At 70.1% G+C, this 42,290-nt stretch carries 42 protein-coding genes and 1 riboswitch; of the genes, 25 read left to right on the top strand and 17 right to left on the bottom strand.

Translation table 11 applies throughout. The features are described from left to right. The coding region (locus VKV26_13880; GenBank protein ID HLZ70987.1) for an alpha/beta hydrolase at window positions 1–444 on the bottom strand (444 nt) is incomplete at its 3' end. A 131-nt stretch (window positions 445–575) separates the two neighbouring features. On the opposite strand from VKV26_13880, the gene VKV26_13875 reads away from it, so the two are divergent. Continuing rightward, entirely contained in the window at window positions 576–812 is a 237-nt protein-coding gene (locus tag VKV26_13875; protein ID HLZ70986.1) for a hypothetical protein, read from the top strand. Window positions 813–843: 31 nt separating this feature from the next. Here VKV26_13875 and VKV26_13870 read toward each other — a convergent pair whose 3' ends face one another. Together VKV26_13870 and VKV26_13865 are read right to left on the bottom strand one after the other, a co-directional pair. Continuing rightward, window positions 844–3,015, bottom strand: coding sequence for a CHAD domain-containing protein (locus VKV26_13870; GenBank protein ID HLZ70985.1), 2,172 nt, complete (start codon window positions 3,013–3,015; stop codon window positions 844–846). 56 nt (window positions 3,016–3,071) lie between these two features. After that, entirely contained in the window at window positions 3,072–6,323 is a 3,252-nt protein-coding gene (locus VKV26_13865; GenBank protein HLZ70984.1) for a GAF domain-containing protein, read from the bottom strand. Window positions 6,324–6,522: 199 nt separating this feature from the next. Between VKV26_13865 and VKV26_13860 the strand changes: the two genes are divergently transcribed. After that, window positions 6,523–6,861 (top strand): metal-sulfur cluster assembly factor, encoded by a 339-nt coding sequence (locus tag VKV26_13860; GenBank protein HLZ70983.1) that lies wholly within the window; start codon window positions 6,523–6,525, stop codon window positions 6,859–6,861. A gap of 231 nt (window positions 6,862–7,092) precedes the next feature. Then, window positions 7,093–7,692, top strand: a complete 600-nt coding sequence (locus VKV26_13855) for a molybdenum cofactor guanylyltransferase (GenBank protein HLZ70982.1) — start codon at window positions 7,093–7,095, stop codon at window positions 7,690–7,692. Window positions 7,693–7,762: 70 nt separating this feature from the next. On the opposite strand, the gene VKV26_13850 is transcribed toward VKV26_13855, so the two are convergent. Both VKV26_13850 and VKV26_13845 read right to left on the bottom strand, forming a co-directional pair. Continuing rightward, window positions 7,763–7,903, bottom strand: coding sequence for a hypothetical protein (locus VKV26_13850; GenBank protein HLZ70981.1), 141 nt, complete (start codon window positions 7,901–7,903; stop codon window positions 7,763–7,765). Window positions 7,904–8,415: 512 nt separating this feature from the next. Further along, window positions 8,416–9,747 carry an acetyl-CoA hydrolase/transferase C-terminal domain-containing protein gene (locus VKV26_13845; GenBank protein HLZ70980.1) on the bottom strand — a complete coding sequence of 444 codons (1,332 nt, stop codon included), beginning with the start codon at window positions 9,745–9,747 and terminating at the stop codon, window positions 8,416–8,418. A gap of 289 nt (window positions 9,748–10,036) precedes the next feature. Here VKV26_13845 and VKV26_13840 point away from each other — a divergent pair, with 289 nt between their 5' ends. The 6 genes from VKV26_13840 to VKV26_13815 are packed head-to-tail and all read left to right on the top strand — an operon-like array spanning window position 10,037 to window position 15,262. Next, window positions 10,037–10,933 (top strand): lysophospholipid acyltransferase family protein, encoded by an 897-nt coding sequence (locus tag VKV26_13840; GenBank protein HLZ70979.1) that lies wholly within the window; start codon window positions 10,037–10,039, stop codon window positions 10,931–10,933. Further along, window positions 10,930–11,889, top strand: a complete 960-nt coding sequence (locus tag VKV26_13835; protein HLZ70978.1) for a lysophospholipid acyltransferase family protein — start codon at window positions 10,930–10,932, stop codon at window positions 11,887–11,889. Before VKV26_13840 ends, VKV26_13835 begins: the two co-directional genes overlap by 4 nt. Further along, complete coding sequence (locus tag VKV26_13830) at window positions 11,886–12,641, top strand: CehA/McbA family metallohydrolase (GenBank protein HLZ70977.1); 756 nt, start codon at window positions 11,886–11,888, stop codon at window positions 12,639–12,641. The genes VKV26_13835 and VKV26_13830 overlap by 4 nt, the downstream gene beginning before the upstream one ends. Next, window positions 12,638–13,792: a glycosyltransferase family 4 protein gene (locus VKV26_13825; GenBank protein HLZ70976.1), complete on the top strand. Its 1,155-nt coding sequence runs from the start codon at window positions 12,638–12,640 to the stop codon at window positions 13,790–13,792. The genes VKV26_13830 and VKV26_13825 overlap by 4 nt, the downstream gene beginning before the upstream one ends. Window positions 13,793–13,825: 33 nt before the next feature. Continuing rightward, window positions 13,826–14,449, top strand: coding sequence for a CDP-alcohol phosphatidyltransferase family protein (locus tag VKV26_13820; GenBank protein ID HLZ70975.1), 624 nt, complete (start codon window positions 13,826–13,828; stop codon window positions 14,447–14,449). 39 nt (window positions 14,450–14,488) lie between these two features. Further along, a complete protein-coding gene (locus tag VKV26_13815) occupies window positions 14,489–15,262 on the top strand; it encodes a thioredoxin family protein (protein HLZ70974.1) in 774 nt (257 codons plus the stop codon). A gap of 21 nt (window positions 15,263–15,283) precedes the next feature. Here the strand turns inward: VKV26_13815 and VKV26_13810 are convergent, their stop codons facing one another. From VKV26_13810 to VKV26_13795, 4 genes are all read right to left on the bottom strand, one after another. Beyond that, complete coding sequence (locus VKV26_13810) at window positions 15,284–16,717, bottom strand: peptidase MA family metallohydrolase (protein HLZ70973.1); 1,434 nt, start codon at window positions 16,715–16,717, stop codon at window positions 15,284–15,286. A gap of 52 nt (window positions 16,718–16,769) precedes the next feature. Then, a protein-coding gene (gene prfB, locus VKV26_13805) for a peptide chain release factor 2 (GenBank protein HLZ70972.1) occupies window positions 16,770–17,832 on the bottom strand; the annotation gives its coding sequence in 2 pieces (ribosomal slippage) (window positions 16,770–17,819 and window positions 17,821–17,832; 1,062 coding nt in all). 139 nt (window positions 17,833–17,971) lie between these two features. Next, the gene (gene nfi, locus VKV26_13800; GenBank protein HLZ70971.1) at window positions 17,972–18,652 is read right to left on the bottom strand and encodes a deoxyribonuclease V; all 681 of its coding nucleotides are present in this window, start codon (window positions 18,650–18,652) and stop codon (window positions 17,972–17,974) included. 3 nt (window positions 18,653–18,655) lie between these two features. Continuing rightward, window positions 18,656–19,552 (bottom strand): tetrahydrofolate dehydrogenase/cyclohydrolase catalytic domain-containing protein, encoded by an 897-nt coding sequence (locus tag VKV26_13795; GenBank protein HLZ70970.1) that lies wholly within the window; start codon window positions 19,550–19,552, stop codon window positions 18,656–18,658. A 150-nt stretch (window positions 19,553–19,702) separates the two neighbouring features. After that, window positions 19,703–19,829: riboswitch (SAM riboswitch) on the top strand. Between the two features lie 123 nt (window positions 19,830–19,952). Here VKV26_13795 and mtnA point away from each other — a divergent pair. From mtnA to VKV26_13760, 7 genes are all read left to right on the top strand, one after another. Continuing rightward, window positions 19,953–21,038 carry an S-methyl-5-thioribose-1-phosphate isomerase gene (mtnA, locus tag VKV26_13790; protein ID HLZ70969.1) on the top strand — a complete coding sequence of 362 codons (1,086 nt, stop codon included), beginning with the start codon at window positions 19,953–19,955 and terminating at the stop codon, window positions 21,036–21,038. Continuing rightward, window positions 21,039–21,944 (top strand): S-methyl-5'-thioadenosine phosphorylase, encoded by a 906-nt coding sequence (gene mtnP / locus VKV26_13785; protein ID HLZ70968.1) that lies wholly within the window; start codon window positions 21,039–21,041, stop codon window positions 21,942–21,944. Then, the gene (locus tag VKV26_13780; protein ID HLZ70967.1) at window positions 21,941–22,849 is read left to right on the top strand and encodes a PfkB family carbohydrate kinase; all 909 of its coding nucleotides are present in this window, start codon (window positions 21,941–21,943) and stop codon (window positions 22,847–22,849) included. The genes mtnP and VKV26_13780 overlap by 4 nt, the downstream gene beginning before the upstream one ends. 2 nt (window positions 22,850–22,851) lie before the next feature. Beyond that, window positions 22,852–23,772 (top strand): GNAT family N-acetyltransferase, encoded by a 921-nt coding sequence (locus tag VKV26_13775; GenBank protein ID HLZ70966.1) that lies wholly within the window; start codon window positions 22,852–22,854, stop codon window positions 23,770–23,772. A 113-nt stretch (window positions 23,773–23,885) separates the two neighbouring features. Beyond that, window positions 23,886–25,160 carry an adenosylhomocysteinase gene (gene ahcY / locus VKV26_13770; protein HLZ70965.1) on the top strand — a complete coding sequence of 425 codons (1,275 nt, stop codon included), beginning with the start codon at window positions 23,886–23,888 and terminating at the stop codon, window positions 25,158–25,160. Between the two features lie 84 nt (window positions 25,161–25,244). Further along, window positions 25,245–26,471, top strand: coding sequence for a methionine adenosyltransferase (gene metK, locus VKV26_13765; protein ID HLZ70964.1), 1,227 nt, complete (start codon window positions 25,245–25,247; stop codon window positions 26,469–26,471). 33 nt (window positions 26,472–26,504) lie between these two features. Continuing rightward, window positions 26,505–27,437 carry an aminoglycoside phosphotransferase family protein gene (locus VKV26_13760; GenBank protein ID HLZ70963.1) on the top strand — a complete coding sequence of 311 codons (933 nt, stop codon included), beginning with the start codon at window positions 26,505–26,507 and terminating at the stop codon, window positions 27,435–27,437. Between the two features lie 89 nt (window positions 27,438–27,526). Here VKV26_13760 and VKV26_13755 read toward each other — a convergent pair whose 3' ends face one another. Beyond that, window positions 27,527–28,033, bottom strand: coding sequence for a hypothetical protein (locus tag VKV26_13755; GenBank protein ID HLZ70962.1), 507 nt, complete (start codon window positions 28,031–28,033; stop codon window positions 27,527–27,529). A 283-nt stretch (window positions 28,034–28,316) separates the two neighbouring features. Here VKV26_13755 and thrB point away from each other — a divergent pair, with 283 nt between their 5' ends. Together thrB and VKV26_13745 are read left to right on the top strand one after the other, a co-directional pair. Then, the gene (gene thrB, locus VKV26_13750; GenBank protein HLZ70961.1) at window positions 28,317–29,246 is read left to right on the top strand and encodes a homoserine kinase; all 930 of its coding nucleotides are present in this window, start codon (window positions 28,317–28,319) and stop codon (window positions 29,244–29,246) included. After that, the gene (locus tag VKV26_13745; GenBank protein HLZ70960.1) at window positions 29,243–30,475 is read left to right on the top strand and encodes an aspartate kinase; all 1,233 of its coding nucleotides are present in this window, start codon (window positions 29,243–29,245) and stop codon (window positions 30,473–30,475) included. Before thrB ends, VKV26_13745 begins: the two co-directional genes overlap by 4 nt. Window positions 30,476–30,481: 6 nt before the next feature. On the opposite strand, the gene VKV26_13740 is transcribed toward VKV26_13745, so the two are convergent. The 4 genes from VKV26_13740 to VKV26_13725 form a co-directional block, all read right to left on the bottom strand. Continuing rightward, window positions 30,482–31,678: an NAD(P)/FAD-dependent oxidoreductase gene (locus tag VKV26_13740; GenBank protein HLZ70959.1), complete on the bottom strand. Its 1,197-nt coding sequence runs from the start codon at window positions 31,676–31,678 to the stop codon at window positions 30,482–30,484. 136 nt (window positions 31,679–31,814) lie between these two features. Further along, window positions 31,815–32,246 carry a hypothetical protein gene (locus VKV26_13735; protein ID HLZ70958.1) on the bottom strand — a complete coding sequence of 144 codons (432 nt, stop codon included), beginning with the start codon at window positions 32,244–32,246 and terminating at the stop codon, window positions 31,815–31,817. After that, the gene (locus tag VKV26_13730) at window positions 32,243–32,704 is read right to left on the bottom strand and encodes a MaoC family dehydratase N-terminal domain-containing protein (protein ID HLZ70957.1); all 462 of its coding nucleotides are present in this window, start codon (window positions 32,702–32,704) and stop codon (window positions 32,243–32,245) included. Before VKV26_13730 ends, VKV26_13735 begins: the two co-directional genes overlap by 4 nt. Before the next feature lie 39 nt (window positions 32,705–32,743). Continuing rightward, window positions 32,744–33,436 (bottom strand): class II aldolase/adducin family protein, encoded by a 693-nt coding sequence (locus tag VKV26_13725; GenBank protein ID HLZ70956.1) that lies wholly within the window; start codon window positions 33,434–33,436, stop codon window positions 32,744–32,746. A 161-nt stretch (window positions 33,437–33,597) separates the two neighbouring features. Between VKV26_13725 and VKV26_13720 the strand changes: the two genes are divergently transcribed. Next, a complete protein-coding gene (locus VKV26_13720) occupies window positions 33,598–34,356 on the top strand; it encodes an SDR family oxidoreductase (protein HLZ70955.1) in 759 nt (252 codons plus the stop codon). A 23-nt stretch (window positions 34,357–34,379) separates the two neighbouring features. Continuing rightward, window positions 34,380–34,844, top strand: coding sequence for a GNAT family N-acetyltransferase (locus tag VKV26_13715; GenBank protein ID HLZ70954.1), 465 nt, complete (start codon window positions 34,380–34,382; stop codon window positions 34,842–34,844). Between the two features lie 8 nt (window positions 34,845–34,852). Here the strand turns inward: VKV26_13715 and VKV26_13710 are convergent, their stop codons facing one another. After that, window positions 34,853–35,497: an alpha/beta family hydrolase gene (locus VKV26_13710; GenBank protein HLZ70953.1), complete on the bottom strand. Its 645-nt coding sequence runs from the start codon at window positions 35,495–35,497 to the stop codon at window positions 34,853–34,855. Further along, window positions 35,494–37,368, bottom strand: coding sequence for a CocE/NonD family hydrolase (locus VKV26_13705; protein HLZ70952.1), 1,875 nt, complete (start codon window positions 37,366–37,368; stop codon window positions 35,494–35,496). The genes VKV26_13710 and VKV26_13705 overlap by 4 nt, the downstream gene beginning before the upstream one ends. Before the next feature lie 146 nt (window positions 37,369–37,514). On the opposite strand from VKV26_13705, the gene VKV26_13700 reads away from it, so the two are divergent. From VKV26_13700 to paaD, 5 genes are all read left to right on the top strand, one after another. Continuing rightward, window positions 37,515–38,360 carry a phosphatase PAP2 family protein gene (locus VKV26_13700; GenBank protein HLZ70951.1) on the top strand — a complete coding sequence of 282 codons (846 nt, stop codon included), beginning with the start codon at window positions 37,515–37,517 and terminating at the stop codon, window positions 38,358–38,360. Window positions 38,361–38,463: 103 nt separating this feature from the next. Then, a complete protein-coding gene (gene paaA / locus VKV26_13695) occupies window positions 38,464–39,399 on the top strand; it encodes a 1,2-phenylacetyl-CoA epoxidase subunit PaaA (protein ID HLZ70950.1) in 936 nt (311 codons plus the stop codon). Window positions 39,400–39,421: 22 nt separating this feature from the next. Then, window positions 39,422–39,730, top strand: coding sequence for a phenylacetic acid degradation protein PaaB (locus VKV26_13690; GenBank protein HLZ70949.1), 309 nt, complete (start codon window positions 39,422–39,424; stop codon window positions 39,728–39,730). After that, entirely contained in the window at window positions 39,727–40,533 is an 807-nt protein-coding gene (gene paaC, locus VKV26_13685) for a 1,2-phenylacetyl-CoA epoxidase subunit PaaC (GenBank protein HLZ70948.1), read from the top strand. Before VKV26_13690 ends, paaC begins: the two co-directional genes overlap by 4 nt. A 36-nt stretch (window positions 40,534–40,569) precedes the next feature. Continuing rightward, window positions 40,570–41,067, top strand: a complete 498-nt coding sequence (paaD, locus tag VKV26_13680) for a 1,2-phenylacetyl-CoA epoxidase subunit PaaD (GenBank protein ID HLZ70947.1) — start codon at window positions 40,570–40,572, stop codon at window positions 41,065–41,067. Window positions 41,068–41,094: 27 nt separating this feature from the next. On the opposite strand, the gene moaA is transcribed toward paaD, so the two are convergent. Further along, window positions 41,095–42,102, bottom strand: coding sequence for a GTP 3',8-cyclase MoaA (gene moaA / locus VKV26_13675; protein HLZ70946.1), 1,008 nt, complete (start codon window positions 42,100–42,102; stop codon window positions 41,095–41,097). Between the last annotated feature and the right edge of the window lie 188 nt (window positions 42,103–42,290).

Below are 42,290 nucleotides of genomic sequence, written 5' to 3'. Positions count from 1 at the left end.
GGCGGCGCGCAGGGCGGCGATGGGGGGCGTGGGGGCGCGGGGCGTGTAGGGCACGCTCAAGCCCACCACGCCGCGGATGCGCTCCGGCCGCAGCAGCGCCGTCTGCCAGGCCAGCGGCGCCCCCCAGTCGTGGCCCACGATCACCGCCTGCCGCGCCCCCAGCGCGTCCAGCACGCCCAGCATGTCGCCGGCGTGGTGCAGCTGTGTGTACTGCGCCGCATCCTGCGGCCGCGCCGTCTGGCCGTAGCCGCGCAGATCCGGGGCGACGGCATGGCAGCCGGCGCCGGCGAGGGCGTGCAGCTGGTGGCGCCAGGAGTACCAGCTCTCGGGGAAGCCGTGGCAGAGCAGTACCAGCGGCCCGCGGCCCGCCTCCGCCAGGTGCATGCGGATGCCGTTCGTCTCTACGAAGCGATGCGTGATCTCAGCCGTCGCACTCTGCGCCATGCAACCCTCCTGTGCTGGCTGTGCACTGCCGCTGCAGCATACAGGACTGACCCGACGCTCGCGCCGACGCGCATCCCTCGGGCGGAGGAGCGTAAGATCGAGCGGATGTCACACAGCGGGAGGCCAGCGCCATGAACGCGGGGACGGGCGCAGGTGGCGAAGCCGGATTCAGCTTCGAGCCCGGCTCGCACGAGGATGTGTGGCTCGCGAAGCACCAGGGACGGCCGATTGGGGCGGTGGGCTACGCGCTGGCAGACGGCCGTTGGCGCGCCGCCTGGCGCGGCGTCCTGGTTGGCGACAGCTACGACACCCGTGAAGACGCGGCGCGGGCGCTGCTGGAGCGCCTGCACCACGAGGAGGACCCGTAACCCCGGCCGGCACGGAGGAGAACGGCCAGAATCAGACCGCCGCGACCGCGCGGCCGAGCCGCCGTCGATAGCGCCGGCTCGCCAGGGCCGGCCAGACTTCCTCGAACGCTCGGCGCCGCGCCGCAAGTTCGGAGGCGATCCCGGCGGACACGGCAACCAGGCCCGCGGGTAGGTTCCCGCTGTTTGCCCGCGCGGCCCCCTCCAATCGCTCGCGCAGGCGACGGTTCAGCACGTCGGCATCGTGCAGTTCGCCGAGCACGTCCTGCACGGCGACGGCCGCGGCGATCGTCCCTTCGGCGTCGCTGCCCAGGACCTCTCGCAGCGCCTCAAGCAGATAGCGCAGGCGCCGAACCACCTTGCGCAGTTCGTGCAGCTCGTCAAGCGTAAGGTCGCTCACATCCCGCCCCGCCGCCCGTACCGCGCCGTAGCTGCGCCAAAGCTGCGCCGGCGCCGCCTGGAAGAGGAGTCGAGCGCCGCGCTCGCCGGCAGCAGTGTCAGCGAGAAACGCCGTGATGCGCTGCTGCCAGGCGACATGCTCCGCCCCGCATACATGGGCAGCCAGTTCGGCGCGCCGCTCTTCCCGTTCCGCCCGCCAGACCGCGAGCAAATCGTCCAGGCCCTCGCGCCGGTGCTGCCGCGCGGCCTGCGCGCTCAGGGCCTTGCTGAGCACGTCCAGCTCGCGCACGGCGCCCAGCGCGTCGCCCAGCCGCTTCGCGCCGCCATCAATCGCCCGCACGTCCCTGCGGGTGTAGGCGCGGCGGAACACGCGCAGCAGTGTGCGCAGCCGGCGCACGGCGACGCGGGCATCGTGGATCTGGTCTTCCGAGGGATCGGCGCGCAGTGCGGCCTCGAAGCCGCGAAGCCGAGCCAACTGCGCGGCAAGTAGGCTGCGGCCGCTCGCGGCCAGGGTGGCGTCGAAGCGCAGGCCGACCCCCCGCGGCGGTTCGCCGGACGCCCGAAAGCGCAGGCGGCGGCCAAAGGCCGCGCGCCACAGCGTCGCGGCCCCGCGCTCCGCGCCGTGCGCTATTTCGCCAACCACGGGCGATTGCAGCTTCAGCAGCGTGGTGCGCTCGGTCGAGGTGACCGCACTGAGCCGCCCGCCGCGCCCTTCCCGCTCGGCCAGCGCCTCGGCAGCAGCGGTCAACGCCGCGAGAGCCAGGGCCCGACGCCGCGGCATAGCGCCGAGCGCGGAAACCGATGGATCGGCGCCGGCGACGGCAAGCAGCTGGCGCCGCGCTCGCCGCCGGCCGCGATCGTCGCGGGTCAGGCTCAGCAGCGCCAGCGCCGCGACGAGGACGCCGTGCTCGTGAGCGTCCAGCCCCGGCGGCGGCGCGACGGCGGCGAGATCACGCGCCGCCCGCGCCGCGTCGTCCGGCCGCGACGACCGTGCCTGCGCCCGAATCTCGAGAATCGCCGTCAACAGGCGTTCATGCCTGTCGATGGCGAAATCCGGCCGGTCGATCGCCGCCGTGAGTGTCCGGGCGATGGCGACGGTGCGCTGGTCTCGCCGGTCGTCGGCGCGGTCGAGCGCCGGCACGCCCGGCACGCCCGCAAGCGCCCGCTCGAGCTTGGAGCGCGCCTGAGACGTGAATTCGGCGGTCGAGCGCAGGCTGGCGACGATTGCGCCCAGATCGGCCTCGCTGCCCTCAGGCGTCAGCTCGGCTTCGAGCTCAAACATTGCAGGCTGGCCACGGTCGAATTCGACCCGATCGAGGCTGAGCGTGGCGAGGCGGCGTGTCCCCTCGCAGATGTCGCGCTCGTGCCGCTCCTGCCGCACGCTGGCGATCGGGCGCAGACGGGCGCCGGCGAGCAGCCGCAGGGCCAGCGTGCGCGCGGCGCTTCCCGGCCAGGCCTCGGGCTGCAGCCATTGCGGAAGATCGATCGTCGCCGGCGCGGCGCCGGCGCTTGCTCCGTCCGAGACCGCCAGCTCTACCTCGAACTCGTCGCGCCGGCGTACGCCGGCAGCAGGCGCCGGGCCGCGATCCCCGAGCGATTTTAGCGTGGCGGTCAGCCCGCCGCCCTGCCGGCGAATGCGGCAGGCGTAGCCTCCCCGCAGGCAGGCGAAGTCCTCGCCGTCAAGATAGACGTCGACCACGCTGACCGAGCGGGGGCGGTTCAGTGAGAACGGTCCGAGCCGGGAACGGCCGAGCCACGCTTCGAATGCCGCGGCGTCGCGAAAGCTGAACTTGGCCTCGGTCTCCATGCCGACAGTATAGCGAGCGACCTTGTGCGACCGTCCGCGAGGAGCCGGGGATTCGGTCAGGCGGTCGGAACCTCCACGATCACCGCCGTTCCGGCGCCCGGCGCACTCTCGATGCGCAACAGCGCGCCGACCTCGACCGCCCGCTCACGCATCGAGCGCATGCCGATGCCGCCGCGCCCCGGGCCGGACGCCGGCGGAGAGGCCGGGTCGAAGCCCTCGCCGTCATCCCGCACCTCGATCGTCAGCATGCCGTTCATCGCGGTCAAATCTACCTCGATCGTGCCCGCGCCGGCGTGCTTGACGGCGTTGCCCAGCGCCTCCTGCACGATACGAAAGACGGCGGCCTCGGCCGCCGGCGCCAGCCGGCAGCCGCGCTCGGCCGAAAACTCGAAGGAGCTGTCGCTGCGCAGACGAAACGAGTCCACCAGCCGCTCCAGGGCGACGACCAGTCCTTCGTCCAGCCCCGGCGGGCGCAGCTGCACGAGCAGGGCGCGCATCTCCCGCTGCGCCTCCTCCGCGAGCGTGCCGATCCGCTCCAGCGTGGAGCTGAGGCGCGCCGAGCCCTTCTCGTGCTGCGCCTGCGCTGCCCGCGTCAGCATGCCGAGGCTGAAGACCGACTGCGTAACCGAGTCGTGCAGATCGCGCGCCAGGCGGGCGCGCTCCTCCAGCGCCGACGCCTCCTGACCGCGGCGCAGCAGACGTGCCCGCTCGACCGCCAGCGCCGCCTGATCGGCCAGGGCCTGGATCAGGCGCACGTCTCCGTCGGCGAAGCTGCGCGGGCGGGTGTCGTTCACCCAGAGAATGCCGATCGGCGTGCCCTCGAGCCGCAGTGGTGCGGCGATCAACGCCCGGACGCCGGCGGCCACCGTCTCGCGCTGCGACTGGGACGGAGTGGGCCACAGCGAGTAGTCATCAACGCGCACGGCCTGGCCGCTGGCGAGGGCCCTGCCCGTGGCCGTACCCTCGTAGAACTCCTCGTTGAGCGTTGCCACGGCGGCCGCGTCAAACAGGGCGCGCGGCTCGCCCGTCGTGGCCAGCGGAATCAGCCGTTGCCGCTGCTCGTCCATTAGCCCGACCATCGCCCCGGCCGCGTCGCACAGCCGCCAACCGGCGTCCGCCACGATGCGCAACACCTCATCGGTGTCGGTGCTGGCGAGCATTCGCTCGGTGATGCCGGCGAGCGCCCCCAACCGCTCGATCTGCCGGGCCGCCGTTTCGCGGGCGCGGCGCTCTTGCTCGGCAAGGTGCGCGTTGTAGATGGCCACCGCGGTTTGGTCGGCGAACGCCTCCGCCAGCCGAATCTCGTTCTCGCCGTAGATGCGCTCGCGCCGGTGATAGAGCATCAGCAGGCCGAGGATCTCTCCACCCGCGGCGAGCAGCGGCAGCCGCAGGGTGCTGACGATGCCCTCCTGCTCCATAAGACCGGCAAGTCCGCTCCATCGCGGCCGCAGCTCCTGCGACACATTGCGCATGTGCAGTGGCCGCCGTGCCCGTCGCAGCGCCGCGTAGGTGGCCGAGGACTTCTCCTCCATCACCTCGAATGCGCGGATCAGCTCAGGCTGAAGGCCGTCGCTGGCGCCGCACAGCACCTGCTCTTCAACGGGGTCAAGCAGCCAGACCGCCGCGGCGTCGGCGCCCAGCACCGCCCGCGAACGACGCACGATCTCCTGAAGCAGGGCGGGGGTGTCGCGCGTGGTCGCCAGCTCCGCCGCGACCAACTGCAGCGCGTGCGACTCCTCGATCAGCCGCGCCTGCTCAAGCGCCAGGGCTGCCTGGTCGGCGAGGGCCTGCAGCAAGGCGGCGTCCTCCGCGCCGAATCGACCGGGCGCGGCGTCGGCGGCCAGCAACACGCCCAGCGGCACCCCAGCCTTGCGCAGAGGCGCGGCGACGAAGGCGCGCACGCCCGCCGCGGCCATGCGCGACTGGTTAGCGCGTGGCAGCGGCAACGCCGCGAAATCATCCACCAGCACGGCCTCGCCGCGCCGGAACGCCCGCCCCGTCACGGTCTCGGCAAAGAAGGCATCATCGACGACCGGCTCACCGAGCGAGGCAAACCAGGTCTGGAACTCTCCGTGCACAGCCGCGGTCACCAGGCGGTTGTCGGGCGGTTGCACGAGCGCGACGACTGCCGCACCGGCCCCCGACAGCCGCACCGCCGCCTCGGCCACCACGCGCAGCACGGCGTCAGCGTCGGAGGTGGCCAGCAGTTGTTCGCCGATACCTGCGAGCGTGGTCAGGCGGTCGAGCTGGCGCGTGGCCGCGGCGCGCGCCGCGGCTTCGTGCTCCGCCAGCGTCGTGTTGTGAATCGCGACCGAGATCTGGTCGGCAAAGGCCTGCGCCAGTTGCATTTCGCTGGCGCTGTAGCTACGCACGCGGTGGTGATAGAGCGTGAGCACGCCGTGCACGCTGCCGCCGGCCTCGAACAGCGGCAGCCGTAGGGCGCTGCGAATGCCGGATTCTGTCACCGCGCGGCCGATCTTCGGGTCGGCTCTCTCAAGCACCGCCGGGTAATCGGCGAAGAACTGCGGCCGGTCATTGCGCCGGATCTGTTCAAAGAAGGCGTGCGCCGGCGGCGTGTTGACCTCCAACAAGCGCAGGAGCGGCGCGGGCAGGCCCCGGCTGGCGCGCGTGCGGAAGTTGCCGCGATCGTCGAACATCCACACGGCGGAGGCATCGGCGCCGAACACGGCGGCGGCGCGCTCAACCAGCTCGTTCATCAACGTCTCGGTCTCGCGCGAGGTGGCCAGGTCGGCGGCGATGCCCTGCAGCGCGTGCGTCTCCTCGATCAGGCGGGTGTGGTCGAGCGCGAGCGCCGCCTGCTGGGCCAGCACGCGCACGGCGTCTAGCATCGCCGGCGGCCAGGGGGTGCTCAGGAACATCGACATCGCCCCGACCAGCCGCCCGCCAACCGCAAGTGGAAAGCCGGCGTAGCTGATCAGGCCCGCCCGGGCGAACAGTTCGCGATTCTGGAGCACGTCGCCTTCGCGGATCGGGTCGAGGATCAGCGGCTCGCGCGCACGCACGGCGCGCACGATCGGCGCCTCCACCGTGTCCAGCGGCACGCGATCGGGGAAGCTGGTGCGCGGGAAGCGCTGGCTGGCGCGGGCGCGCAGCAGCAGCGCATCGTCGCCCGGGTCGTAGCTGTAGATGCGCGCCACTTCGACGCCGAACTCTTCGAGCAGCCCGGTCGCCAGCGCCGCCGGACCGCTCTCGCTGTCGGCGTGGGCCGAGACACGCGCCATCACGCGGTTGAGCGCGGCCAGCCACGCGGCGGCATCCTGCGGCGGCGATTGCGAGGGAGCCGACATGGCGCTCTCCCGTTCCTGCGCGCCCGCAACCCGCGGTCCGCTCTGCACAGTATACGGTGCCGAACCTTGGCCCGTACGCGGCGAACGCGGGCGCACCGCCGCCGCGCAAGGGGCGGCGATCCCCGCTGCATGCGATCGCTGCTACGATGGGGGCAGCCGAACCGACGGCACGACCCCGACGGTTCAGGAGAAGGACGGAATGGCAGAGAAACCAGTCTCCACCGCCGCAGAACCGAGCGTCGACGAGATCATGGAGCGGCTGAAGATCGTCGAGGACCCGGAGCTGCGCATGAGCATCATCGATCTCGGCCTGGTCTACGGCGCGGAGTTCATCCCGGAGACCAGCACGATCGAGGTGACGATGACGCTGACCAGCCCCGGCTGCCCGCTGGGTGGCCTGATCCAGGGGCAGGCCTATGCCGTGCTTAAGGATCTACCGGGCGTCAAGGACGTGGATGTGAAGATCACGTTCAATCCGCCGTGGGATCCGCGCACGATGGCGTCCGAAGACGTGAAGATGATGCTCGGCATCTGGTAGGGGAAACAGCGAGGCGCCCATCCTTTGCCGGGCGCCTCGTTGCCTACTTCTTGCCCTTCCCGGTCTTGCCGGGCGGCGGCTTGGCGCCGCCTTTGCCCTTTGGTCCGCTCTTCCCTTTGTCTGGCATACCCCTCACCTCAACACTCGGATGGGCAAACGGCTCGCAGGCCGGCGGCGCGGCGCGCGGCCGTGCATACGGGAAGTAAACGCCCTTGCAGCAAGGATCGCAAGATGCCCGTCGTCGGTGTGGTGCTTGCCGGCGGACGCAGCGCCCGCTTCGGCCGCGATAAGGCCCTGTTGGAGCTGGGCGGACAAACGCTGCTGCTCCGCACCCTGGCCGCCCTGCGCCCCGCGACGGATTCTCTGCTGATCGTCGGCCCGCCGGAACGGGCCAGACAAGCGCCCGGCGTGGCGGTGGTCAAGGACGTCTGGCCGGGGATCGGGCCGCTCGGCGGCATCGCCACGGCACTGCGCGCCCGGCCCGGCAGTCACGTGCTCGCGGTTGCGGTGGACATGCCGTTCCTGAACACAACGCTGCTCGGCCAGCTCGCCGCCTTCGCCACGCAGGCCGACGTGGTGTTGCCGGTGGTAGCCGGCCGCGGACAGCAGTTACACGCCGTCTATGGCCCCGGCTGCCTGCCGCCGATCGAGGCGCAGATCGCCGCCGGCGACTACAAGATCGACCGCTTCTTCCCGCAGGTGCGCGTGCGCCGCGTCGAAGAGGCCGAGCTGCGCGCCTTTGACCCCGGCCTGCGCTCGTTCGACAACGTCAACACGCCCGAACTGTGGCAGGCGGCGCTTGCCGAGCTGCGGGGCGATCCGCATGGCTGAACAATCCAAGCGCGCCGAGAGGGCGGAGGCCCACCGGCGCCCGCCCTCTCAACCGTGATCGCGTCCCCGGCTAGGCGACCTGCTTGGCTTTGCGCGAGCGGCTGGACTGACCGCTGCGCTCGCGCACGAACGGCAGCGGCGGCGTGGGGTAGGTCACGTAGCCGCACTGCAGGCAGGCGCGCTCGCCTGGATCCGCCGCATTGTTGGTCATGTCGCCACGACACCGTGGACACGCTTTGAGGAACAACATCACCGCACCTCGACCCGGTTCGCCCGGTAGAACGCCGGTTGTTCGCGACCCCGCCAGGCGGGGAGTGGGTCGATCGCGTGCAACCAGTGAAAGAACAACAGAGCCGGCTTCGCAGATCCACCACACCCGCACCGCCCCCGCGCCGCGAAGCCTCTGTGGCTACCCCATCGTACGTCCGGCGCATTAAGATCTGCTTAAGGCCTGCGAAGTATCTTGCAGATCTGCGCGAGTTATGCTCAGCGACGCGACGGAACCGGTAACTCGCCGCGCCCTTCGGCGATACTACGCCGGAGACGGCAAAGCGGATGGCCGCGTGTTGCGGCGCCCTGTGCGTTCGATCACACAAGGGGTGCAGGCGGAAGCGACGTGCGGGAGCGATCGGCGATCACCGGCGGAACAGCCACCCACCACTAGATACATGATCGTACTTCCTGACAGCAGCGTTGTCAAGGTTTTCAAGATTGCAAGGGCGGTCACGGCTGTACGCTGTACAGCTCCCTGGCCTGCCGCCCGAGCTCGGCGCGGAAGTCGGGATGGGCGACGCTCAGCATCTCCTGCACCCGTTCCCGGATCGTCTTGCCGCGCAGCGTCGCGATGCCTTGCTCCGTGACCACGTAGTCCACCAGCGTGCGCGGCACCGTGACTATGCTGCCCGCATCCAGCATCGGCACGATGCGCGAGACGCGCTGGCCCGTGGCCGAAGGCACTGAGCTGGACGGCACCACGCTGACCGACTTGCCGCCCGGCGAGTAGGCGCCGGCGATCATGAACGCCGTTTGCCCGCCCACGCCGGTGTACATGCGGTGGCCGAGCGATTCCGCGCAGACCTGGCCGGTCAGGTCCACGACCAGCGCGTTGTTCACCGTGACGAAGTTCTCGATCTGGATTAGCCGGCGCAGGTCGTCAGTGTAGCCGAAGTCGTACAGCTCGAACACGGGGTTGTCGTGGATGCGGCGCATCTCCTCCGGCGTGAGCGCGACCAGGGCGCTGCCCACGACCTTGTATTTGTGGATGCTCTTGTACTTGCCCGTCACCACGCCCTTGTCCACCAGATCGACGATGCCGCCGGTGATCAGCTCCGTCTGCACGCCCAGGTCTTCCTTCTCACCGAGAAAGAGGCCCAGCGCCGAGGAGACCGTGCCCACGCCCATCTGCAGCGTGTCGCGGTTGTTGATCAGTTCCGACGCGACCAGCGTGCAGATCACCTCCACGGTCGCGATCTCTTCGGGATTAGCTGGCGGCGCCGGCAGGGCGCCGGTCGGCTTCGTGCCCTCCACCAGCAGATCGAGCGCATCGATATGCACGTAGTTTTCGCCGCCGGTGCGAATGAAGTCCTCGTGCACCTCGGCGATCACCAGCCGCGCATTGCGGCAGAGCGTGCCGGAGAACCACACCCCCGGGCCAAAGCTGCAATAGCCCTGCGCGTCCGGCGGCGAGACCGGCACCATGTACACATCCGGGGCGGCGGTGAAGCCGGCGGGCATCTCGTAGCTGCGCCACATACCGATCGGCAGGTACTCCATCTCGCCGGCGTGGCAGGCGGCGCGGTTGGGCGGCGTAGCGTAGTTGTCGTGCAACTCGACGTGGCCGGCGAGACTCGGCTGCGTCCAGGAGACCAGCGCTGCCGGGTGATCAATACGGATGTTCGTCAGATCACCGGCCTCGACACGGGCGATCAGCGCCTCGCAGAGCGTGTACGGGGTCGTGCTGAACGGCGCCACGCCGACCACGCTTCCGGGCTGTATGCGCTTGACCGCCTGCTCGGGAGTCGCCAGCTTCTCCGCGTACCGCTGCTGCCAGTTCACTCTTAGCCTCCCACGCCTTGCTCTACGCACAACACCCGACCCGTTCCGGGCTGCCCGCCGGAGCGGCATCCGTCCGGGCCACCGGCGCCAGCGCCGGCCCTGGCCCAATCATGGCACAGATGCTTGTGTCGCGATCGGCTACGAGCAGCGGTTGCGGGTCTCGGAAGGGGCGGCGGCCGTATCCTTCCCAGGCGGCGCCGCGGGCCCGGCATTTGTTCGCGCCGGCGCCGGCTCGCTATGATCGGGCGCGCGTGCTCCGGCGCGCAATTCGCTGCGGGAAGCCGATGCCGTGGTCTACCGGCTCTTCTGCCTGGCGCGCTGGCTGGTGGTGCGGGCGCCGCTGCGCCTCTCCTACGCCGGCGCGGTGCTGGGCGCCTACGTGGCCTGGCTTTTCATGCCGGAACAACGCGCCAACGCCAGCGCAAACATGGGTCGTGTACTCGGGTCGGGCCGGCGGCGGCAGGCGCGCCGCATCGCCAGACGCTCGTTCGTCAACTACGCCAAGTACCTGGTCGACTTCATTCGCCTGCCCGAGCTGACGGCCCCGCAGCTCGCCGAACGCTTCGAGTTCAACGCATGGGAGCGCTACGACGCCGCGCTGGCGCAGGGCCGTGGCTGCATTCTCGTGCTCATGCATTTCGGCAACTGGGACCTCGGCGGGCCGGTGCTGGCGCAGCGCGGCTACGCCTTCAACGCCATCGCCGAGACGCAGGACCATGGCCGGCTGAACGACGATCTGGTCGCCGCGCGAACGAAGCACGGCGTCAAGCTGATCCCGATGGAGAAGGCGGCGACCGGCATCATCCGCTCGATGCGCCGCAATGAAACGCTCGCCATCTTGATCGACCGGCCGCTGGACGACGGCGGCATCGAGGTCGAGTTCTTCGGCGCGCCGATCCGCGTGCCCGCCGGACCCGCCCGCATCGCCCTGCGCACCGGCGCCAAGGTGATCGCGGTCAGCCAGTTGCGCAGCCACGCCTGGAGCGACCGCGTGCGGGTAATCGCGGACTTCGAGATCGAGTTGCCCAACAGCGGCGACCTCGAACATGACGTTCGGCTGCTTACCCGGCGCATCTTGCAGGCGCATGAGCGCGTGATTCGGCGCCATCCGGAGCAGTGGTACATGTTCCGCCGCATGTGGCCGCGGCGCACTCCGGTTGCGGCCGGCCGCGCCGTCGCCACGTGAGCGCCAGCCACCATCTGCCGCTTGCCGCGAGCCTGCGCTGGCGCGGCTTTCAGCTCGCGGGAGCCGTGCTGCAGCGAAGCGGCCCCAGCGGCCGGCTGCTGGCGCCGCTGGCGGGGCGCCTCGCCTGGATGCTGGCGCCGACTCAGCGCCAGGCGGTCTCGACCAACCTGCGTATCCTGCTGCCCGAAGCGCCGCCGGGCCGCGTTCGCCAGGCGGCGATCGGCGCCTTTCGGTCCGTGGTTCGCTATTATGTCGAGTTGGCGCGCGTGCCCGTCAGCGATCTCCGCGCCATCCACGCTGCGATGACCGTCGAAGGCTACGAGATCGTGGAAACGGCGCGCGCGGCCGGACACGGGGTGATCGTGGCCGGCATTCACCTCGGTCCGACGGAGCTGCTGCTGCAGGCTTTCGCCGTCCGCGGCGTGTCCTACACCGCCATGATCGAGCGGTTGCAGCCGCCGCAGCTCAATGCGCTGTTTTTGCAGTGGCGAGAGGCGCACGGCCAGCGCTATGTATACGCCGACGTAGCCGGGGCGCGTGCACTGCTTAAGGCGCTGCGCGCCGGCGGCATCGTCGCCTTGCTCATCGACCGCGACGTCACCGGCACGGGCGTCGCGGTGCCGTTCGCCGGCGGCAGTGTGCGGGCGCCAACGGGCGTGATCGATCTGGCCCGCGCCAGCGGCGCCCCGATCATCCCGGCCATCGCGCAGTGGACGCGGCGCGGCACGCGCGCCATCTTCCTGCCGCCGATCACGATCGAGCGCACGCTGCGGGCGCCCGAGGCGCAGCGCGCGGCGCTGGCCGCCCTGCTGCGGCGTTATCTCCCCTATTTGCGGGCGCATCCGGAGCAATGGCTGGTGCTTGAGCCGTGGTTCGTCACCCCGGCCGCGGCCGTGGACGGAGCGTATACTGAAGCCGAGCGGCCGTCCGCCGCTGGTCGGGAGGGGCAGGGTTGAGCGCCAGCGCGACGACGGGCACCGCCGACCTCCACGTCCACACCACGGGCAGCGACGGCATGGGCACGCCCGCGGCGGTGCTGGCAGAGGCGGCGAGCCGCGGCCTGAGCGCGATTGCGATCACCGACCACGACGACCTTGCCCCGGCGCTGCGGGCGCGCGAGCTGCACGCCGGGCGCGGCTACGGCTTCGCCTTCGTGCCGGGCATGGAAGTGACCACGCTCGAGGGACACCTGCTCGCCCTCTTCATCGAGGAGCGCGTGCCGAGCTTCCGCTCGCTGGCGAAAACACTGGATCGCATTCACGCGCAGGGCGGCCTGGCCGTGATCCCGCATCCGCTCAGCCCGCTGACGCGCAGCCTGGGGCGGCACGGCATCGAGCGGGTGCTGGCGCGGCGGGCGGATGGGCTGTGGTTCGACGGCATCGAGCTGGCCAACCCGTCGCCGGCGGGCAGGATCAGCCGGCGACGGGCCGCGGGGCTGAACCGCGAGCGCCTGCACCTGGCGCCAGTGGGCGGCAGCGACGCGCACTATCTGCCGGTGATCGGGTCGGCCTTCACCCGCTTTCCGGGTTCCAGCGCCGCGGATCTGCGCCGTGCGATCGAGAGCGGCGCGACCAGTGCGGCCTTCGGCCGCCACATCGGACTGCGCGAGATCGGCGCCGGCCAGATCGCGCGGCAAACCGCGCGAGCGCTGTGGGCGACGCCGAGCAAAGTCCTCGGCCGTATGGCCGCGGGAGTGCGCGGATCGTGAAGATCGCCCTCGTCTCACCCTACGACCTCGCCGTGCCGGGCGGCGTCAACACGCACATCACGCGCCTCGCGCAGAATTTCGCGGCTTTGGGCCACGAGACGAGGATCATCGGACCATCGTCGGACGAGCTGGCGCCGGCGCCGCGCGGCACGATTGTGATCGGCAAGCCGCGCTCCATTCCCGCCAGCGGCTCGGTGGCGCGCATCGCCCTGAACCTGCGCCTCAGCGGCCGCGTGAAAGAGGTGTTGAGCGAGGAGCGCTTCGACGTCGTGCATGTGCACGAGCCCTTGATGCCCGTGTTGCCGATCCAGTTCCTTCGCCATTCTGAAACCGTCAATGTCGGCACATTCCACGCGGCCAAAGAGGGCGGCAACCGCCTCTACTCCTACACGCGCACGCTCTTGCGGCGCTACTACCGCCGGCTTGACGGCAAGATCGCCGTCTCGCCCGCGGCCGAGCACCTGGTCAGCCGCTACTTCGCCGGCTACTTCAATATCATTCCCAACGGCGTCGACCTGACGCCGTTCAGCGGCGAGCCGCGGCCGCTGCCGCAGCTCTGTGACGGCAAGCGCAACATTCTCTTCGTCGGGCGCATGGAAAAGCGCAAGGGCCTGGCCTACCTGCTGCGCGCCTATCCGCTGATCAAGGGCGAGCTGCCCAACACCCGCCTCGTGATCGTCGGCGACGGGCGCCTGCGCGAGGGCTACGAGCGCTATGTGCGCAAGCACGAGCTGGCGGACGTCATCTTCACGGGGTATGTGAGCGACGCCGACATCCCGCGCTACTATCACTCGGCGGACGTGTGTTGCTTTCCCGCCACCGGCAACGAAAGCCAGGGGTACGTGCTGCTGGAGGCGATGGCGGCGGGCAAGCCGCTGGTGGCCAGCAACATCGAGGGCTACGCCTCCGTGATCACCGACGAGGTTGAGGGGCGCCTGACCCGCCCCCAGGACTCGGAGGGGCTGGCGCTGGCGCTGGTGCACCTGCTCGCCGACGACCGCGCCCGCCACGAGATGGCCGAGCGCGCCCGCTTGAGCGCTCAGCAGTACAGCTGGGACCGCATCGCTCACAAGGTGCTCTCATACTACGAACGGCTGCTGTACGAGCGCGGCATCCATCCCGGCAAGGTCTGCCCGGGACCGCAGAGCTAGCGCCCGGCATGCCGGCGGACCCAGGAGGTGCGCGTGCCCTCGCTCATCCCTCACGCCATTCCGCGGCGCTACGCCGACCCGGTGGCCAAAGTGATCGCCCGCACCGGCATGACGCCGGACATGATCACCGCGGGCGGCCTCGCGCTCAATGTCCTTGCCGGCGCCGCCATCGCGACCGGCAACTTTGCGGCGGGCGGCGGCCTGATCCTGGCGGGCGGCGCCCTGGATCTGCTCGACGGCGCCGTCGCACGGGCTACAGGAGAGTCCTCGCTGTTCGGCTCCGTCTTCGACGCGACCGCGGACCGCTACGCCGAGGCGGCCAATCTGTTCGGCCTGCTGGCGTATTATGTCGCGCAAGGCGACCGCGTGCAGCCGCTCCTGCTTTTCGCCGCGATCACCGGCTCGATCCAGACGAGCTACGTGAAGGCACGCGTTGAGGCGATCGGCCAGCAGTTGAACGAGGGCATCTTCACTCGCAGCGAGCGCGTCCTCCTGCTCGCCGGCGCGCTGTTGCTGGCCGGGCGGCCCGGATGGGGCTGGGTGCTGCCGGCGACAGTCTGGCTGCTCGCCGTGATGACGAACCTCACCGCCGTGCAGAGGCTATACCATGCCTGGCAGAAGCTGCGCGGCCAGCTCGGCGCCGAAGTGCCGCACTGAGGGCAGCGCGCCGCCGCTCGCGGCCATGAGGGTAGAGGGGTGATTCCGCTTGCGGAGCTCGACCAGGTCAAGGCGATCTTCGCCGAGAGGCTGCAGCAGCCGGTCAAGCTGGACTTCTTCACGCAGAAGCCGCTGGCGATGCTGGTGCCTGGGCGCGAGGAGTGCCGGTTCTGCAACGACGCACAGGCGCTGCTCGAAGACCTGGCGCGCGTAAGTTCGCTGCTGCGCCTGACCGTGCACGAACGCGGCGCGGACAAGGCGCTCGACACGCGGCTCGGGATCGAGCGTGTGCCGGCGACGGTGATCCGCGGCGTGCTCAACCGCCCGATCACCTTCTACGGCATCCCGATCAGCTACCTGTTTGCGCCGCTGGTCGAGACGCTGCTGCTGATGTCGCAGAACAAGGCCCAACTGCCGCCCCGCGCGGCAAAGCTGCTGAAGCGGCTGCATCAGCCGGTGCGGGTCCGCGTCTTCGTTTCCCCCGAGTCGGAGTACTGCGGGCCGATGATGACCGCGGCCTTCGCCTTCGCGGTCGAGAGCAAGCAGGTGAGGGCGGAGGTGATCGAGATCGCCGAGTTTCCGCGGCTCGCGGATCGCTACGCCGTGCAGCAGGTGCCCTTTACGGTGATCGAGGACCGCGCCGGCTTTCCCGGCCTGGTCGAGCCCGAGGTCTTCGCCGAGCAGATCGTCAAGGCCACCACCAGCCGCACCCTGACCGCCCCGCCGCGCGGCGAAGCCACGCCACTCGCGTGGCCGGAACAAGCCCCGCGCAAGAACGTCCGTCCCAGCGGCCTGATCATCCCCGGCCGCTGACGGTAATGCGCTTCCGGCCGGTCAAGAAGGCCGCCCCCCGCGCTTACTCAACATCAGCCCGCCCGTGATCGCAATCGCCAGCAGCGCGAGGAAAATGGCGACGCCGGCGACCGCCAGCACGACGGTCACGGTCGTATCACCGGACGATGATGTCGCGGGCTTGGAGCGTACCGGCGCCGTATCCGGCGGCTGGGTGCCCTGCGCGTTCGCGGCGCCCGCGCTCTCGGCCGAGGGGGCAGGCGCGGCGGCGGCGGCGTTGCGCGCCGGCGGCGCCTGCGTGCCGCTGGCCACGGCGGCGGCCGGAAGGCCGACGCTCTTGCGCCAGGCATTGTAGATGCCGTCGCGGTTCTGACCGTAGATGGCGGTGAACGCCTGGTCCGGCGACTGGCTGGCGTTGAAGGCGGCCAGCAGCTTCGCCATTTTGTCCGGTCCATACGTGCCGACCAGGAAGCGCGTCAGGCTCCACGCCTCGCCGTAGAACACGTCCGGGTTGGAGCCGCGGTAGCCGGGCGAGAGGTTCTTCAGCGACACCACCTGGTCCTGCGCGATCGCCTGATTGACGGCATCGCGGAAGCCGCCTGGGTCGCTCTGGCTGAACACGGCGAGGCCCTCGTCGAGCCAAAGCGGCAGCGAGCCGTCGACGCCGTCCTTCACAGCACGGGCGTTGACGAGATGGGTCAGCTCGTGGCGCACCGTGTCCTCGTTCTCGGCGCCGCGCAGATCGCCGGCGTCCAGAACGACGATGTCGGGGGCGTTGGCCTGGCCCAGGATATTGGGGTCGGACGACTTCGACTCGTGCGAGAGCGCCGCCGCGACTTCTGCCTGGTTGCCGTAGACGACGAGCTGGATGGGAAAGTCGAGCGGGGCGCCGTCGAGCTGGCTCGCCTTGTCCAGCGCCTGCCGCCCGATGTTGAGGATGTTGCGCGCGGCCGTGTCGGTCCCGTTGTAGTAGTGCAGCGTCAGGTTGCCGTTGCTGAGCTGTTTAAAGGGAAAGCGCGGGTCGGCATATATGAAATCGGCAGCGTCCGTCTGCATCTTGTTGCCGGCCGCATCCACGAGCGTCCAGAAGTAGTGAATCGTCTTGAACGGGGGCAGATAACCCTGGCTCGTCGAGGTGCGCAGATGGAACTGCGCGTGCACTGACGGCCCCTGGTCGAAGTCGGCGCGGCCGATGTGCTGGTTCGGGTCGGGGACGAGCGTGTAGTGCAACTGGACGTCCGTGACATTGCCGGCCGCTGAGGCGGCGTCGATGTTGAACACCATCTCGTTGGGGAAGCTATTCTGCACCGACGGCGTGCCGTTGACCGTCAGCGGATCGTCGGCCCGCACCGCGGCCGGTCGTGCCAGCGTCGCGCCGCCCGCCAGCACGGTGAGCAGCGCCACGGCAAGGCCCAGCAATCCTATCCGAAGCGGCTGCCCGGTCTTCGGCGCCGCGCGATGTTCACTGTGTTCCACCGCCCATCCCTCCGCCCGTTGCCCACGGCCCGCTCAACTACGCGGGCCGCGATCACGCCGCCGCCCCACCCGAGTTCCCGATGTCCCAGCGCAAAAACGCCCGCATCAGCGGATCGAGGTCGCCTTCGAGCACTGCGGCCGGATCGCTCGTTTCGTAGCCGGAGCGCAGATCCTTCACCAGCTTGTAGGGATGCAGCACGTAACTGCGGATCTGGTTGCCCCAGCCCGCCGCCACGTGCTCGCCCTTGAGCTGCGCCCGCTCTGCTACCTGCCGCTCCAGCTCCTGCTCCAGCAACCAGGCGCGCAGGACCTTCATCGCCGACTCGCGGTTGCGGTGCTGCGACCGCTCGTTCTGGCAGGTCACAACTTTGCCCGTGGGCAGATGCGTGATGCGGATCGCGGTGGCGTTCTTCTGCACGTTCTGCCCGCCGTGGCCGCTGGCGTTGAACACGTCGACGCGCAGGTCGTCGGGATTGATCTGCACCTCGATCTCGTTCTCGATCGCTGGCATCACTTCGACCAGCGCGAACGACGTATGCCGGGCGTGCGCCGAGTCGAAGGGCGAGAGGCGCACGAGCCGGTGTACGCCGCGCTCGGAGCGCAGGTAGCCGTAGGCATAGCGGCCGTCGATCTCCACCGTCGCGCTCTTGATCCCGGCCTCTTCGCCGGGCGTTAGGCTCAGCACCTCGGCGCTGAAGCCGCGCCGCTCGGCCCAGCGCAGAAACATGCGCAGCAGCATCTCCGCCCAGTCCTGCGATTCGGTGCCGCCGGCGCCGGCGTGCACCGCGAGGATCGCGTTGTGATCGTCGTAATCGCCGCCGAGCATCAGTTCGAATTCCAGCTCGTCCACCCTGCCGGCCAACGTCTCGGCGTCGGCGCGCACATCGGCAGCGACGCTCTCATCGCCTTCTTCGATGGCGAGATCGGTCAGCTCCAGCAGCTCCGTTGCCCTGGCGCGCGCCGCCGTCCATGGCTCGATCGAGCCGCGCAGATCCGCGAGCCGGCGCATAGTCTGCTGCGCGGACTGCGGATCGTCCCAGAAGCTGGGCTCGGCGCTCTGCGCTTCGAGCGCAGCCGCCTGCTTCTCTCGTCCGGCCAGGTCAAAGACGCACCATGATCGTGTCGATGCGGGCCAGCAGGCCCGCCAGGTCCGTTCGAAGCTCGTCCACGCTGTTTCACTCCAGGCGCGTGCCGCACGACGGCGCCGCTCGATTCGTCTGAGATTCGATCTATGCCTGCACCGGCCGGCGCGCGTCAGGTGGGCGCGACCTGCTCCCCGGCGGCGGCGCGGTGCGCGAGCCGTGTGGGCTCCGGCAGCCGCAGGCCGCGCACCAGGCGCAAGGTCCAGGCAACGGCCGCGCTGAGCGCGATCAGATGACCCACCGACACAAACACGGGATTTACGCCCATACGCGTGCGCACCACGGCGCCGATGCATTCGTCTTCCGCGCCAAGCAGCGGACTGACCGCGCCGGCTTCGCGCGCCGGCGGGTCGAAGTGACCGGTCAGCCGCGACTTGGCACAGCCGATCGTCGGCAGGCCCAGCAGCAGGCCGAGGTGCGAGGCCAAACCGAAGCGGCGAGGGTGGGCCATACCCTGCCCGTCCACCACCACCAGGTCCGGCGAGGCCCGCAGCGCCGCGAACGCGGGCAGCAGCACCGGAATCTCGCGGAAGGAGAGCAGCCCCGGCACATACGGGAAACGCACCGCCGCCGTCACTACCGACTGCTCGACGGGCCGCAGCCCGGGATAGCTGAGCACCACGACCGCCGCGCGTCCGTCCTGTCCCTCGCCGCCCACGGAGATGTCTACGCCGGCGACGAGGCGCACGTGCTCAGGCTCGCCCGCCGCGACCACCGAGCCGCGCAGCCGTTCCTGGATCGCGCGTGCCTCGGCCGGCGTGACGTCCCATTCGTGCGGCGCTTGCAATTTCACCCATCAAGTATAGCCGAGGGCCGCCGTCTCAGCCGCGCGCACCGTGTTCGCGAGCAGCATCGTCACCGTCATCGGGCCGACGCCGCCGGGCACGGGCGTGAGCGCGCTCGCCACGCGGGCCACGCCGTCGAAGTCCACGTCGCCTGCCAGGTGGTAGCCGCTCTTGCGCGACGGGTCGGGCACGCGGTTGGTGCCCACGTCGATGACGACGGCGCCGGGTCGCACCATATCGGCGGTGATCGCGCGCGGCCGCCCCATCGCCGCGACCAGGATGTCGGCCGTGCGCGAAAAGCGCGCCAGGTCCGGCGTCGCCGTGTGGCAGATTGTGACCGTGGCATTGGCGCCTTCGGCCTTCTGCAGCAGGATCGCCGCCAGCGGCTTGCCGACGAGGTTGCTGCGACCGCAGATCACGACGTGGCGGCCGGCGGGGTCGTGGCCGCTGCGCAGCAGCAGTTGCTGCACCCCCGCCGGCGTGCAGGGCAGCAACCGGCCTTCGCCGCGCAGCAGCAGACCCAGGTTGATCGGGTGCAGCCCGTCGACGTCCTTGTGCGGCGCCACGGCCCGGGTGATGCGGTGCTCGTCCAGGTGGCCCGGCAAGGGAAGCTGCACGAGAATGCCGTGGAAGCGCGCATCGGCGTTGAGATCGGCGACGATCCCCAAAAGCTCCGCTTCGCTGATCGCCGCGGGTGGACGCAGCGTCTCTGACACGATGCCGAGCTCGGCGCAGGCCCGAGTCTTGCCGCGCACGTAGGAGATCGAGGCGGGGTTGTCGCCGGCGAGGATCACGGCGAGGCCCGGCGCCACTCCCCGCGCCCGCAGCGCGCCAATGCGGCCGCTCAGCTCTTCGCGCAGCTGCGCCGCGATCGCCGCACCGTCGATCAGTCGCGCCGTGGCCGGCACTATCCGCCCCCAGCAGTACGCCCGCACAGGGTATCATCCGCGGAAGCCGCCGCGGCGCCGCACCGCGCCCCGGCGTTGACACCAACGGCTGGTGAATCGTACGATCCTGCGCAGACGCCGCCCGCGCTTACCAACCGCATACGATCTTCGCTCTTATCCAGAGTGGTCGAGGGACTGGCCCTGCGAAGCCCGGCAACCGAGCCCGCAACCGCGGGCAGCGGTGCTAATTCCGACTCCGTACGGCGGCGCGACGGCGCCGCGCGGAGGAAGATGAGAGTGTGCGGACTGGTTGGAGGCTGCTCACGCGTGCCTCCATTTTTGTTGCCCCGAGCGAAGCGCGTTGCGGTTGGCGGCGGTGCGGCGACTCGAGCTGTGCTGCGCCGCGCCTACGAGGGTTGGCATGGAAACGGTGGCCTGGGCAGGAGATCGCGTGCGACTGCTCGACCAGACGCGCCTGCCGCTCGAGGAGGTCTACCTCGACTTCGCTGACTACCGGCAGCTGGCTGCCGCCATCCGCGAGATGCGGGTGCGCGGCGCCCCCGCGATCGGCGTAACCGCCGCCTACGGCGTGGCCCTCGCGGCGCTGGAAGCCCGCGGCCTGAAGCGGCCGGCCTTTGACGCCGCCCTGTCCTCCGCGCGAGACACGCTGGCAGCCACGAGGCCCACGGCGGTCAACCTCTTCTGGGCGCTGGGCCGCATGGCCGCGGTCGCCGCGGCGGCGCAGAGCGTTGCCGATGCCGTCGTGGCGCTGGTGGCCGAGGCGCAGGCGATCCACGCCGAGGACCTGGCCGCGAGCCGCCGGCTCGGCCGCTTCGGCGCCGAGTTGCTGCCGCAGGCGGGGACGGTGCTTACGCACTGTAACGCCGGCTCCCTCGCCACCGCCGGCTACGGCACCGCACTCGGCGTCGTGCGCGCCGCGGTCGAAGCCGGCAAAGAGATCCAGGTTTTCGCAGACGAGACGCGACCACTGCTCCAGGGCGCTCGCCTCACCGCCTGGGAGCTGCAGCAGGACGGCATTCCCGTGACCCTGATCGCTGACACGATGGCCGGGCACTTCATGAGCCGCGGCGCGATCGACTGCGTGGTCGTGGGCGCCGACCGTATCGCCGCCAACGGCGACGTCGCCAATAAGATCGGCACCTACCAGGTCGCGGTGCTGGCGAAGGAGCACGGCATCCCCTTTTATGTCGCCGCGCCCTGGAGCACCGTCGATCTCGCCGTGGCGAGCGGTTCCGAGATTCCGATCGAGGAGCGCGCGGCGGAGGAAGTGACCAGCTTCGGCGGACGGCGGACGGCGCCGCCGGGCGTGGCCGTGCGTAATCCAGCCTTCGACGTGACGCCCGCCCGCTTCGTGACCGCGATCATCACCGATCGCGGCGTAGCTCGGGCGCCCTATGCCGAGCAGCTTGCGCGGCTGGCAGAGGCGGCGAGCTCAGCCGAAGCGGCAAGACCTGAGGCTGTGAACACCGCGCAGGGAGGGCGATAGATGGCCGAGGCGAGTGTTGCCGTGATCGGCGGCAGCGGCTTCTACCAGATGGAGGGTCTACAGGAGCTGCGCGAAGTGCGGCCGCGCACGCCCTTCGGCCCGCCCAGCGACGCGATCGTGATTGGTACGCTCGCAAGTCAGCGCGTCGCCTTTCTGCCGCGTCACGGCGTCGGCCACCGTCTGCTGCCGGGCGAGCTGCCGGTCAGGGCGAACATCTTCGCGCTGAAGACGCTCGGCGTCGAACACATCATCTCGATCAGTGCCTGCGGCAGCCTGCAGGAGCGGATCGCGCCGCTCGACCTGGTGATCCCCGACCAGCTGATCGACCGCACCAGGGGCCGCGAGAGCAGCTTCTTCGGCCACGGCCTCGTCGGCCACATCTCCTTTGCCGATCCGTTCTGCCCCGCGCTCGCGGCCGTGCTGGCGGATTGCGCCGAGCAGGCGGGGCCGCGTGTGCACCGCGGCGGCACGCTGGTGGTGATGGAGGGACCGGCCTTCTCCACGCGGGCGGAATCGCAGCTCTACCGCTCCTGGGGCGCCAGCCTGATCGGCATGACGGCGCTGCCCGAAGCCAAGCTGGCGCGCGAGGCCGAGATCTGCTACGCCGCCGTCGCCTGCGCCACCGACTACGATGTCTGGCACGAAAGCGAGGAGGACGTCACGGTCGAGATGATCGTGGCGAACCTTTTGAAGAACGTCGAGGTCTCCAAGCAGATCGTGCGCGCGGCGGTGCAACGGCTGCCGAATCGCGACGCCTGCGGCTGCTCTTCGGCCCTCGCCACGGCCTTGATTACGATGCCCGAGCTGGTGCCGGAGCAGCTGAAGCGAGACCTGGCGCCCATTCTCGGCAAGTATCTGCCCGCGTCGCCGCCGAGTCTGGCGGCCGTGGCTGGAGATCCGCGATGAGCATCCTGGTGGTGGGGAGCGCTGCCTTCGACGACATCGAGACACCCTTCGGCCGCGCGGAGCATGTGCTTGGCGGTTCCAGCATCTACTTCTCGGCCGCGGCCAGCCTCTTCTCGCCCGTGCGCCTCGTGGCGGTTGTGGGCGACGACATGCCCGAGCACGCCTACGACTTCCTCGCAGAGCGCGGCGTGGATCTGGGCGGGCTGCAGCGCGTCCCGGGCAAGACCTTCTTCTGGGCCGGGCGCTACGACTACGACCTGAACACCACCGAGACGCTCACCACCGAGCTCAACGTCTTCGCCGACTTTCAACCCGAGCTGCCGGCCGACTACGCCGAGACGCCCTTCGTCTTCCTGGCGAACATTCATCCCGGCCTGCAGCGCGGCGTGCTCGAACAGGCGCGGGCGCCGCGGCTGACGATGATGGACTCGATGAACCTCTGGATCCAGACCGAGCGCGACGCGGTGGAGGCGATGATGCGCCGCGTCGATTTTGTCAGCATCAACGAAACCGAAGCGCGCATGTTCGCCGGCACCAGCAGCGTGGTGGCCGCCGCGCGGCACATCCTCGGCCTGGGGCCGCGCGGCGTGCTGGTGAAGAAGGGCGAGTACGGCGTCGTGCTCTTCACGGAGGACGACTACTTCGCCGCGCCGGCGTACCCGCTGCAGGAGGTCTACGACCCCACCGGCGCCGGCGACAGCTTCGCCGGCGGCTTCATGGGCTACATCGCGCAAGCCGAGGCGGTCACGCCGCTCACGCTCAAGCAAGCGGTGATCTACGGCAGCGCGGTGGCCAGCTTCACCGTGCAGGCCTTCGGCGTCGAGCGGCTGCGCAGCCTCACCCGGGCCGAGGTCGAGCAGCGCTGCCGCGAGTTCCGGCGCTTCACCTACTTCGGGGAGATCTAGCGGTGGTCAAAGGCGCGCGGCTGCGAACGGCGGAACACGTACGGCGGCAGCCCTTCCGCATCGAGTCGGTCTACGCGGCCGAGCGCGTGCGCGCTCTGCTCGAGCCGCGCCGCCTCTACGCGGCGTATGCCCTTGGCCAGCTCAGCCCGGACCTCTTCCCGCTGACCGATTGCTGGCGCGCCATCGGCCTTGAGTCGGGCAGCGGCGCGCTGGTTGTCTTCTCGCGCGGCGGCCTCGGCGCCGCGCTGCTGACCATGGGCGAGCCCGAGGCGCTGGCGGCGATCCTCTCGATACACCCCGGCCCGCGGCAGAACTACGTCACCTGCGAGCCCGGCCACGTCGAGACGGTGCGCCGCTTCTACCAGCTCTCCGCCGAGCAGCCGATGCTGCGTATGTGGGTCACCGGGCAAACCTTCTCCGCCCCGCAATCGACCCCGCGCGGCGTACTGATCCGGCGCATGTACGCGACCGATTCCCGCCTGGTCAACCGCCTCTACAACTCCGAGGGCTCGCCCACCTATTACAGTGGCCAGCAGATCGCGGCCGGCTGCTACTTCGGCGTGATCGACGACGGGCACCTGGTCTCGGTGGCCGGTACGCACGTGATCTCGCCGGAAGAGGGCATCGCCGTCGTCGGCAACGTTTTCACGCATCCGCTGTGGCGCGGCCGCGGCTACGCCACGCTCGCCACCGGCGCGACCACCGCCTTTCTGCTGCGTCAGTGCCGCGACGTGGTGCTCACCGTGGACGCGGCGAACACGCCGGCGGTGCGCGCCTACCAGCGGCTCGGCTACCGCACCGACTGCCGACTGATCGAAGCCGCAATCACCCGCCGCGAGCTGATTCCGCTGGGCAGCTACCTGCGCCGGCTGCGGGCGCGCTCGCGCGCGCACCAGGACGGCAGCGAGATCGTGGAGGTTTAGGCGCTTCGGTCAGATGGCCGACCCCGAGAACTCTGCGCCGGCCGCGGCGATTTTGCCTACAGTACCCACCCTATCCGGCTCCAGGGCCGGCTCATCTCAAAGAAGGAGCAGCGATGTCCACCACACCCCAGACCCAGGGCGACGTGCGCGACCGCGCCCTGGCCAACGAAGGCATCCGCCGCATCGAATGGGCGGCGCGCGAGATGCCGGTGATCGCGCTGATCCGTGCGCGCTTCGCCAAAGAGAAGCCGCTCAGCGGCATCCGCATCTCCGCCTGCCTGCACATCACCACCGAGACTGCCAATCTGCTGATCGCCCTGCGCGACGGCGGCGCCCAGGTCACCGCCTGCGCCAGCAACCCGCTCTCCACGCAGGACGACGTGGCCGCGGCGCTCAATGTCGAGTACGGCATCGCCGCCTTCGCGATCAAGGGCGAGGACAACGAGACCTACTACCGGCACATCCACGCAGCGCTCGACCGCCAGCCCCAGATCACGATGGACGACGGCTGCGACCTGGTCGCCGCCATCCACAAGGACCGCCGCGACCTGATCCCCGGCGTGATCGGCGGCTCGGAAGAGACGACGACCGGCGTGATCCGGCTGCAGAGCATGGAGAAGGCCGGCGCCCTGCAGTTCCCCATGTTCGCCGTCAACGACGCCGACACCAAGCACATGTTCGACAACCGCTACGGCACCGGACAAAGCACGCTGGACGGCATCATCCGCGCTACCAACGTGCTGATCGCCGGCAAGACGGTCGTCGTCGCCGGCTATGGCTGGTGCGGCCGTGGTCTGGCCGACCGGTCGCGCGGCATCGGCGCCCACGTGGTCGTGACGGAAGTCGAGCCGGTGCGGGCGCTCGAAGCCGTGATGGACGGCTTCCGCGTGATGCCGATGGCCGAAGCGGCAAAAATCGGCGACATCTTCGTCACGCTCACCGGCGACATCAACGTGATCGACCGCCAGCACCTGGAGACGATGAAGGACGGCGCGATCCTGGCGAATTCTGGCCACTTCAACGACGAAATCAACATCGCCGCGCTGGAGGCGATGAGCGAAGGCCAGCGGCCGATCCGCGAGTTCGTGCAGGAGTACCGCATCAACGACGGCCGCAAGCTGTTCTTGCTGGGCGAAGGCCGGCTGATCAACCTCGCCGCCGCCGAGGGCCACCCCGCCAGCGTGATGGACATGAGCTTCGCCAACCATGCGCTCAGCGCCGAACATCTCGTGCTCAACGCCGGCAAGCTGAAGCCCGGCGTTTACTTTGTGCCGAAGGAGATCGACCAGGAGATCGCTCGCCTCAAGCTCAAGGCGATGGGCATCGGCATCGACACGCTCACCGAGGAGCAGGCGAAGTACCTCACGTCCTGGGAATCGGGGACGTAGCGGCGTGGGCGCGGCCGATGCGCCGCACCCGGGCGGTGGCCCGGATCGATACCAAACGCAGTCACCTCGCAGAAGGAGAATCGCGTGAGCACCACCTTCATGAACGCCCGTTCGCTGCTTCTCACCTCGGAGTCGGTGACGGAGGGCCACCCAGACAAGATGTGCGACCAGATCTCCGACGCGGTGCTGGACGCGATCCTGACGCAAGACACGAAGGCACACGTCGCCTGTGAGACCGCCGCCACCACCGGCCTCGTCGTGGTGATGGGCGAGATCACGACGGACGGCTGGGTAGATGTGCAGAAGATCGTACGTGACACGGTGACGGACATCGGCTACACCAGCGACGAGTACGGTTTCAACGCCGACACCTGCGGCGTGGTCGTGGCGCTGCACGGTCAGTCGCCGGACATCGCCGGTGGCGTGAACAAGTCGCTGGAGGCGCGGCGCCAGGCCGGCGAGGTCGACGAGTTCGCCCTGCAAGGCGCCGGCGACCAGGGCATGATGATCGGCTTCGCCTGCAACGAGACGCCGGAGTACATGCCGCTTACGATCGCGCTGGCGCACCGGCTCACGCGCAGGCTGACCGAAGCGCGCAAGGACGGCACGCTCCAGTTCCTGCGCCCCGACGGCAAGTCGCAGGTCACGATCGAGTACGCCTACGGCAAACCACGCCGCGTCGACGCCGTCGTGATCTCCACCCAACACGACCCCAACACCCCGCAGGACTACATCGAGCGCGAAATCACCGAAAAGGTGATCCGGCCGGTGATCGAGGAGGTGAGCCCCGATCTGCTTGACGCCGACACCAAGATCTACGTCAACCCCTCGGGCAACTTCGCCATCGGCGGGCCGATGGGCGACGCGGGCTTGACCGGCCGCAAGATCATCGTGGACACCTACGGCGGCATCGCCCGCCACGGCGGCGGCGCCTTCTCCGGCAAAGATCCGTCCAAGGTGGACCGTTCGGCCGCCTACGCGGCGCGCTACGTTGCTAAGAACGTCGTCGCAGCCGAACTGGCGGAACGCTGCGAGATCCAGGTCAGTTACGCGATCGGCAAGGCGGAGCCGACCTCGCTGGCGATCGAGACCTTTGGCACTAACCGCATCGACGAGGACAAGATCCTCGAGCTGGTCAAGCAGCACTTCGACCTGCGCCCGGCGGCGATCATCGCCAAGCTCGACCTGCTGCGGCCGATCTACCGCCAGACGGCGGCCTACGGCCATTTTGGCCGCACCGACATCGATCTGCCCTGGGAGCGCACGGACAAGGCGCAGGATCTGCGCGCCGCGGTCGGCGCCCATGCCTGAAGGCCCAGCACGCCGGCGACGCAACACGCGGCGGTGAGCCCGACGCCGCCCGCAGCGCTCGCCCAGAAGATGATCGGCATCTACGGCGAGTCCGGCCGCGCCTGGTTGGAGCGGCTGCCCGAAATCGTGCGGCGCTGCGCCGAGCGCTGGGGCTTGACCGTCGGAGAGCCGGCGGGCGAGATCTCCTTCAACCTCGTTCTGCTGGTGCGCCGCGCCGACGGCTCCGAGGCGATCCTCAAGGCTGGCCTTCCGGGACGGGGGCTGCGCGCCGAGATCGCGGCGCTGCGCCACTGGCACGGCCGCGGCGCAGCGCTGCTGCTCGGCGCCGACGAAGCCGAGGGCGCGCTGCTGATCGAGCGGCTGCGCCCCGGCACGCCGCTGCACACGCTCACCGACGACGAAGCCGCCACGCGCATCGCCGCGCGGGTGATGCGGCAGCTCTGGCGGCCCGCGCCGGACGCGCACGCGTTCCCCAGCGTGATCGACTGGGGAGGCGGCTTTGGTCGCCACCGGGCGCGGTGCGGCGGCTCCAGCGGTCCCCTGCCGCCGCGGCTGTTCGACGCGGCCGAGCGTACCTTTGCCGAGCTGGCCGCCAGCATGGCGCCGGTCGTGTTGTTGCACGGCGACCTGCACCACGGCAACATCCTCGCGGCCGAGCGCCGGCCGTGGCTCGCGATCGATCCGAAGGGGGTGATCGGCGAGCCCGCGTATGAGACCGGCGCGTTTCTACGCAACTGGCGGCCCGATCTCTTGCGCACGCCATCGGCGGGTCGGCTGCTGCGGCGAAGGATCGGTATCTTCGCCGAGGAGTTGGGGCTGGACGCCGAGCGTATCCGCCGCTGGGCCTTCGCGCAGGCGATGCTTTCGGCATGCTGGTCGGTGGAGGATCGCACGTCGAGCGGGGCCTGGGGAGTCGCGTGTGCCGAGCTGCTGGCCGACCGGGCATCGTCCGCTCGGCGATCTTGAGCGTCGCTTTCCGGTGTTGGGAACGCGAGGAGGGGCCGTGCGACACACGGCCCCTCACAGCGGTCTTCGGGTGAAATTGCGGGTTCGAACTACCCCTTGCGGCTGCAGAGCCGCAGTGCCAGGGAACTGCCGAGCAGCGTCAGGCCGCCGAACACCGCGGCCAGCGCCGCAAGCGGGCTGCTCGAGTGGTTGGTGCTGCCCGTGCCCGTGTTCGGCAGGACGGGTGCTGCGGCGACGACCGGCTTCTGCGCGGCGGGCGCGGCTGCCGGCGGCTTCTGCGCGGCGGGCGCGACAGGAGCCTGGGGCTTCGCGGTCGCTGCAGGACGCGGCGGCGTCGGCGAAGCGGCCGGACGCGGCGGCGCCGGCGGCGCGGGGGGCGCGGCAGGGGTTGCGCGCGGAGCGGACGGCGCCGCGGGCGGTGGTGGCGGCGGCGGGGGCGGCGGCCCACCCGCGGCGGGAGTCGGCGTGCCCTGCGCGTGCGCCGTTCCCGTGTGCGAGGCGATGCCACCGGCAAGGCCGCCGACGAGCACCACGCTAGCGAACAGCGCCAGCGCCCGCCGTCCCGGCCGGACGCGGCGGATCCGTGATTCGATCACTCGATTCCTCCTGCGACTCTCTGTTCGTGTGCGCACCCGAAAACCCTGGGCACTGCTGTCCGTATATCAGACTGCTTGCATGGCGTCAAGAAAGCATTCGTTCTTTGTGCAATCCGCGCCGTGGCTAGTCATAACGCGCCTGGGCGTCGCGATCAAGCGCTTCAGGCGGTCGAGCGCCGGACAATCGGCTTTCAGTTCCGGCGTGCGCAACGTCGCCTTGAGCGTCAATACCGCCGATGGTACGATCCGCGGCGCGTGGTCCCGCGCGAAGGAAGCGGCGTCGATGGCTGGAGTTGGGGGATTGGCCGGCGGCCGTTCGGTCACCGTACGCGTACCAGCCACCAGCGCCAACCTCGGCCCAGGCTTCGACGCCATGGGCATCGCGCTTGACCTGACCGGCGATGTCACCATCGCCCTGCTCGACCACCCCGCACCGGTTCCCAGCAGCCGGGCCGAGCAGATCGCCCTTGCTGCCGCGCGTGCCGTCTTTTCGCGTGCAGATGCGCCGCAGCGCGTCAACCTGCAGGCTGCGTATGCGGGTGAGATTCCGGTCGGCCGCGGCCTGGGCGCCAGCGCCGTGCTGCGCGCCGGCGCCGTGGTCGCCGCCAACACCCTGCTCGGCGGGCCGTTGGGCGTCGATCAGCTCGCGTTGCTGGCCGCGGAGCTGGAAGGGCACGCCGACAACGTCGTGCCCGCGCTGTTCGGCGGCTTCCAGGTCGTCGTTTGGGACGAGGGCGAGCTCACGCGCGTGCAGGTGCCGGTCCCGCAAGAGCTCGAGGCGGTGCTGCTGATCCCCGAGTTGGAGATGCCCACGACGGAGACGCGCAAGCATCTGCCGGCCGCCGTCTCGCGCCAGGAGGCGGTGCATAACATCGGCCGCGCCACGCTGCTCGTCGCGGCCATGGCCGCCGGTCGGCTGGACCTCCTGCGCGTCGCCACGCAAGACGTACTGCACCAGTCGGCACGCTCACGCTTCTTCCCCGCCCTCTACGATGTGATCGACGCCGCGCTCGGCGCCGGGGCCTGGGGCGCGTACCTCTCCGGCGGCGGCTCGGCCGTGCTGGCCTTCACCAGCGGCGCCAGTACGCGTATCGGAGAGGCGATGGTGAGCGCGGCGGCACGGCACAGCACAGCCGGGCGGTATCTTTGCACGCGGCCGCGCACCCGCGGCGCTGAGATCATCTATGACGGGTATGACGGGGCGATCGAGTGAGCACCGCGCAGCCGATTATCGTGCAGAAGTACGGCGGCAGCTCCGTCGCCGATGCGGCACGCATCCGCAACGTGGCGGAGCGCGTGGCCCGGCGGGCGCGCGAGGGCAACGATCTCGTCGTCGTCGTCTCGGCCATGGGCGACGCGACCGACGACCTGATTGCACTTGCCCGCCAGATCACGCCGCATCCCCGCGCCCGCGAGCTGGACATGCTGCTTTCCACGGGCGAGATCGCCAGCAGCGCCCTGCTGGCGATGGCGTTGCACGAACTCAACCAGGACGCGGTCTCGCTCACAGGGCTGCAGACGGGCATTCAGACCGACGCGGTGCACAGCAAGGCGCGCATTCTCAACATTGACCCGCGCCGCGTGCTCGACGAGCTTGAGCGCGGCCGCGTGGTGATCATCGCCGGCTTTCAGGGCGTAACGGCCGAGCTGGACGTGACGACGCTTGGCCGCGGCGGCTCAGACACGACGGCCGTGGCCCTGGCGGTGGCGCTCAAAGCCGAGCGCTGCGAACGCTTCACCGACGTCGACGGCGTCTACACCACCGACCCGCGCGTGGAGCCGCGTGCCCGCAAGCTGCGCGACATCGGCTACGAAGAGATGCTGGAACTGGCCAGTCAGGGGGCGCAGATCATGCATCCGCGCGCCGTCGAGCTGGGCCAGCTCTACGACCTGCCCATCCTCGTCGCTTCCAGCTTCAGCGATGAGCCGGGCACCCTGATTCACGGAGCCGCCTCGATGGAGCCGACCAACAAAGTCCGCGGCATCGCGCATGACCTCGACGTCGCCAAGATCACGGTGCGCGGCGTGCCGGACCGGCCGGGCATCGCCGCCGCGATCTTCGGCCCGCTGGCGGACGCGCACATCTCGGTCGACACGATCGTGCAGAACGCCAGCATGGAAAACCTCACCGATCTGACGTTCACGGTCGACAAGGGCGATCTGCGCCGCGCGCTGCAGCTCACTCAGCCGGTCGCGGGCGAAATCGGCGCCGGCGGCCTCGTCTCGGACACGCGGCTGGGCAAGATCAGCATCGTCGGCACGGGGATGCAGAACACGCCGGGCTACGCGGCGCTGATGTTCCGCACCCTCTACGAGGCCGGGATCAACATCCAGCTCATTACCACCAGCGAGATCCGCATCACCTGCATCATCGGCGAAGACGACGTGACGACCGCGGTGCGCGCCCTGCACCGCGCCTTCGAGCTGGAGAGCGCCGAGTAGCCCGGCTCAAATGCCGGTCAGCAGCGCCAGCCAGTCGCGCGGCGTCAGGCTGCTCAATGCGGCGCGAGACGAGTTGATCGCCAGAAGTCTGCCGAACAGCCCCGGCCGTCTTTGCAGCCCGCACATTGCCCGGCTGCTGAGCGCCGGCGAGGCGCAGAGCGCCAGCGCCAGCCAGGTGAGGACGGCGCCCTGGCGCGTAATTGAGCGGTGCAGGTCGCTGAATTCGCTGAGATTCGGACGCTCGCCGCGGCGCAGGGCGCGGTCGATCACGCCCGCGGCCGCCCGTGCCTGCACCAGCGCCGAGGCCATCCCCTCGCCCGTGATCGGGTCCAGAAAGCCGGCGGCGTCGCCAACCAACAGGGCGCGGCTGCCGGCCACGCGGCGCGCGCGGGCTGCAAACGGCCCCGTCGCCCGCACGCCGGGCAACAGCTCGGCGCCGCGTAGCCGTGCGCCCAGCACCGGCTGTTCGGCCACGATTGCGGCAAACGCGTCGTGCAGTCTGCCGGCGAAGCGCCGCATCAACGACTCTCCACCGAGCAGCGCGACCAGCGCGTCACCGCGGTCTAGCGGCGTCAGGTAGGCCTCAAGGCCAGGCGCGATCAGCACGTCGATCAGCGGCGGCAGCTCGCCGGCGCGCAGGCGGAAATGGCCGACGACGCCGTAGCGGCGTGGTCGGCGCCGGCCGCCATCCCAACCCAGCCAGGCGCGTACGCGCGAATGCAGGCCATCCGCTCCAACCAGCACGCGGCCGCGCCAGGTCTGCCCGCCGTCCCCGAGCGCGACGACCGCGTCGGGCGCACGGCGCAGGCCGCACACGCGCACACCCTGAACGAAGTCAACGCCAGGCAAGGCCGCAACCTGCCGCGCCAGCAGTTCGTCGAGCGCCAGGCGCCGCAGGCCCAGCGCGACCTGCGAGCCGCCGATCCGCTTCGAGAAACTGGCCGACGCGCTGCGCCCGTCCGGCAGCGTGTAGCGCACGCCATGTACCTCGCGAGCGCCGGCTTCCCGCAGCGCTCGCGCCAGGCCAAGCTCGGCCAGCACGTCCACGCCGTGCGGCATAATCCCTTCGCCGCATGGCTTGTCGCGTGGGAAGCGGGCACGCTCGAGCACGACCACCCGCCGGCCGCGTCGGGCAAGAAACGCTGCCGTCGCCGCCCCGGCCACGCTGCCGCCGACGATCACGGCGTCCGCTCGATCGTCCATCTCGCTCCACAACCCCGCCGGACCCCGCGCAGGCAGCGACACGCGCGGTCTCCCCCTCCGGGCAAGGCCGCGACCGGCCGGCGGCGCCGGCGAAAGCGACGCCATCGCCTGGCCGCCAAAACCCTCCGCTTCCGCATCAGGGCAGAGGCAGCTCGATCGTCGCCGCGCCGGTGACGCTGCGCTCGCCGCGCACGTTCTCGACCCACAACTCCAGGTCAACCTCGCCGGCGTTCTCGCCCCGCCGCACCGCCGTCACCAGCCCATGGCAGGCGAGCGGCAGATTGGGCGTGTCCGGCCGGCGGTAGGCCGCACGGACGTTGCGCACACGTACCTGCGGACCGGCCCACTGCCGCAGCAACAGGTTAAAGAGCGCCAGCTTCATCGGGCCGGGAATCAGCGTATCGGGCAGGCCCTGTGCCCGCGCCAGGTCGCGGTCGTAGAAGATCGGCACAAAGGTCCAGGTCGCCCCCGACCACTTGACGACGTCGATCAGCTCAAAGCGCTTCTCCAGCGGCGGCAGCCGGTCGCCCTCGTGCACGTCATTCAGGCGCAGCGTCGAGTCGCTCACGGCGCCTCCTCGTCGTCCCCGTCGCTCGTGGCGTAGCGGGCGAAGATGCGCCGCGAGACGGCCACCAGCTCGCCGCGCTCGTCGGTGAAGCGCCACTCGTACCGGAGATAGAGCGTTTGGCCGTGTCGTCCGCCGAAGCGCTCGTAAATGTCGGCGATGCGCCCGCTGCTGACGATCCGTTCACCCCAGCGCAGCGGACGGAACTGCTCCCACTCGTCACCCGCCAGCACGCCGCTGGCCAGTTCGCCGGTAATGCCGGTGGGCGGAATGAACGACTCGAAGGCCGAGAAGTAGAACGCCGGCGCGAACTCGGCGGCGGCGATCGCGTCGGGCGCTTCGCCAAGGGCCTCGGCCAGCCGCCGGCCGACGATCGGGTCGATCACGAGGCTGCGCGGCGCGGCCTCGCTGCCGATCATGGCGCGCACGTCGTCCGTGATCAGAGAGCGTTGATCGGTCACCTGGCTAATCCTGGCGCGGGAACTGCTGGACGGAGCAGGCTATCGCTGCGCCGCGCCGCCGCGCACGGTGCCGGCCGCGGCGAACTCGGCGACACGCTGCTGCGTGTACGCCAGCATCTCCGGCGGAATCTGCTGCGGCCCGCCGAGCGCGCTGGCGTAGAGCGCGAGCTGCGCCGTCTCCTCCAGCGCCACGCAGACGCGCACGGCATCGGCGCTGCGCTCGTGGAAAGCAAGGATGCCGTGGTTGGCGAGCAGCACCGCCTTGCTCTTCGGCGTGATCACGCCGCGGATGTTGTTGACCGACTCCTGCGAGCCGCGTGGGCCGTAGGCAGCGAGCGGCACGCCTTCCTCCATGCCGAAGCGCGCCGCCGCCTCGCTCCAGCAGAGGATCGGCCTCCCGGCCACGGCGAAGGCCGTCGCAAAGGGCGAGTGCGTGTGGATCACACAGCCCGTCTCCGGCCGCTGCTCGTAGACGACGGTGTGCATGTGCACCACTTCGTGCGCCACGGGCGGCAGCTCGCCTTCGAGCACCTCACCGTCGAGCCGCAGCCGCGCGATGCCGGCCGGCGTCAGCCCCTGCAAGGTGCCGCCGGCCGTAAACAGGAACTCGGGCTTGCCCGGCAGCCGCAGGCTGATGTTGCCGTGCCCCGACATGGAAAGCGTGCCGGAGCGGACCACCGCCTCGCACGTGTCGATTAGTTGCTGCTTCAGTTCCGCCAGAGAGTCGCTCATCGTACCGCCCTCACTTGATCACGGGAACACGGGCGGCCGGCGGCAGGCCGGCGCCGGCGCGCTGCCATGCTACCACGCGCTCTCCCCCTCCGCTCCAGAGCGCGTGGTAAGCTCCGCCTGGGGCCGCCCGGCAGGCAGCGCGGCGGAAAACGGGGTGGACGATGGATCTCGGACTGGCCGGCAAGTCGGCGATCGTGACCGGTTCCAGCCGCGGCATCGGCAAGGCCATCGCGCTTTCGCTGGCGCGCGAGGGCTGCTCCGTCACGCTCTGCGCGCGCGGCGCCGAGGCGCTCGAAGGCGCCACCGCGGAAGCCCGCGCTGCCGGCGGCAAGGCGCACGGCGTGGTGGCCGACGTCACTGCCTCGGCCGACCTCGAGCGCGTGGTGGCCGAGGCCGCGCAGCAATTTGGCGGCGTCGATATCCTGGTGAACAACGCGGGCGGCTCGGTGGCGGGCGACGACGATGATGCCTGGCAGCGGGCGATCGACGTGAACCTGATGGCGGCGGTGCGCGCCTCGCGGCTCGTGCTGCCGCTGATGCGTGAGCGCGGAGGGGGCGTGATCTGCCACATCACCTCGATCTGGGGGCGCGAGGCCGGCGGCGGTATGCCCTACAACGCCGTCAAGGCGGCGATGACCAGCCACGCCAAGGCGCTCTCCAACCAGGTGGCGAAGGACAACATCCGCGTCTTCTCACTCGCCCCCGGTTCGATCATCTTTCCCGGCGGCGGCTGGGAACGCGCCACGCAGGCGAACCCCGAGGGCATGAAGCAGTTCGTCGCTCAGAACATCCCCATGGGCCGCTTCGGCCGTCCCGAAGCCGTGGGCGATGTCGTTGCCTTCCTCGTCTCGCCGCGCGGCGAGTGGGTGACCGGCGCCTCGATCGTGGTCGACGGCGGCCAGTCGAAGTCGAATATCTGAGCCCGAACCTCGAGTGCGCCGCCATGCCTGCAGCCGAAGTCACGATTCGCCCGGCGCGGCAGCACGACGCGGTCGCCGCGGCCGCCTGCGTCACCGCGGCTTATGAGCTGTACCTGCCGCGCATGGGCGTGCGCCCGGCGCCGATGCTGGCGGACTACGCCGCCCTGATCGCCGCCGGCCATGTCTGGGTGTTGGTGGAGGACAACGCGCTGCGCGGATTGATCGTCCTGATCGCCGAGCCGGACCACCTCTTCATCGAGAACGTCGCGGTCCAGCCCGAGGCGCAGGGCCGCGGCTACGGCCGCCGCCTGCTGGACTTCGCGGACGCCGAGGCGCGGCGTCTGCGTCTGCCCGAGCTGCGCCTCTACACGAACGAGCTGATGACCGAAAACCTCGGCCTCTACGCCCATCTCGGCTACGTCGAGGTCGATCGGCGCCTCGACGGAGGCTACCGCCGCGTGTTCATGGTGAAGCGGCTTTCCGCCTGAACGCCGACTCAGGACGCGGCCAGCGCCCGGGCGAAGAATTCACCCACGCCCTTTCGCAGCTCGCGCGCGTGCCCCCACCAGAAGTGGTCTGCGCCGGGAACGATGGTCACTTCGGCCTTCGCGCCCAGCGCGATCGCGAGCTGCGGCAGCGTGTCGGCCGGCGCAAACTCGTCGCGGTCGCCGGCGATCAGCAGCACGGGGATCTCGAAGCCCCGCATGGCCGTGAAGTCGATCATGCGCGGCGGCGCCGAGATCGCGGCCAGCGCCTTCACGCCGGCCGCCGGCCCCGCGTTCAGGGCCACGCCGCCGCCGAACGAGTAGCCTGCCAGTCCCAGCCGGGCCGAATCGATCTCTGCCCGCGACCGCAGCACGTCCAGTGCCGCCCAGACGTCGTCGCGCTCGCCCACACCGGCGCCGTGCTCACCCTGCGAGCCGCCGACGCCGCGGAAGTTGAAGCGAAGCGCCGCCAGGCCGCTGGCCTGCAGCTCCCGGCAGACCTGCTCCACCACGTCGTTCCACATGTCGCCGCCGTAGAGCGGGTGCGGGTGGCAGACAACGACACCGGCAATTGGCGCACCCACGCCCTCCGGCAGCTGCAGCACGCCCTCAAGCTGCAGCTCGCCCGACGCGATGGCCAGCCGCTCGTCGCTCACGAGGCGGTCGCCGGCGGCACGATCGGCAGCACGATCTGCGAAGGCCGCGCCGTGTCGTGGTAAACCGTGTTGTCGGCAATGGCGATGCGGCGATTGCGCCCCAGCGGCTCGCCGGTGTTGGGGTTCACGTCGAAGCGGGGAAAATTGCTGCTGGAGATGTCGAGTCGGATGCGGTGCCCGGCGGCGAAGACGTTGCTCGTCGGATAGGGCACGATGGTGACCGCGTAGACCTCGCCCGGCATCGCCGGCTCGCCGCGCTCGCGCCCGTTGCGGTAGCGCAGCCGCGCGATGCTGTCGCCGATGTTCATCGCGTAGCCTTCCGGAAAGTCGGCGCTGGGCGGGTAGACGTCGAGCAGCTTGGCGGTGAAGTCGGTGTCCACCGCGCTGGTCGAGACCCAGAGCTTCACCTCCAGCGGCCCGGTCACCTCGACCGGCTCAGCCAGCGGCCCCGTCTGGAAGACGAGCACGTCGCCGCGGGCGCTCAGCGGCAGGGTGTCTTTCGCGCCGAGCACCCACGCCGCGCCGCGTTGATCGAAGGCGCCATTGGGCATCACGTCGTAGCCAACCGAAATGTTGCCGCCGATCGTGGGCGCCGGGTCCAGCGGATTGAAGCGAAAGGTAGTGGAAGCCTGGGACTCCCTCGGTTGGATCGTCGAAAGCGAGCCGTCGGCGTGCAGGTAGAACGGCGTCGGCACGGCGCGGGCGAGCGGCCACGCCTGCTCGTCTCGCCAGTAACCGCCGTGGTCGAGGCGGCCTTCGGCGTTGCGCCGGCCGCTGCCGCCGCCCATCACAAAGATGCGCACCGGCGCTTCGTCCTCCACGCCGCTGTCGAGGTCCTTGAGCCAGCGGTCGAACCAGCGCAGGCGCAGGCCGTTGTAATCGTCCAGCGGCGCCTCCGGGCCGAAATCGACGTTGCCGCTGAACGACTGCGCCATCGTCGCCACGCCGTGCACCCATGGCCCCATGATCAGCCGCACCGGCCCGCGCTTCTGCCGGCTGAGCGTGACGTAGTTGTCCGTCACCGCACGCGCATAGGAGTCGTACCAGCCGCTGAGCAGACAGACCGGCACGTCCTTGTGCTGGGCGTAGTACTCGTCGGCCACGTAGCCGCGATGACCGCGCCAGTAGTCGTCGTAGTCGCCGTGCTGCAAGACGTCCAGCACCCAGCGCTCGTACGAGGGCAACAAGCGCAGCGGCGAGGCGCCTTCGCGCAGGGGCAGCTTGCCCAGCCAGGTGCGCACGTCGGCGCGGGCCTGTTCCAGCGCGGCGCGGAGCTGCGGATCGCGCATCGCCTCCGGCGACGAGGGCGCCATATGGAAGGCGTAGATCAGAAAGCGCAGCTCCATGGCGCCGCCCTGGCGCATGGCGCTGGTGTGGTAGTTGGACATGCCCTCGCTGACGAACTGCGCGGCCAGGGCCTCCGGCGCCAGCGTGGCGATCGCCGTCTGGTCGCTGCCGCTGTAGGAGAGGCCGATCGTGCCGACCTTACCGGAACACCAGGGCTGTGCCGCGATCCAGTCCACCGTGTCGACGCCGTCCTCGCCCTCGTTGGCGAAGGGATACCACTCGCCTTCCGAGGCGAAGCGGCCGCGCACATCCTGGATCACCGCGGCGTAGCCGTGCCGCGCGAAGAAACGGCCCACGCCGACCAGGTCGTTGCGCAGCTTGTTGTATGGCGTGCGTTCGAGGATCACCGGCCAGGCGCCGGCGACGCGCTCGCCGTGCAGCGCGGGATAGTACAGATCGGTCGCGAGACGCACGCCGTCGCGCGTCGCGACCATCACGTCGCGTTCGACCAGCACGTCGTACTGCTGCCAGCTCCCGGCCCGCCGCGGGGGAGCTGCGGTTGCGCTGCGTTCGCCTGCGGTCATGCATCTTCTCCTGAGCCGGCTGGCGCGCCGCGATCGTAGGCAGGCGGCGGGCGGCGGTCAAGCGCGGCGCCGCGCCGGCGAAGCTGCCCGGCCGCTGTCCGCTGGCCGACACCTCCGTCCTTCTCGGCGGCCTGTATACTGGATCTATGCCGACCGCCCTTCAAACGGAGCGCCCCGCCCCACTCACCTGGCTGGCGCGACACCGCGGACTTGCCGAATTCGGCATCGTCGGCGGCTGCCTGCTGATCTACTTCCTCGTCCGCGGCAACGTGGTCGACGAGCCGGCGGCCGCCTTCGCCCACGCGGGAGGCATCGTGGACCTGGAGAAGCGGCTCGGCTTCTTCTGGGAGCCGGGCTGGCAGCGCGCGATCGCCGCCGATCGCTTTCAAATCGACCTCTGGAACTTCGTCTACTTCTGGTTGCACGGCCCCGCGATCGTCGTCGTCGCCTTGTGGCTTTACTTTCGTCACCGGCCCGTCTACGGCTTCATCCGCAACGCCTTCCTCGTCTCGGCGCTGATTGCGCTCTTCCTGTACGCGGTCTATCCGGTGGCGCCGCCGCGGCTGATGACGGCCTCCGGCTTTCACGAGTACGGCATCTCCGGCCCGGTGCCCAACTACGGCTTCGACGACACCATGCGCCAGTACAGCGCCGTCAGCTACCAGGCGGAGTCGCTCAGGCCGTTCGTCAATCCCTTCGCCGCCGTGCCCAGCCTGCACCTGGGCTGGGTGCTGCTGATCGGCATCGGCGTGGCGCTGGCGCTGCGCAACCGCGTCGGCCTTGCCATCGCCGTGGTCTGGCCGGTGCTGATGTTCTTCGGCATTACCCTAACCGCGAATCACTTCATCTTCGATGCGATCGCCGGTGTCGCGGTGGCGCTCGCGGGCCTGGCCGCCGCCTTCGGCCTTGAGCGCATACCACCGCGCACGTGGCTGCGGTTGACGCCGCCATTTCTTCGCCAGGAAGCCGCTCGCCTGCACGACGGCGACTGAGCGCGGGCCGCCGCCCGTTCGCAAGGTGTACGACGCATGGTTCGGCGCGGCGTACGGCGTACAATGTCATCGAAGCAGCGCCGTGCAAGCGGGAGCGAAGACGATGACGGCAGCAGTTGCGCGAGCAGAGGGCGAGATCGCGGAGCGCACCGCCGCGTTCCGCGCCCACATCGAGGCCGGCGGGCAGGTCGAGGCCAGCGACTGGATGCCCGACGAGTACCGCCGGCGGCTGATCCGCTTCATCGAGATGCACGCCAACAGCGAGATCATGGGCGCCCTGCCCGAGCGCGACTGGATCGCCAGGGCGCCCTCGCTCAAGCGCAAGCTGGGCCTGAGCGCCAAGATCCAGGACGAGGTTGGCCACGCCCAGCTCATCTACCGCGTGGCCGAGGACCTGGGCAAGCCGCGCGACCAGATGTTTGCCGACCTGATCGGTGGCAAGAGCAAGTACCACAACGTCTTTCACTATCCAACGAAGAGCTGGGGCGACGTTGGCGCGATCTCCTGGCTCGTGGACGGCGCCGCCATTCTCAGCCAGTCGGGCCTGCTGCGCTGCTCCTACGCGCCGTACGCCCGCATCATGAAGCGCATCTGCTGGGAAGAGGCGGTGCACCTGAAGCACGGCGAAGACATCTGCCTCACCCTCGCCGGCGGCACGCCGCTGCAGCGCGCGATGCTGCAGGAGGCGATCGACCGCTGGTGGGAGCCGCTGATGATGTTCCACGGCCCGCCGACGCCGCCCGAGAAAGACGGCGACCTCGCCTGGCGCATCAAGGCCAAGCCGAACGAAGAGCTGCGCCAGGAGTTCCTCGACCGCTACGTGCCGCAGATGCGGGAAATCGGGCTGAGCGTGCCCGATCCTGCCTGCCGCAAGGACGCGGAGAGCGGGCGCTGGCAGTACACCGAGCCGGACTGGACGAAGCTCGCCCAGATCGGCAACGGCGGCGGCCCGGCCAGTTCGCAACGGCTCGCCTTCCGCCGGCTCAGCTACGAAGAGGGCGCCTGGCTGCGTGAGGCGGTGCTGGGCGAGGCCGCCTAGCGGGTGACGGCGTGGAGGCGCCATGCCGATCTTTGAGGTCTTCAGCCAGCAAGATCCCGGCGGGCCGTTCATTCACGCCGGCAGCGTTGAGGCGCCTGATGCGGCGCTGGCCCTGCAGTACGCGCGCAACAGCTTCTCGCGGCGCGAAGACGCCTTCCGCCTCTGGGTCGTGCCGCGCACGGCGATCCACGAGGAGGTCGACCTCGACCTGCTGCGCCCACCCGGCGACCATCGCTACCGGCTCGGCCGCTACTACCGCGCCAACGTCGAGAAGCGCCGGCGCCTGAAGGCACGCGTGGCCGATGCCGCCGGCGCGGAGGCCGACGCGTGACGCCGCGAGCGCGGGCCGCGCTGGCACGCTACCTGCTCGCCATGGCCGACGACGAGCTGGTGATCGGCTACCGCGACACCGAGTGGACCGGCGCCGCACCGATGCTCGAAGAAGACCTCGCCTTCTCTTCGATCGGCATCGACGAGATCGGGCATGCGCGCCTGTTCTACGCCCTGCTGCACGAGCTGACCGGGCAGAACATCGACTACCGCGCACGCCGCCCCCAGGAATTCCTGCATGCCCGCCTGCTCGAGCTGGCGGCCGCCCCGCGCTACGAGCCGTCGGGCGAGCACCGCCCGAACCGCGGCTGGGCCTTCGCAATCGTTCGGCAGTATCTCTACGACCGCTTCGACGCGCTGCGGCTCGAGAGCGTGGCGTCATCCGCCTGGCAGCCGCTTGCCGAGGCCGTCGACAAGGTCCAGCGCGAGGAGAAGTATCACCTGCTGCACACCTCGACCTGGATCGCGCGGCTGGCTGAGCGCGCCGCCACGCGCGGACGCTTGAGCGCGGCCCTGGCCGAATGCTGCACCGGTGTCGCGGGCCTGTTCGAACCGGTGGTCGGCGAGGCGCTGCTCGTTGCCGAGGGTCTCCTCGGCGCGTCCGGCGAGACCTTGCGCTCGCGCTGGTCGGATCAGGTCGGGGCAGAGCTGGCTCGGCACGGGATCGCCGTGCCCGCCGACGGCCTTGCCCCGCTTGCGCGTTCCGCCCTGGGCGGGCGGCGCGGCGAGCATGGCCCCGAGTGGCTGCAGCAGTGGGACGACATGACCAGCGTCTACCGCCTGGACCCGGCCGCGACCTGGTGACGGCGGCGGCGGCGCGGAGAGGCAGAGTGAGCGTCCATGCCGGCAGACGATCGAGACCTGAGCGTCCGCAGCGCCGAGGAGCAGATTTGGCAGCGGCTGCGCGACGTGCCCGATCCGGAGCTGCCCGCCCTCTCGGTGGTCGACCTCGGCATGATTCGCCGCGTGGCGCTGGCGGCCGATGAAGTCACCGTGGAGCTGATGCCGACCTTCCTCGGCTGTCCGGCGCTCGACCTGATCCGTGACGCGATCGAAGACGCCCTGGCGGCCTGCGGCTCGGTGCGCGTCTCGACTGTGCGAGACGAAGCATGGACCTCTGAGCGCATCACGCCAGAGGGCCGCGAGAAGCTGAGAGCAGCCGGGATCGCGCCGCCCACGCCGCTGCCGTTGCAACTGATGGACTGGCCGGTCTCGCCGTGCCCGCACTGCGGCGGGCGCAGTACGCGGCTGGAGTCGCCCTTCGGGCCGACGCCCTGCCGCGCCATCCACTACTGCCGCGCCTGCCGCCAGCCATTCGAGCAGTTCAAGGCGATCTGAGCGCCCACGTCTGCCAGCCCGCGCGGCTCAGCCGCCGATGTGCGACATCTCGACCTTGCGCAGCGGCAGCGTCTGCTCCGAGCGCAGCTCCGAGTAGCGGTCGCGGCGGCTGCCCCAGATCCGGCCGAGCAGGTCAGTGAGCTCCTCGTCGCTGGCGCCGGCGCGCAGCGGGCCGCGGAAGTCGTGGCCCAGCACGCCGAACAGGCAGGTGTAGAGCCGCCCGTCCGCGGAAAGCCGGCCGCGCGTGCAGGCGCCGCAGAACGGCTGCGTCACGGAGGCGATCACGCCGATCTCGCCGCCGCCGTCGACGTAACGGTAGCGCGTTGCCACCTCGCCCGCGTAGTTCGGTGGAATCAGCTCGAGCGGCCAGCGTTCGTTCACGCGGTCGAGGATCTCGGCCGCGGGCACGACGTCGTCCATGCGCCAGCCGTTTGAGTTGCCCACGTCCATGTACTCGATGAAGCGCAGGATGCGCCCGCTGCCGCGGAAGCGCTCGGCCATCGGCACGATGGAGGGGTCGTTGGCGCCGCGCCGCACGACCATGTCCACCTTGACCGGTCCGAGTCCCACAGCGTCGGCCGCGTCCATCGCCTCCAGCACGCGGGCCACTGGGAAGCCGACGTCGTTCATCGCCTCGAACACAGCATCATCCAGCGAGTCGAGGCTCACGGTCACTCGGCCGAGGCCGGCGGCGTGCAACGCCCGCGCCTTCTCGGGGCTGAGCAGCGAGCCATTGGTTGTGAGTGCGATGTCCGCGATGCCCGGGACCTTCGCCAGCAGACTGACGAGCGTCTCCAGATCGCGTCTCAGCAGCGGTTCGCCGCCCGTAAGCCGCAGCTTGCGCACACCGCCGCGGGCGAATACGCCCGCGAGCCTGGCGATCTCCTCAAAGCTCAACAGATCGGCGCGCGGCAGGAACTGGAAATCCGCGCCGAACACCTCCCGCGGCATGCAGTAGGTGCAGCGGAAGTTGCAGCGGTCGGTGACCGAAATGCGCAGATCGCGCAGGGGTCGGTGCAAGGTGTCGGTGAGCATCACGTCATCATTGTAGCGTAGATCGCTGTAGCGCAGACTGTGGCCGTGGCGGGGTGTGCCCAGAAGTTGTGGAAGCACGGTGCAGGGATGAGACGGAGGCGAGGCGTGGCGATGCAGTAGGGTAACGAGGAAAACAGAGCGACCGACCGTAGTGAGGACGGTCGGTCGCGCAGGAAGGGGCCGATGAC

The sequence above is a fragment of the Dehalococcoidia bacterium genome (assembly GCA_035310145.1).
Taxonomy (GTDB): domain Bacteria; phylum Chloroflexota; class Dehalococcoidia; order CAUJGQ01; family CAUJGQ01; genus CALFMN01.
Note: the sequence above shows the minus strand (reverse complement) of the source record. Positions and strands in the feature narration are given on the sequence as shown.

Coding starts and splice junctions, on each gene's coding strand:
- VKV26_13875 (HLZ70986.1), top strand. CDS start 576: ATGAACGCGGGGACGGGCGCAGGTGGCGAAGCCGGATTCAGCTTCGAG.
- VKV26_13740 (HLZ70959.1), bottom strand. CDS start 31,678: ATGGACGATCGAGCGGACGCCGTGATCGTCGGCGGCAGCGTGGCCGGG.
- VKV26_13725 (HLZ70956.1), bottom strand. CDS start 33,436: ATGAGCGACTCTCTGGCGGAACTGAAGCAGCAACTAATCGACACGTGC.
- thrB (HLZ70961.1), top strand. CDS start 28,317: ATGGCTGGAGTTGGGGGATTGGCCGGCGGCCGTTCGGTCACCGTACGC.
- VKV26_13865 (HLZ70984.1), bottom strand. CDS start 6,323: ATGTCGGCTCCCTCGCAATCGCCGCCGCAGGATGCCGCCGCGTGGCTG.
- ahcY (HLZ70965.1), top strand. CDS start 23,886: ATGTCCACCACACCCCAGACCCAGGGCGACGTGCGCGACCGCGCCCTG.
- VKV26_13700 (HLZ70951.1), top strand. CDS start 37,515: ATGCCGACCGCCCTTCAAACGGAGCGCCCCGCCCCACTCACCTGGCTG.
- VKV26_13850 (HLZ70981.1), bottom strand. CDS start 7,903: ATGACCAACAATGCGGCGGATCCAGGCGAGCGCGCCTGCCTGCAGTGC.
- mtnA (HLZ70969.1), top strand. CDS start 19,953: ATGGAAACGGTGGCCTGGGCAGGAGATCGCGTGCGACTGCTCGACCAG.
- VKV26_13720 (HLZ70955.1), top strand. CDS start 33,598: ATGGATCTCGGACTGGCCGGCAAGTCGGCGATCGTGACCGGTTCCAGC.
- paaA (HLZ70950.1), top strand. CDS start 38,464: ATGACGGCAGCAGTTGCGCGAGCAGAGGGCGAGATCGCGGAGCGCACC.
- moaA (HLZ70946.1), bottom strand. CDS start 42,102: ATGCTCACCGACACCTTGCACCGACCCCTGCGCGATCTGCGCATTTCG.
- VKV26_13690 (HLZ70949.1), top strand. CDS start 39,422: ATGCCGATCTTTGAGGTCTTCAGCCAGCAAGATCCCGGCGGGCCGTTC.
- VKV26_13870 (HLZ70985.1), bottom strand. CDS start 3,015: ATGGAGACCGAGGCCAAGTTCAGCTTTCGCGACGCCGCGGCATTCGAA.
- mtnP (HLZ70968.1), top strand. CDS start 21,039: ATGGCCGAGGCGAGTGTTGCCGTGATCGGCGGCAGCGGCTTCTACCAG.
- VKV26_13780 (HLZ70967.1), top strand. CDS start 21,941: ATGAGCATCCTGGTGGTGGGGAGCGCTGCCTTCGACGACATCGAGACA.
- VKV26_13855 (HLZ70982.1), top strand. CDS start 7,093: ATGCCCGTCGTCGGTGTGGTGCTTGCCGGCGGACGCAGCGCCCGCTTC.
- VKV26_13715 (HLZ70954.1), top strand. CDS start 34,380: ATGCCTGCAGCCGAAGTCACGATTCGCCCGGCGCGGCAGCACGACGCG.
- VKV26_13860 (HLZ70983.1), top strand. CDS start 6,523: ATGGCAGAGAAACCAGTCTCCACCGCCGCAGAACCGAGCGTCGACGAG.
- paaD (HLZ70947.1), top strand. CDS start 40,570: ATGCCGGCAGACGATCGAGACCTGAGCGTCCGCAGCGCCGAGGAGCAG.
- VKV26_13705 (HLZ70952.1), bottom strand. CDS start 37,368: ATGACCGCAGGCGAACGCAGCGCAACCGCAGCTCCCCCGCGGCGGGCC.